The organism is Nonomuraea sp. NPDC050202 (assembly GCF_040656115.1).
GTDB lineage: Bacteria > Actinomycetota > Actinomycetes > Streptosporangiales > Streptosporangiaceae > Nonomuraea.
The window spans coordinates 112,629-169,429 of the sequence record NZ_JBFALF010000007.1 but is presented as its reverse complement, the minus strand read 5'-3'; the positions used below and the strand labels follow the sequence as shown (position 1 = coordinate 169,429).

General features: G+C 70.7%; 52 protein-coding genes and 1 riboswitch (2 of these 53 cut by a window edge). Of the genes, 33 read left to right on the top strand and 19 right to left on the bottom strand.

Annotated elements, in window-relative coordinates:
- From gcvT to AB0I79_RS21785, 5 genes are all read right to left on the bottom strand, one after another.
- Positions 1-700, bottom strand: the 5' portion of a protein-coding gene (gcvT, locus tag AB0I79_RS21805) for a glycine cleavage system aminomethyltransferase GcvT (protein WP_357875608.1). 386 nt of this gene lie to the left of the window's left edge; only the first 700 of its 1,086 coding nucleotides appear in the window; its start codon is at positions 698-700; its stop codon lies off the left edge, out of view.
- Between the two features lie 130 nt (positions 701-830).
- A riboswitch (glycine riboswitch) is annotated at positions 831-928 on the bottom strand.
- 111 nt (positions 929-1,039) lie between these two features.
- Positions 1,040-1,726 (bottom strand): gamma-glutamyl-gamma-aminobutyrate hydrolase family protein, encoded by a 687-nt coding sequence (locus tag AB0I79_RS21800; RefSeq protein WP_357875606.1) that lies wholly within the window; start codon positions 1,724-1,726, stop codon positions 1,040-1,042.
- 9 nt (positions 1,727-1,735) lie between these two features.
- A complete protein-coding gene (locus AB0I79_RS21795) occupies positions 1,736-2,500 on the bottom strand; it encodes a 3-oxoacyl-ACP reductase (RefSeq protein WP_357875604.1) in 765 nt (254 codons plus the stop codon).
- A gap of 5 nt (positions 2,501-2,505) precedes the next feature.
- Entirely contained in the window at positions 2,506-3,849 is a 1,344-nt protein-coding gene (locus AB0I79_RS21790) for an aldehyde dehydrogenase family protein (RefSeq protein ID WP_357875602.1), read from the bottom strand.
- Between the two features lie 9 nt (positions 3,850-3,858).
- Positions 3,859-5,229 carry a glutamine synthetase family protein gene (locus AB0I79_RS21785; protein WP_357875600.1) on the bottom strand — a complete coding sequence of 457 codons (1,371 nt, stop codon included), beginning with the start codon at positions 5,227-5,229 and terminating at the stop codon, positions 3,859-3,861.
- Positions 5,230-5,353: 124 nt separating this feature from the next.
- On the opposite strand from AB0I79_RS21785, the gene AB0I79_RS21780 reads away from it, so the two are divergent.
- Genes AB0I79_RS21780 through AB0I79_RS21770 form a run of 3 tightly spaced genes read left to right on the top strand, consistent with a single transcriptional unit; the run spans position 5,354 to position 7,589 of the window.
- Positions 5,354-6,058 carry an FCD domain-containing protein gene (locus AB0I79_RS21780; protein WP_357875598.1) on the top strand — a complete coding sequence of 235 codons (705 nt, stop codon included), beginning with the start codon at positions 5,354-5,356 and terminating at the stop codon, positions 6,056-6,058.
- A gap of 47 nt (positions 6,059-6,105) precedes the next feature.
- Positions 6,106-6,858: a hypothetical protein gene (locus tag AB0I79_RS21775; protein ID WP_357875596.1), complete on the top strand. Its 753-nt coding sequence runs from the start codon at positions 6,106-6,108 to the stop codon at positions 6,856-6,858.
- 38 nt (positions 6,859-6,896) lie between these two features.
- A complete protein-coding gene (locus AB0I79_RS21770; RefSeq protein ID WP_357875594.1) occupies positions 6,897-7,589 on the top strand; it encodes a nucleotidyl transferase AbiEii/AbiGii toxin family protein in 693 nt (230 codons plus the stop codon).
- Here AB0I79_RS21770 and AB0I79_RS21765 read toward each other — a convergent pair.
- The 3 genes from AB0I79_RS21765 to AB0I79_RS21755 form a co-directional block, all read right to left on the bottom strand.
- Complete coding sequence (locus tag AB0I79_RS21765) at positions 7,586-9,127, bottom strand: High-affinity nickel-transporter (protein ID WP_357875592.1); 1,542 nt, start codon at positions 9,125-9,127, stop codon at positions 7,586-7,588. The genes AB0I79_RS21770 and AB0I79_RS21765 overlap by 4 nt on opposite strands.
- The gene (locus AB0I79_RS21760) at positions 9,124-10,323 is read right to left on the bottom strand and encodes a tetratricopeptide repeat protein (RefSeq protein WP_357875590.1); all 1,200 of its coding nucleotides are present in this window, start codon (positions 10,321-10,323) and stop codon (positions 9,124-9,126) included. Before AB0I79_RS21760 ends, AB0I79_RS21765 begins: the two co-directional genes overlap by 4 nt.
- Positions 10,324-10,478: 155 nt before the next feature.
- Positions 10,479-11,855 (bottom strand): DUF4331 domain-containing protein, encoded by a 1,377-nt coding sequence (locus AB0I79_RS21755; protein ID WP_357875588.1) that lies wholly within the window; start codon positions 11,853-11,855, stop codon positions 10,479-10,481.
- A gap of 232 nt (positions 11,856-12,087) precedes the next feature.
- Here AB0I79_RS21755 and AB0I79_RS21750 point away from each other — a divergent pair, with 232 nt between their 5' ends.
- The 9 genes from AB0I79_RS21750 (at position 12,088) to AB0I79_RS21710 (ending at position 22,315) form a co-directional block, all read left to right on the top strand.
- Entirely contained in the window at positions 12,088-13,794 is a 1,707-nt protein-coding gene (locus tag AB0I79_RS21750) for an ABC transporter ATP-binding protein (protein ID WP_357875586.1), read from the top strand.
- 65 nt (positions 13,795-13,859) lie between these two features.
- Positions 13,860-14,312: a hypothetical protein gene (locus AB0I79_RS21745; protein WP_357875584.1), complete on the top strand. Its 453-nt coding sequence runs from the start codon at positions 13,860-13,862 to the stop codon at positions 14,310-14,312.
- 59 nt (positions 14,313-14,371) lie between these two features.
- Positions 14,372-16,021 carry a urocanate hydratase gene (gene hutU / locus AB0I79_RS21740; RefSeq protein ID WP_357875582.1) on the top strand — a complete coding sequence of 550 codons (1,650 nt, stop codon included), beginning with the start codon at positions 14,372-14,374 and terminating at the stop codon, positions 16,019-16,021.
- Between the two features lie 46 nt (positions 16,022-16,067).
- Positions 16,068-16,901, top strand: coding sequence for a MurR/RpiR family transcriptional regulator (locus tag AB0I79_RS21735; protein ID WP_357875580.1), 834 nt, complete (start codon positions 16,068-16,070; stop codon positions 16,899-16,901).
- Between the two features lie 10 nt (positions 16,902-16,911).
- On the top strand, positions 16,912-17,598 hold the full coding sequence (locus AB0I79_RS21730) for an SDR family oxidoreductase (protein ID WP_357875578.1): 687 nt from the start codon (positions 16,912-16,914) through the stop codon (positions 17,596-17,598).
- A 32-nt stretch (positions 17,599-17,630) separates the two neighbouring features.
- Positions 17,631-18,806, top strand: coding sequence for an allantoate amidohydrolase (locus AB0I79_RS21725; protein ID WP_357875576.1), 1,176 nt, complete (start codon positions 17,631-17,633; stop codon positions 18,804-18,806).
- A complete protein-coding gene (locus tag AB0I79_RS21720) occupies positions 18,797-20,122 on the top strand; it encodes a formimidoylglutamate deiminase (protein ID WP_357875574.1) in 1,326 nt (441 codons plus the stop codon). Before AB0I79_RS21725 ends, AB0I79_RS21720 begins: the two co-directional genes overlap by 10 nt.
- Positions 20,119-21,267, top strand: a complete 1,149-nt coding sequence (gene hutI / locus AB0I79_RS21715; RefSeq protein ID WP_357875572.1) for an imidazolonepropionase — start codon at positions 20,119-20,121, stop codon at positions 21,265-21,267. Before AB0I79_RS21720 ends, hutI begins: the two co-directional genes overlap by 4 nt.
- 106 nt (positions 21,268-21,373) lie before the next feature.
- Positions 21,374-22,315 (top strand): sigma-70 family RNA polymerase sigma factor, encoded by a 942-nt coding sequence (locus tag AB0I79_RS21710; RefSeq protein WP_357875570.1) that lies wholly within the window; start codon positions 21,374-21,376, stop codon positions 22,313-22,315.
- A gap of 78 nt (positions 22,316-22,393) precedes the next feature.
- On the opposite strand, the gene AB0I79_RS21705 is transcribed toward AB0I79_RS21710, so the two are convergent.
- Positions 22,394-22,963: a TetR/AcrR family transcriptional regulator gene (locus AB0I79_RS21705; RefSeq protein WP_357875568.1), complete on the bottom strand. Its 570-nt coding sequence runs from the start codon at positions 22,961-22,963 to the stop codon at positions 22,394-22,396.
- Between the two features lie 78 nt (positions 22,964-23,041).
- Here AB0I79_RS21705 and AB0I79_RS21700 point away from each other — a divergent pair, with 78 nt between their 5' ends.
- Positions 23,042-23,854 (top strand): alpha/beta hydrolase, encoded by an 813-nt coding sequence (locus AB0I79_RS21700; RefSeq protein ID WP_357875566.1) that lies wholly within the window; start codon positions 23,042-23,044, stop codon positions 23,852-23,854.
- A 10-nt stretch (positions 23,855-23,864) separates the two neighbouring features.
- Positions 23,865-24,626 carry an MOSC domain-containing protein gene (locus tag AB0I79_RS21695; protein WP_357875564.1) on the top strand — a complete coding sequence of 254 codons (762 nt, stop codon included), beginning with the start codon at positions 23,865-23,867 and terminating at the stop codon, positions 24,624-24,626.
- Between the two features lie 68 nt (positions 24,627-24,694).
- On the opposite strand, the gene AB0I79_RS21690 is transcribed toward AB0I79_RS21695, so the two are convergent.
- Complete coding sequence (locus AB0I79_RS21690; RefSeq protein WP_357875562.1) at positions 24,695-25,621, bottom strand: iron-siderophore ABC transporter substrate-binding protein; 927 nt, start codon at positions 25,619-25,621, stop codon at positions 24,695-24,697.
- A 209-nt stretch (positions 25,622-25,830) separates the two neighbouring features.
- Here AB0I79_RS21690 and AB0I79_RS21685 point away from each other — a divergent pair, with 209 nt between their 5' ends.
- The 7 genes from AB0I79_RS21685 (at position 25,831) to AB0I79_RS21655 (ending at position 34,518) form a co-directional block, all read left to right on the top strand.
- Complete coding sequence (locus AB0I79_RS21685) at positions 25,831-27,183, top strand: ammonium transporter (protein ID WP_357875560.1); 1,353 nt, start codon at positions 25,831-25,833, stop codon at positions 27,181-27,183.
- Complete coding sequence (locus tag AB0I79_RS21680; protein WP_329583889.1) at positions 27,180-27,518, top strand: P-II family nitrogen regulator; 339 nt, start codon at positions 27,180-27,182, stop codon at positions 27,516-27,518. The genes AB0I79_RS21685 and AB0I79_RS21680 overlap by 4 nt, the downstream gene beginning before the upstream one ends.
- 106 nt (positions 27,519-27,624) lie before the next feature.
- A complete protein-coding gene (locus AB0I79_RS21675; RefSeq protein ID WP_357875558.1) occupies positions 27,625-29,850 on the top strand; it encodes a [protein-PII] uridylyltransferase in 2,226 nt (741 codons plus the stop codon).
- A gap of 222 nt (positions 29,851-30,072) precedes the next feature.
- The gene (locus AB0I79_RS21670; RefSeq protein WP_357875556.1) at positions 30,073-33,126 is read left to right on the top strand and encodes a nitrate- and nitrite sensing domain-containing protein; all 3,054 of its coding nucleotides are present in this window, start codon (positions 30,073-30,075) and stop codon (positions 33,124-33,126) included.
- A 21-nt stretch (positions 33,127-33,147) separates the two neighbouring features.
- Positions 33,148-33,570 (top strand): roadblock/LC7 domain-containing protein, encoded by a 423-nt coding sequence (locus AB0I79_RS21665; RefSeq protein WP_043616017.1) that lies wholly within the window; start codon positions 33,148-33,150, stop codon positions 33,568-33,570.
- A gap of 26 nt (positions 33,571-33,596) precedes the next feature.
- Positions 33,597-33,959 carry a DUF742 domain-containing protein gene (locus AB0I79_RS21660; protein ID WP_148435086.1) on the top strand — a complete coding sequence of 121 codons (363 nt, stop codon included), beginning with the start codon at positions 33,597-33,599 and terminating at the stop codon, positions 33,957-33,959.
- On the top strand, positions 33,940-34,518 hold the full coding sequence (locus tag AB0I79_RS21655) for an ATP/GTP-binding protein (RefSeq protein WP_357875554.1): 579 nt from the start codon (positions 33,940-33,942) through the stop codon (positions 34,516-34,518). Before AB0I79_RS21660 ends, AB0I79_RS21655 begins: the two co-directional genes overlap by 20 nt.
- A 143-nt stretch (positions 34,519-34,661) precedes the next feature.
- On the opposite strand, the gene AB0I79_RS21650 is transcribed toward AB0I79_RS21655, so the two are convergent.
- Positions 34,662-35,438 carry a TetR/AcrR family transcriptional regulator gene (locus AB0I79_RS21650; protein ID WP_357875552.1) on the bottom strand — a complete coding sequence of 259 codons (777 nt, stop codon included), beginning with the start codon at positions 35,436-35,438 and terminating at the stop codon, positions 34,662-34,664.
- Between the two features lie 79 nt (positions 35,439-35,517).
- Here AB0I79_RS21650 and AB0I79_RS21645 point away from each other — a divergent pair, with 79 nt between their 5' ends.
- The gene (locus tag AB0I79_RS21645; RefSeq protein ID WP_357875550.1) at positions 35,518-36,456 is read left to right on the top strand and encodes an ATP-binding cassette domain-containing protein; all 939 of its coding nucleotides are present in this window, start codon (positions 35,518-35,520) and stop codon (positions 36,454-36,456) included.
- The gene (locus AB0I79_RS21640; protein WP_357875548.1) at positions 36,453-37,271 is read left to right on the top strand and encodes an ABC transporter permease; all 819 of its coding nucleotides are present in this window, start codon (positions 36,453-36,455) and stop codon (positions 37,269-37,271) included. Before AB0I79_RS21645 ends, AB0I79_RS21640 begins: the two co-directional genes overlap by 4 nt.
- Positions 37,272-37,276: 5 nt before the next feature.
- Here the strand turns inward: AB0I79_RS21640 and betA are convergent, their stop codons facing one another.
- The 5 genes from betA to AB0I79_RS21615 are packed head-to-tail and all read right to left on the bottom strand — an operon-like array spanning position 37,277 to position 43,722.
- Positions 37,277-38,902: a choline dehydrogenase gene (gene betA, locus AB0I79_RS21635; RefSeq protein ID WP_357875546.1), complete on the bottom strand. Its 1,626-nt coding sequence runs from the start codon at positions 38,900-38,902 to the stop codon at positions 37,277-37,279.
- Positions 38,899-39,810: an ABC transporter substrate-binding protein gene (locus AB0I79_RS21630; RefSeq protein ID WP_357875544.1), complete on the bottom strand. Its 912-nt coding sequence runs from the start codon at positions 39,808-39,810 to the stop codon at positions 38,899-38,901. Before AB0I79_RS21630 ends, betA begins: the two co-directional genes overlap by 4 nt.
- Positions 39,811-39,866: 56 nt before the next feature.
- On the bottom strand, positions 39,867-40,847 hold the full coding sequence (locus AB0I79_RS21625) for an ABC transporter substrate-binding protein (protein ID WP_357875542.1): 981 nt from the start codon (positions 40,845-40,847) through the stop codon (positions 39,867-39,869).
- Entirely contained in the window at positions 40,844-42,760 is a 1,917-nt protein-coding gene (locus tag AB0I79_RS21620; RefSeq protein WP_357875540.1) for an ABC transporter permease subunit, read from the bottom strand. The genes AB0I79_RS21625 and AB0I79_RS21620 overlap by 4 nt, the downstream gene beginning before the upstream one ends.
- Positions 42,757-43,722: a glycine betaine/L-proline ABC transporter ATP-binding protein gene (locus AB0I79_RS21615; RefSeq protein ID WP_357875971.1), complete on the bottom strand. Its 966-nt coding sequence runs from the start codon at positions 43,720-43,722 to the stop codon at positions 42,757-42,759. Before AB0I79_RS21615 ends, AB0I79_RS21620 begins: the two co-directional genes overlap by 4 nt.
- 414 nt (positions 43,723-44,136) lie before the next feature.
- Between AB0I79_RS21615 and AB0I79_RS21610 the strand changes: the two genes are divergently transcribed.
- Genes AB0I79_RS21610 through AB0I79_RS21595 form a run of 4 tightly spaced genes read left to right on the top strand, consistent with a single transcriptional unit; the run spans position 44,137 to position 48,203 of the window.
- Complete coding sequence (locus AB0I79_RS21610) at positions 44,137-46,854, top strand: nitrate- and nitrite sensing domain-containing protein (RefSeq protein WP_357875538.1); 2,718 nt, start codon at positions 44,137-44,139, stop codon at positions 46,852-46,854.
- A complete protein-coding gene (locus AB0I79_RS21605; RefSeq protein ID WP_357875536.1) occupies positions 46,851-47,273 on the top strand; it encodes a roadblock/LC7 domain-containing protein in 423 nt (140 codons plus the stop codon). The genes AB0I79_RS21610 and AB0I79_RS21605 overlap by 4 nt, the downstream gene beginning before the upstream one ends.
- A gap of 14 nt (positions 47,274-47,287) precedes the next feature.
- Positions 47,288-47,656 (top strand): DUF742 domain-containing protein, encoded by a 369-nt coding sequence (locus tag AB0I79_RS21600; protein ID WP_185109501.1) that lies wholly within the window; start codon positions 47,288-47,290, stop codon positions 47,654-47,656.
- A complete protein-coding gene (locus AB0I79_RS21595; protein WP_357875534.1) occupies positions 47,637-48,203 on the top strand; it encodes an ATP/GTP-binding protein in 567 nt (188 codons plus the stop codon). Before AB0I79_RS21600 ends, AB0I79_RS21595 begins: the two co-directional genes overlap by 20 nt.
- Here AB0I79_RS21595 and AB0I79_RS21590 read toward each other — a convergent pair whose 3' ends face one another.
- Together AB0I79_RS21590 and AB0I79_RS21585 are read right to left on the bottom strand one after the other, a co-directional pair.
- Positions 48,204-49,163: an SIS domain-containing protein gene (locus tag AB0I79_RS21590; RefSeq protein WP_357875532.1), complete on the bottom strand. Its 960-nt coding sequence runs from the start codon at positions 49,161-49,163 to the stop codon at positions 48,204-48,206.
- Positions 49,160-50,077 carry a phosphotransferase gene (locus AB0I79_RS21585; protein ID WP_357875530.1) on the bottom strand — a complete coding sequence of 306 codons (918 nt, stop codon included), beginning with the start codon at positions 50,075-50,077 and terminating at the stop codon, positions 49,160-49,162. Before AB0I79_RS21585 ends, AB0I79_RS21590 begins: the two co-directional genes overlap by 4 nt.
- 382 nt (positions 50,078-50,459) lie before the next feature.
- On the opposite strand from AB0I79_RS21585, the gene AB0I79_RS21580 reads away from it, so the two are divergent.
- Genes AB0I79_RS21580 through AB0I79_RS21565 form a run of 4 tightly spaced genes read left to right on the top strand, consistent with a single transcriptional unit; the run spans position 50,460 to position 54,268 of the window.
- Entirely contained in the window at positions 50,460-51,581 is a 1,122-nt protein-coding gene (locus AB0I79_RS21580; protein ID WP_357875528.1) for a spermidine/putrescine ABC transporter substrate-binding protein, read from the top strand.
- 12 nt (positions 51,582-51,593) lie between these two features.
- Complete coding sequence (locus tag AB0I79_RS21575) at positions 51,594-52,460, top strand: ABC transporter permease (protein ID WP_357875526.1); 867 nt, start codon at positions 51,594-51,596, stop codon at positions 52,458-52,460.
- Positions 52,453-53,232 carry an ABC transporter permease gene (locus tag AB0I79_RS21570; protein WP_357875524.1) on the top strand — a complete coding sequence of 260 codons (780 nt, stop codon included), beginning with the start codon at positions 52,453-52,455 and terminating at the stop codon, positions 53,230-53,232. Before AB0I79_RS21575 ends, AB0I79_RS21570 begins: the two co-directional genes overlap by 8 nt.
- Positions 53,219-54,268, top strand: coding sequence for an ABC transporter ATP-binding protein (locus tag AB0I79_RS21565; RefSeq protein ID WP_357875522.1), 1,050 nt, complete (start codon positions 53,219-53,221; stop codon positions 54,266-54,268). Before AB0I79_RS21570 ends, AB0I79_RS21565 begins: the two co-directional genes overlap by 14 nt.
- Here the strand turns inward: AB0I79_RS21565 and AB0I79_RS21560 are convergent.
- Positions 54,262-54,867, bottom strand: coding sequence for a TetR family transcriptional regulator (locus tag AB0I79_RS21560; protein ID WP_357875520.1), 606 nt, complete (start codon positions 54,865-54,867; stop codon positions 54,262-54,264). The genes AB0I79_RS21565 and AB0I79_RS21560 overlap by 7 nt on opposite strands.
- 125 nt (positions 54,868-54,992) lie before the next feature.
- Here AB0I79_RS21560 and AB0I79_RS21555 point away from each other — a divergent pair, with 125 nt between their 5' ends.
- On the top strand, positions 54,993-56,264 hold the full coding sequence (locus AB0I79_RS21555) for a glycosyltransferase (RefSeq protein ID WP_357875518.1): 1,272 nt from the start codon (positions 54,993-54,995) through the stop codon (positions 56,262-56,264).
- Between the two features lie 46 nt (positions 56,265-56,310).
- On the top strand, positions 56,311-56,801 hold the 5' portion of the coding sequence (locus AB0I79_RS21550; RefSeq protein ID WP_357875516.1) for an aminobutyraldehyde dehydrogenase. It continues 907 nt past the right edge of the window; only the first 491 of its 1,398 coding nucleotides appear in the window; the start codon lies at positions 56,311-56,313; its stop codon lies off the right edge, out of view.

The following is a 56,801-nucleotide window of genomic DNA, read 5'->3' as shown; positions in this document are numbered from 1 at the left end:
CGAGCCGGAGCGTGTCGCGGCTGGACAGCCCCGCGGGCTTGAGCCCGTGCGGCTCGCCGGCCGCCGTGATCGCGTGCCAGAGCGGCACGGCGTCCTGGTTCGCCACGAACAGCTCGAACCCGTCCTCGCCGGTGTACCCGGTACGGGCGATCAGCGCCTGCCGGCCGTCCACCTGGCCGGGCAGGCCCGCGTAGTACTTGAGCCCGTCGAGGTCGGCGTCGGTGAGCGTGGCGAGGATCTCCTGGGCGCGCGGGCCCTGGACGGCGATCAGCGCGTACTGGTCCGAACGGTCCTCCACCACCGCGTCGTACGGCTTCGCGCGCTCCCGCAGCTCGCCGGCGACCTTCTGGTAGTTCGAGGCGTTGGCCACGACCATGAACTCCTCGTCACCGAGCCGGTAGACGATGAGGTCGTCGAGCACGCCGCCGCGCTCGTTCACGATCATGGTGTACCTGGCCCGGCCGGGCGCCAGCGCCGACAGGTGCCCGACCAGCGCGTAGTCCAGCGCCTCGCCGGCCTGCGGCCCGGTCAGGAAGATCTCGCCCATGTGCGAGAGGTCGAACAGCCCGGCCGCCTCGCGGACGGCCCGGTGCTCCGCGGACTCGCTGCCGTACCGGAGCGGCATGAGCCACCCGGCGAAGTCGGTGAGGGTGGCGCCGAGGCTCTCGTGAACGTCGCGTAGCGGTGTCGGTCGGGACATTTGTCGCACCTCAGGACAGGAGTGGATGCCAGCATCCTCCCCCTCTGTCATCGATGCCTGAGAGTTTCACCCGACTTTTGCCGGACTTTCACCTTCGGCGAGGCCCGCAGGCCTGCTTTCCAGAGGACACCTCGTCCGCGCGGTCCTTTGCCTTGAGAGGTTCGCGGGGAGGGCTTGCTCCTTCAGGGACCCTGACCGGCTGTCAGGGTGCTCTCCCGCGCGGTTTCGACGGTGATGTCCGTCAGCCTAGTGCCGTTACGGGGCTGTTGTCGCGTTGCGGGCCGGACGTGAACCACGGGGGCGCGATCACGTCTTGAGGGCATGCGTCGGTTACTGGCGTCAGCAGGCCCGGACGAGCGCCTCGAACAGCGCGTGGTCCTCGGCCGCCTCCGGGTGCCACTGCACGGCCATGGTGAACGTCCCTGAGGACTCCACGGCCTCGATGGTGCCGTCCTCGGTGGTGGCGGTGACCGTCAGGCCGGGGGCGAGCCGGTCCACGGACTGGTGGTGGTAGTGGGGGACCGTCACCGGCTCCTCGCCCAGCGCCTTGGACAGGCCGGTGCCGGGGACCGGGGTGACGGGCAGGTGCCCGAAGACGCCGGGCCCCGGGCAGTGGTCCGTGTGGCCGACCACGTCGGGCAGGTGCTGGTGCAGGCTGCCGCCGAGGGCCACGTTGAGCACCTGGAGGCCGCGGCAGACGCCCAGGAAGGGCAGCCCGGCGTCGAGGGCGGCCGCGAGCAGGGCGAACTCCGCCTCGTCCCGAAATTTCCGGACGTAGCCGCTGCGTTCGTGCGGCTCCGCGCCGTACCTGGCCGGATCGATGTCGCCGCCGCCGGCCAGGATCAGCCCGTCCAGGCGGCGTACCAGCCCGGCCGGCTCCCCGGCGGGCGGCAGCAGGACCGGCTGGCCGCCGGCCCGCACGACCTGCTCCACGTACGTGTACGGCAGCAGCGCGGCGCGGGTGTCCTGCCACACCGTGAACGAGGCGGTCTCGGCGTAACACGTGATGCCGATGACGGGACCCATGACCGCCCCCTACAGCGGCGTGACGTAGGCACCGGAGATGCCGCCGTCCACCAGGAACTCGCTGGCCGTGATGAACGAGGCGTCGTCGCTGGCCAGGAACGCCACCGCGGCCGCGATCTCCGACGCCTCGGCGAAGCGGCCCACGGGCACGTGCACCAGCCGCCGCTGCGCCCGCTCGGGATCCTTGGCGAACAGCTCCCGCAGCAGCGGCGTGTTCACGGGCCCGGGGCACAGCGCGTTGACCCGGATCCCCTCCCTGGCGAACTGCACGCCCAGCTCCCGCGACATCGCCAGCACCCCGCCCTTCGAGGCGGTGTAGGAGATCTGCGAGGTCGCCGACCCCATCACGGCCACGAACGACGCGGTGTTGATGATCGAGCCCTTGCCCTGGCGGCGCATGTACGGGATGACGTGCTTGCAGCACAGGTAGACGCTGGTCAGGTTCACCTCCTGGACGCGGCGCCAGGCGTCGAGGCCGGTCTCCAGGATCGAGTCGTCGTCGGGCGGCGAGATGCCGGCGTTGTTGAAGGCGACGTCCACGCTGCCGTACGTGTCGTGCGCCGTCCTGAACATCCTGACGACGTCGTCCTCGCTGGTCACGTCGGCCTTGACGAACAGGCCGCCCACCTCGGCCGCGGCCTTGACGCCCGCCTCCTCGTCGATGTCCGCGCAGACCACCCTGGCGCCCTCGTCGGCGAAGCGGCGGGCCGTGGCCAGCCCGATGCCGCTGCCCGCGCCGGTGATGACCGCCACTCGATCCTGCAACCGCTGCATGTGTGTCACTCCGTTGAGATGAAGACGTTCTTGGTCTCGGTGAACGCCGCCAGCGCGTCAGGGCCGAGCTCCCTGCCGAGGCCGGACTGCTTGAAGCCGCCGAACGGGGTCCAGTAGCGGACCGAGGAGTGGGAGTTCACCGACAGGGCGCCCGACTCGACGGCCCTGGCCACGCGCAGCGCCCGCCCGACGTCGCGGGTCCAGATGGAGCCGCTCAGGCCGTAGGGGGTGTCGTTGGCGATCCGTACGGCCTGCGCCTCGTCCTCGAACCTGACCACCGACACCACCGGCCCGAAGATCTCCTCGGTGAACGCCGGGTCGGTGAGCTCGGGGGTCAGGACGGTCGGCGGGAACCAGTAGCCCTTGCCCTGGGGACAGGACCCCTGCAGGTAGGGGGTGCCGTCGACGAAGCCCCGGACGCGTTCCAGGTGCTCGGCGCTGATCAGGGGGCCCATCTCGGTGGCCTCGTCGAGGGGGTCGCCGACCACGACGCCGCGCACGGCTTCGGCCAGGCGCTCCATGAACTCGTCGTACACGCCGGCCTGGACCAGGATCCTGGACCGGGCGCAGCAGTCCTGCCCGGCGTTGTCGAACACGGCATAGGGCGCCGTTCGCGCCGCCTTCTCGAGATCGGCGTCGGCGAAGACGATGTTCGCTGACTTGCCGCCCAGCTCCAGCGTGACCCGCTTGACCTGCCGCCCCGCCGTGGCGGCGATCTCCTTGCCCACCTCGGTCGAGCCGGTGAACACGATCTTGGCCACGCCGGGATGCTCCACCAGGCGGGCTCCCGCGACCTCCCCTGCCCCAGGCAGAACCTGGAGCACCCCCTCGGGGAGGCCCGCCGCCAGGGCCAGCTCTGCCAGCCTCAGCGCGGTCAGCGGAGTCCACTCGGCAGGCTTCACGATCACGGTGTTACCCGCCGCGAGAGCCGGGGCCACGCCCCACATCATGATCACCATGGGGAAGTTCCACGGCACGATGATCCCGACGACGCCCAGCGGCTCCTGGAAGGTGAGGTCCACGCCGCCGGGCACCGGGATCTGCTTGCCGTGGTTCCGCTCGGGCGCGCCGGCGTAGAAGTGCAGCACGTCGCGGACGTTGCCGGCCTCCCACCGGGCGTTGCCGATGGTGTGCCCGGCGTTGGCCAGCTCCAGCCGCGCCAGCTCCTCGCCGTGCCCGTCCACCAGGTCGGCGAACCTGCGCAGCAGCCGCGCCCGGTCGCCCGGCGACACCTCGCGCCAGGCCGCCTGCGCCTTCCTGGCACGCTCCACGGCCCAGTCGACCTCGGCCGCGTCGGCGAGCTCGACCTCGGCGACGACTTCCTCCGTCGCCGGATTGACGATCTTCATGTGCTTCTGTCACATCCGTTCGAAACCACGGAACAGCTCCCAGTCCGTCACCGCCGCGTCGAACGCGGCCAGCTCCACCCGCGCGTTGTTCGCGTAGTGCTCCACCACGTCCTCGCCGAACGTCTCGCGCGCCAGCTTCGACCCCTCGAACAGCGCCAGCGCGTCGCGCAGCGTGTGCGGCACGGTCTCGGCGCCGCAGTCGTAGGCGTTGCCGCCGTACGGGTCCTCCAACGGCAGCTCGGCGTCGATGCCGTGCAGCCCGGCCGCGATCAGCGCCGACACCGCCAGGTACGGGTTCACGTCGCCGCCCGGCACCCGGTTCTCCACCCGCAGCGAGCTCCCGTGGCCGACGAGCCGCAGCGAGCAGGTGCGGTTGTCCACGCCCCACTTGACGGCCGTGGGGGCGAAGCTGCCCGGCACGTACCGCTTGTAGGAGTTGATGTTGGGGGCGTACAGGAGGGTCAGCTCCCGCATGCAGGCGAGCTGGCCCGCGATGAAGCGGGCCCCGAGCGGCGAGAGCCCGTACGGCCCCTCGCCCGCCATCACCGGATCCCCGTCCACGCTCCGCAGGGAGATGTGGATGTGGCAGGAGTTGCCCTCGCGCTGGTTCGGCTTGGCCATGAACGTGATCGACCGGCCCTCCTGGGCGGCGATCTCCTTGGCGCCGGTCTTGTAGATCACGTGGTTGTCGCAGGTGCGCAGCGCCTCGTCGTAGCGGAAGGCGATCTCGTGCTGGCCCAGGTTGCACTCGCCCTTGGCCGACTCGACGTAGAGGCCGGCGCCCTCCATCCCGCGCCTGATGCGCCGCAGCAGCGGCTCGACGCGGGCCGTGCCCAGCAGGGAGTAGTCGACGTTGTAGAGGTTCGCGGGGGTCAGGTCGCGGTACGCGCGCCGCCAGGCGTCCTCGTAGCTGTCGTCGTAGATCACGAACTCCAGCTCCGTGCCCACGTACGCGGCCAGCCCCCGGTCGGCGAGCCGGGCGAGCTGCCTGCGCAGCACCTGGCGCGGGGAGGCGGTCACGTCGCCGCCTTCCTCCCAGGCCAGGTCGGCCATCAGCATCGCGGTCCCCTCGTGCCACGGCACCCGGCGCAGCGTGCCGAGGTCCGGCTTCATCACGAAGTCGCCGTACCCGCGATCCCAGGACGACATCGCGTAACCCGGGACGGTGTTCATGTCGACGTCCACCGCCAGCAGGTAGTTGCAGCCCTCGGAGCCGTGGTGCAGCACCTCTTCGAGAAAGTAGCGCGCCGACAGCCTCTTGCCCTGCAACCTGCCCTGCATGTCGGCGATCGCCAGGAGCACGGTGTCGATGCGGCCCGCCGCCACCTCGTCGCGCAGCTCGGCGACGGAAAGGAACCCGGTGCTCGCTCGATCGCTCACGCTGCCCAGCTCCGATCTGGCCTGAAGCGCTTTCCCGTTGATTGGGCTAGTCTCAGACCATTGATCAGCATGGCGGGATCGCTTGTCAAGACCTGAGGACACGTTGGACGAGTCGGCGCGTTTGATGACGGTGTTGCGCCCTGTCAGGGCGGGCAACGCCTTCGAGGAGACCGTGGAACGGCTGCTCCAGGCGATCAAGCTGGGCGTGGTCCCGCCCGGTCACAAGCTGCCCCCCGAGCGCGAGCTGGCCGTCCGGCTCGGCATCAGCCGGGTGACGCTGCGCGAGGCCATCCGCGCGCTGTCCGACGCGGGCTACCTCGACGTACGCCGGGGGCGGTACGGGGGAGCGTTCGTCACCTACGTGCCGCCCAAGCCGGACGCCGGCGACCTGCGCCAGGCCGTCAACGAGATGGGCATGGCCGAGCTGTCGGACGCGCTCACCTTCCGGCTCGCCGTGGAGTGCGGCGCGGCCCAGGTGCTGGCCGCCTCCGAGCTCGCGGAGGACAAGCGCGCCGTGCTCACGCGCCGGCTCGCCGAGCTGAACGGGGCGGGGCTGGAGGACTACCGCCGCCTCGACACGGCCTTCCACCTGTCCATCGCGGAGCTCACCGGCTCCACCCTGCTCGCCACCACCTGCGCCGACGCCCGCTCGCGGGTCAGCGACCTGCTGAACGCCATCCCGATGTTGCAGGTCAACCTCGACCACGCCGCCGTGCAGCACCAGGCCATCGTGGACGCCATCCTCGCCGGGGACCCCGAGGCGGCCCGGCGGGCCGTGGCCGAGCACCTGGAGGGGACGGCCGCGCTGTTAAGGGCGTTCCTGTCCTGAGTCGCCGGGAACATCCGCGGGCCTCGTACCATCTGAACCAGGGTCATATGGGCAACTGGTTTCAGCAAAGCATCGTCGCCACGGGACGGCTCCCGCTGTTCTGCTACTTCGTCATGCTCATCGCCGCCTTCATCGCCACCCGCATCAACGTCCGCCTGATCAGGGCGAAGGTCGGCTGGTTCCGCAACGTCAACGTGGGGGAGATGCACATCCACCACGTGGTGTTCGGCGTCGTGCTGATGTTAGTCGGCGGGGTCACGCTCATCGTCTCGCCCGGCTCCCAGGTCGGCACCGCCGTCGCGGCCTCCGTGTTCGGCGTCGGGTCGGCGCTGGTGCTGGACGAGTTCGCGCTCATCCTGCACCTGCACGACGTGTACTGGGAGGAGGAGGGGCGCACCTCGGTGGACGCGGTCTTCATCGCGGTCGCCGTGACCGGGCTGCTCCTCATCGGGCTGCGCCCGCTCACCTGGGACTACGGCACCCCCGTCAACCCCGCCGCGCTGATCGTGGCCAACCTGGCGCTGGCCGTCGTCACGCTGCTCAAGGGGAAGATCTGGACGGGGATGGCCGGGTTGTTCGTGCCGCCGATGTTGCTGGTGGGGGCGATCCGGCTGGCGCGGCCGGGGTCGCCGTGGGCGCACTGGTTCTTCGCCAGGCGGTCGCCTCGCAAGATGGCTCGGGCGATCCATCGGGAGGAGCGGTGGCGGAGGCCGGTGATCAAGGTGAAGATCGCGTTCCAGGAGTTCCTCTCCGGGCGTCATGACCTGCCTTCCACGCGGCGTGGTCGTCGGCATACTTGAGGCATGGCACTCCTTCCCCTGCGGAAGACCATCGCCTGATGGAGTTCCCGCCCTTCCAGGAGCGACTGCTGCGTGCCGTGTCCCCCGTCTGTGGCCACTACGGCCTGGTGCTCGCCGGCGGCTACGCGCTCAGAGCGCACGGCTTCACCGACCGGCCGGGCAAGGACCTCGACTTCGCCACCGCTGTGGACATGCCGCTGCCCGAGGTCGCGCAGGGCGTGATCGGAGCGTTCCGGGAGGCCGGATTGGACGCGTCCGTCATCGAGGTCACGCCCCGGATGGGCAGGCTGATGGTCCGGGATCCGGTGACCGGGGAGACCTGCGAGTTCGGCCTCCTGCGCGAGGCGCTCCAGCAACGGCCGGTCACGTGCGGCACGCTGAAGGTGCTCGGCCTCGACGACGCCGTCGGGTTGAAGATGCGGGCCGTGCACGAGCGCGGTCTCGCCCGCGACATCATCGACATCGCCGCCGTCTCCCAGCACTACTCCTACCGGGCATTCGAACAGCTCGCCGCCATGCACCATGAGCTCTTCGCCGTGCACGAGTTGCTTTCGCGGCTGGAATTCGTCGGCTTCATGCCGGATGAGGACTTCGAGGTCCACGGCGTGCGCGAGGAGCAGATCAGGGAGATCCGGCGGTTCACGCAGGGCTGGATGGACGACATCAAGCTGCGCCGGGCCGACGACGGTGACGTCGACCACGACTGCGACGACGTTCCGGAGATCGACTAGAGCGACGCCACCGAGCGCAGGGCCAGGCCCGCGCCCAGCAGGACGACCATGGCGGCCGTGCCCAGCGGGGCCAGGCCCGAGAGCCTGGCGGCCAGGCGCCGGCCGGCCGAGGCGCGGGCTTCCAGCCGGTCCACGAGCTTGACCAGCAGCAGGCCCGTGACGGTGAGGGTGGCGGCCATGCCGACGCCGTAGGCGGTCACCAGCGCCACGCCGAACCACGTCCGGCCGAGGGCGATCGCGCCGAGGAGCACGATGAGGGCCGAGGGGCTGGGGACGAGACCGCCCGCCACACCGAGCCCGATGAGGCCCGCCCGCTTGCTCCTGCCGGCGTGAGAGCCCTGCTCGTCATCACCGTGCCCATGCCCGTGGCCATGCCCGTGCCCATGTCCGTGCCCGTGGCCATGTCCGTGCCCATGTTCGTGCCCGTGGCCATGTCCGTGCCCATGTTCGTGGCCGTGACCGTGCAGGGCGGGGCGGCGGGAGTTGAGGAGGAGGCGCAGGCCGATGGCGGCGATCAGCACGCCGCTGGCCACCCCCAGCCACGCCAGCACCGACTCCCCGGCCAGCGCTGTGAACACCGTCAGCAGCAGCCCCACCACCAGCACCCCGGCCGTGTGCGTGGCCGTCACCGTCGCGCCCACCACCAGCGCGTCGCGCGGGCGGCCGCGGCGGCCTGCCAGGTACGCCGCCATGACGGTCTTGCCGTGCCCGGGGATCAGCGCGTGCCCCGCCCCGAGCACCACGGCCAGCCCCACCGCCAGCAGCCCCAGCGGCACCGTCAGCGAGTCCGAGCCGATCAGGTCCGTGAACGTCCGGTCCAGGGCGGACAGCGCCTCGCCGATCGGGCCGCCGATCTCGATGCCGAGCCCGCTCCCGCCGGACGGCGTGCCGCCGGTGGGGACTCCGGAGCCGGCGGGCAGGCCCAGGGCGGGGCCCGAGGCGGTGAACGTGGCCACGCGCTGGTCGAGCGGGGCCGACAGCAGGTCGTCGGGGTAGGCCCGCAGCTCCTGGCTGATGCTCGTCCCGGGCACCGAGGAGCCGGTCAGGCGTACGCCGTCCCCGGTCGCGGTGATCTCGCGCCAGCCGATCCTGTCCTGCTCGAACCCGTCGGTGAACCTCACGGCCCCCGAGGCGCGGACCTCCGCCACGAGCTGACAGGACAGGCGGCTGGTCTCCAGGCCCCCCTCCCCGGGGGCGTAGGCGAAGGCGGAGCTCGCCACGCGCCACGGCACCGCCCGGCCGGCCACCTCCAGCCGCTGGGCGCCCGCCAGCGCGGCGCAGCGGCGGGTGGCGTAGGCGGCGTCGACCTCGGGCCTGGCCTGCAGGGTCGGCAGCTCGGCCAGGTCCACGACGGCGTGGTTGCGCACCTGCGCGGGCGCGACCCGCAGGCCGTTGTAGTGGTTGACGGTGAACCGCCCCAGCGGGTGCGAGGCGGTGATCGCCTGAGGCGTGGTTCCCGCCCGGGCCGGGCCACCGAGCAGGACGGTCGCGCACAGCGTGAGGAGCAGGGCCGTCAGGGCGAGCCGGGCCGATCTCATGAGAACCTCGCCAGTGCGGAGAGCGTCGGGTCGAAGCCGGGGTCCACCCGCGCGGAGCGGCCGAGGGCCTGCTCGATCTTGGCGCGGTGGTAGGTGATCAGCGGGTTCCGCCAGCCGGTGGCGGTGGCCTCCCGGGCGTAGCGGAGCGCCTCGGCCGGCCTGCCCGCCTTGTGCAGCGCCCACGCCAGGGCGTCGGCGGCGACGAGGTTCGGGTTGCGGGCGTACTCGGCCCTGGCGTGCTCGACGGCCCGCGCCGGGTCCCCGTGGTCGGCCAGGAACTCGGCCCACGTCAGGTCGTCGCGCACGCCCGCGGCCTCGAAGAGCTTGCGCTGGGCTTCGAGCAGCGTCCAGTCGGCCTGCCGGCCCGCCTTGATCCGGGTCTCGCCCTGCTCGATGAGGTACTGGGGCAGGGGGAGCCGCTGGACCACGGTCTCGTAGAGGTCGAGCGCCTCGGTGAGGCGGCCGCCGAGGGCCGCGGCCCTGGCCTGGCCGGCGAGGGCGGGCGTGTAGGCGGGGTAGGCCTGCAGCGCCCTGGCGTACCAGCCGGCCGCCGTCTCCAGGTCGCCGGCGTGCAGCGCCAGCTCGCCCAGGTAGTAGCGGCTGTAGGCGAGGTCGGCCGGCGACCAGGCGTCGGCGTGGGCGTACTCGAGGTACTTGCGTGCCCCGTCGCGGTCGCCGCGCAGCTCCGCCGTGTACGAGGCGCGGGCGAAGGCGGCCACCCCCGGGCGCAGGCCCAGCATCCTGTCCACGGCCTGCTGCGCGCCCTTCAGGTCCCCGAGCTGGGTCCTGGCGTCGGCCAGCACGCCGTACGCCGCGGCCCCGTACGGGTTGGCGTCGATGGCGCGCTCGGCCAGCCGTACGGCGTCGCGGAACTCGTGGCGGCCGGCGGCCAGCGCGGCCTGGCCGGTGAGGACCGTGTCGTCGCGGTCGTTCAGCCTGGCGGCCGTGGCGAGCGCGCCTTCCGCCTTGGTGTAGAACGCCGGGTCGCCGGTGACCCTGGCCTGGTCGACGTACTGGAGGCCGAGCTCGGCCCAGCCGCGGTGGTCGCCGGGCAGGCGCTTGAGCCGCTCCTGCAGCGTCTCGCGGCGCGGCTGGCCGGCCGCCGGCGAGGTGGCGGGCGAGGAGGAGAAGGAGACGATCGTGAAGATCATCGCTCCGATGAGGGCGATGCCGGCGAATATCGCGAACGTGCGCATGTGCCAAGGCTCCGAAGCTGGGTGTGGGGCCGGCCGGCCGTGACGGGGAACGCGGCCGGCCGGCCCTTTTCTGTGGCGGCAGACGATGGGAGACGGGAGGTCTGCCGCCGGGGAGTGACCGGCCGGCTTGGAGAGGGAGCAGGCCGGTCAGGAGGTCATCGCTGGTTCACTGCCACGTTGCTCGGCAGCGGGATGTACGGGAACGTCTTGTCGAAGGGCTTGTCGTTCGCGTCCACCTTGTCCGTCAGGCCGGGGATGAGCTTGCCGCTCTGCGCGGCGCCGGCCACGGCCTGCAGCTCGATGTCCACGACGTCGTCGGCGAGCCGGCGGCCGTTCGGGAAGCCCTGCAGGTCGCCGCCGAGGACGCCGAGCCTGTTCGGGTCCTTGGTGACGGGGATCGACATGTTCAGCCGTAGCTGCTCGGAGCCGCGCTGCTTGCCGGCGTCCTTGTTGAGCGACTGCGCGTTCAGGTCGGCCTTGATGGGGCCGTTGTCCTTGGCGATGCCGCTCAGGAAGATCTGGACCAGGTCGTTGCGCGGCGTCGCGGGTGCCTTGATGCCGTAGATGGACTCGAGGAGCCTGGCGACCTCGGGGTTGGTGACCCGGTCGACCAGCGCCTTGACGTCCGCGTCCTTGGACGGGTCGAGCGCGTTGTAGGCGTCCTTCATGCCGGCGGCCGCCACCAGCTCGTTCGCCAGCGGGTTGCACAGGCGGGAGACCTGCACGAACGAGTTGCCGTTGAACTTGTCGGTGGTGGAGCAGACGCCGATCACCGGGTTGCGCTTGGGGTCGCCCTTGAGCGCCAGGTCGGCCTGGGGAACCTGGAGGGCCACGGTGTTGACGTTGTAACCCTTGAGGGTGTCCTGGCCGACGAGGGACAGGTCGCCGCCGTAGAGCAGGTCGAACACGCGCAGATCGAGGAAGAAGGCCTCGTCCGACTGCCCGGAGTAGGTCTTGCCGCCGCCGGGGAGATTCTTGATCGCCTGGTTGCGCAGGGTCGCGTAGTTCGGCATGGAGGCGGCGCCGACGTTGCTGGGGGCGACGATGCCGTCGCTGACCAGGGTCTTGGAGCCGCTGGGCGTGATCCGCTTGAGCGTGTAGCGCTGGCGGAAGAGCAGGTTCTCGTCGTTCAGCGAGGTGACGGGGCCGTTGTTGTAGAGGAACGTGGCGTTGCCGCGCTTGTCCTCGTTGCGGAACGTCCACTCGTACACGATGTCGGACTTGCCGTCGCCATCGTTGTCGATCTTTATGTTGTGCCGCGACCTGGTGGCGAACGGGTAGAAGTTCGGGCCGCCGTTGGGCTCCTCGAACGGGATCCAGTTCGAGATCAGGGTCACGGAGTCGGGCTTGTCAGGGCTGACGAACGCGTACACGTCGGTGTTGTCGTGCTGCGGGTCGTTCGAGATCGCTGGGGCCTCGCGGTGTGAGGAAGCGGTGCCGGAGTCGGTGCGGAGCACGGCCATCGACGAGGCGGCGACCGCTACGGCGAGACCAAGTCCGACTAGAGCGCGCCGGTTGATCCGGAGCTCCATGTTCGGTCCTTTCGGGAAGGGCTGATCGTGACGTTCGAGGTTCCGGCCGGATTCCTCGACGCCCTATTCGTCCGCGGGCCGCCGCCGGATGTCGGTCTCCTCCCCGAGAATGAGTGTCAACCAAAGTTGACATACTTAAGTCGTCAATCTAGGTTGACTCTGTCTCGGCGGTGCAGAACGGGGCGCTCCGTTCGTTGGAGAGAAGTTGAGAAATATCGTGAAAGGAGATGCGGTGGTCAAGGAGCTGCTCGCCTACGTCCGCCCGCACCGGAGAGTCCTCGTCCTGGGCGGGTTATTGAGCTTGATCGGGTCGGCGGCGGGCCTGTCGATGCCGTTGCTGGCCAAGTACGTGGTGGACGCGTTCGGCCAGGGCGGGTCGATGGCCGGGCCACTGATGTGGCTGACCGTGGCGGTGCTGGTCGGCGCCGTCGTCTCGGCCGGCGGAAGCTACCTGATGGAGCGGACGGGCGAGGGCATCGTGCTCGGCGCCCGGCGCAGGCTCGTGGACCGGATGTTGCGGCTCAAGGTCGCCGACGTCGACCGGCTCAAGCCCGGCGACCTGCTGTCGCGGGTCACCGGTGACACGACGTTGCTGCGCGCCGTGCTGACCAACGGCATCGTGGAGTCCGTCAGCGCGGCGTTCATGCTGGTCGGCGCGATCGTCCTGATGGCCACGATGGACGGCGTGCTGCTGCTGGTCACGCTGCTGATCGTGGTGCTGATCGGCGGGCTGGTCGCGCTCATCATGCCGAAGATCCAGCGGGCGCAGTCGCACGCCCAGGAGGCCGTGGGCGAGATGGGCGCCGTGCTGGACCGGGCGCTGCAGGCCTACAGGACGGTCAAGGCCAGCGGCGCGGAGGAGCGGGAGATCGCCGTGGTCGGCGAGGCCGCCACGCAGGCCCGGGATCGCGGGCTGCAGGTCGCCGGCTGGACGTCGCTCGCGGGGGTGGCGGCGTGGATGGCGGTGCAGATCGCGTTCCTGGCCGTGCTGGCGGTGGGCGGCGCGCGGGTCGCCTCCGGCACGCTGGAGGTGTCGTCGCTGATCGCGTTCCTGCTCTACCTGTTCTACCTCGTGCCGCCGATCGGGCAGCTCGTGCAGGGCGGGGTGCAGCTCCAGCAGGGGCTCGCCGCGATGAAGCGGATCAAGGAGATCGAGGAGCTGCCCGCCGAGCCGGTGAGCGTCGCGGCGCCGGAGGACGGCCGTCCGGTCGGGGTGCGCTTCGAGGACGTGGTCTTCAGGTACGGCGACGACCGGCCCGTGGTGCACGACGGCGTGAGCTTCGAGGTGCCGCCCGGCGGCATGACCGCGCTGGTCGGGCCCTCGGGAGCGGGCAAGTCCACGGTGTTCGCGCTGCTGGAGCGCTTCTACGAGCACCAGGGCGGCACGATCCTCGTCGACGGCAGGGACATCCGCGACTGGCCGCTGGCCGAGCTGCGGGCCGCGCTCGGCTACGTCGAGCAGGACGCGCCCGTGCTGGCCGGCACGCTGCGGGAGAACCTGCTGTTCGCCGCCCAGGACGCCACGGAGGAGGAGCTGCGCCGGGCGATCGCGCGTACGAGGCTCGACGACCTGGTGGCCAGGCTGCCCGAAGGGCTGGAGACGCCGGTCGGGCACCGGGGCGTGCTGCTGTCGGGCGGCGAGCGGCAGCGCGTGGCGATCGCCAGGGCGCTGCTGCGCAAGCCCAGGCTGCTGCTGCTCGACGAGGCCACCTCGCAGCTCGACGCGGTCAACGAGCTGCGCCTGCGCGAGGTCATCGCCGAGGTCGCGCAGGAGACGACGGTGCTGGTCATCGCGCACCGCCTGTCCACGGTGACGGGCGCCGACCGGATCGTGGTCATGGAGTCGGGCGGCGTGCGGGCCGTGGGCACGCACGACGAGCTGGTGGGCGAGGACGAGCTGTACAGGGAGCTGGCGGCCACCCAGTTCCTGGTGGGTTAACGATCTTGTCAGTTTACGGACATCCGTAATTAGGAGTTCGTGCCTACGGTCGGATGATGATTTCCGTGAAGCTCGCCAAGATCGGTCTTGCCGCCCTGGCCCTGGTGGGAGGCAGCGTCGTTCCCCTCGCGATCGGCGCCACCCCCGCCGAGGCCGCGTCCTGTGGCGGCAGGCTGGTCGACAGTATCGCCGTCAAGAAGGGCAGCAGGACCTACGGCACGCTCAAGCTCTACTACAGCTCCTCGACGGGCAAGAACTGCGCCCGTCTCGACCGCGTGGTCAACTACGGGACGAAGAAGGGCATGATCCTGTCCCTGTACGCCTGCGGCAAGGGCTGGTCCGTGAGCAAGTGCCACCGCGACTTCTACAAGGTCGGCCAGGACAGCGGCCAGTTCGGCCAGTACGCCGGCCCGGTCAGCGTCCCCGGCAAGGGCCGCTGCATCCAGGTCCAGGCGGGCGTCCAGGCCAGGGACAACTCGTGGGCCAACTACAACAGCCCGGTCTTCCACTGCGGCTGAAGCCGATATTCCGGTTAGTCTCTTCGTGAATGGGTTCATTCACGAAGGGACCACCACCCATGAGCAGGACAGTCCGCGCCCCGCGAGGCAGCACGATCACCGCGAAGGGCTGGCCGCAGGAGGCCGCCCTGCGCATGCTCCAGAACAACCTGGACCCCGAGGTGGCCGAGCATCCCGAGCAGCTCGTCGTCTACGGCGGCTCGGGCCGGGCGGCGCGTGACTGGCCGTCGTTCGACGCGCTGGTCAGGACGCTGACCACGCTGGAGGGCGACGAGACGCTGCTGGTGCAGTCGGGGCGCCCCGTGGGCGTCTTCCGCACCCACGAGTGGGCGCCCCGGGTGCTCATCGCCAACTCCAACCTGGTTCCCGACTGGGCGAACTGGGAGGAGTTCCGGCGGCTGGAGGCGGCCGGGCTCACCATGTACGGGCAGATGACCGCGGGCTCGTGGATCTACATCGGCACCCAGGGCATCCTGCAGGGCACCTACGAGACGTTCGCCGCGGTGGCGGACAAGAGGTTCGGCGGCACCCTGGCAGGCACCATCACGCTCACCGCCGGCCTCGGCGGCATGGGCGGCGCCCAGCCCCTGGCCATCACCATGAACGGCGGCGTGGCCATCTGCGTCGACTGCGACCCGCGCTCGGTGTCCCGCCGCATCGAGCACCGCTACCTCGACGTCGAGGCGGCCTCGCTGGACGAGGCTCTGCGGCTGGCGTACGAGGCCCGCGACGCCCGCAGGCCGCTGTCGATCGGCGTGGTCGGCAACGCCGCCGAGGCCGTGCCCGGCCTGCTGGCCCGCGGCGCCGAGATCGACATCGTCACCGACCAGACCTCCGCCCACGACCCGCTGATGTACCTGCCGCTCGGCGTGGCCTTCGAGGACATGGCCGCCGAGCGCGACAAGGACCCGGCCGGCTTCACCGAGCGGGCCCGCACGTCGATGGCCAGGCACGTCGAGGCCATGGTGGGCTTCAAGGACGCCGGGGCGGAGGTGTTCGACTACGGCAACTCCATCAGGGGCGAGGCCAAGCTGGCCGGCTACGCGCGCGCCTTCGACTTCCCCGGCTTCGTGCCCGCCTACATCAGGCCGCTGTTCTGCGCCGGCAAGGGCCCGTTCCGGTGGGCCGCGCTGAGCGGCGACCCGGCCGACATCGCCGCCACCGACCGGGCCATCCTGGAGCTGTTCCCCGAGAACGAGGCGCTGGCCAGGTGGATCAGGAAGGCCGGGGAGAAGGTGCACTTCCAGGGCCTGCCGGCGCGCATCTGCTGGCTCGGCTACGGCGAGCGCGACGTCGCCGGCGAGCGGTTCAACGACATGGTGGCCTCCGGCGAACTCCAGGCGCCGATCGTGATCGGCCGCGACCACCTCGACAGCGGCTCCGTCGCCTCCCCCTACCGCGAGACGGAGTCCATGGCCGACGGCTCCGACGCGATCGCCGACTGGCCGCTGCTCAACGCCATGCTCAACACCGCCTCCGGCGCCGCCTGGGTGTCCATCCACCACGGCGGCGGCGTCGGCATCGGCCGCTCCATCCACGCCGGCCAGGTGACGGTGGCCGACGGCACCGTGTTGGCCCGCGAGAAGCTCAACCGCGTGCTCACCAACGACCCGGGCACCGGCGTGATGCGCCACGTGGACGCGGGTTACGAGGAGGCCGCGCGGGTGGCCGAGGACAAGGGAGTACGTATTCCGATGCGGGAGTCGTGACTCTGCAACGGGATGAGAATGCCGGGTCCGCGGTGTTGGAGGTGGCGTGGCGGACGGATATCACGGTGGGCTCGACGTGCTCCTGGATGGCCGGCGGCTGTCGCCCGTACAGCGGAGGATCGCGCACTATCTCAGCGAGCACCTGGACGAGGCGATCTTCCTGTCCAGCGTGGAGCTGGCGGAGCGGGCCGGCGTCAGCCAGCCCTCCGTGACCAGGTTCGCCATGGTGCTGGGCTTCGCCGGCTACCCCGAGCTGCGGCAGGCGCTGCGGCCGCTGGTGCTCGGGGGCGGGGTCGAGGCGCCGCAGGAGAGCCTGCTGCGCGGCGCGATCGACTGCGAGATCCGCAATCTCGCCCTGGTCAGGGAGCGGCTGGCGGCGTTCCCGCTCAAGGAGCTGGGCGAGCAGCTCGCCGCCACCGAGCCGCTGCCCGTGCTCGGGCTGCGCGTCTCGTGCGGGCTGGCCACCACGTTCGCCTACTACGCCCGCCGCATCCACCCCGACGTGCGGCTGCTCACCCACGGCGGCTCCGAGCTGGTCGACGGGCTGCACGCCGCCCGCCGGGCCGGGGCCGAGTGGGTGGTGGCCGTGGTCCTGCCGCGTTACCCGGCGGAGGCGCTGCACGGCCTGGAGTACGCCGGGAAGCTCGGGCTCCGGGTGGCCGCCATCACCGACAAGCCCGACTTCCCCGCCGAGATCGTGCTGGACGCGCCCGTGGGCGACCGGCTCGTGTTCGACTCGCACGCGGCGCCGCTGGCGCTGGCCATGGCCCTGGTGGAGGCCATGGCCGACGCGGCGCCGCTGCGCACCCAGGCCAGGCTCGACGAGTACGAGCGGATGACCGAGGAGACCGGCACCTTCCACCCCGGCGAGCTTCAATAAGCTGCCTCCCATGACTGATCGACCGAAGGCGCTGGTCACAGGCGCCTCCAGGGGTGTCGGCGCGGCCGTCGCCAGGGCCCTGGCCCCGACCCATGACGTCCTGCTCGGCGGCCGCGACGAGGCGGCGCTGGCCGCCCTGGCCGCCGAGCTGCCCGGCTCCCGGCCCTGGCCGGTGGAGCTGACCCGGGTCACGGCGGCCGACGTCGAGGACGTCGAACGGCTCGACGTCCTCGTGCACAGCGCCGGGATCAGCGTGCTCGGCCGGATCGCCGACACGCCCGCCGACGTGTGGCTGCGGACCATGGAGGTCAACGTCGTCGCGGTCGCCGAGCTGACCCGGCTGCTGCTGCCCGCGCTGCGCGCCGCCGAGGGGCACGTCGTGTGCGTCAACTCGGGCTCCGGCCAGCGAGCCAACCCCCACTGGGCCTCGTACGCGGCCAGCAAGTTCGCGCTCAAGGCGTTCGCCGACGCGCTGCGGCTGGAGGAGCCCGCGCTCCGGGTCACCACCGTCTACCCGGGCCGGACCGCCACCGACATGCAGCGCGGCGTGCGCGACTACGAAGGCGGGGAGTTCGAGCCCGAGAAGTACCTCAAGCCGGAGACCGTGGCCAGGGCCGTGCTGGCGGCCGTCACGGCCGGGCCCGACGCGCACCTCACCGAGCTGACGCTGCGCCCCAGGGGAGGGCCGGTCAACTGAAGTGAATGGATTCATTCACTAGAGTTGGCTCCATGCTTGAGCAACTCTCGCACATAGGACGAGATCCGGAGACCGGCGGTTACGTTCGCGACGCGTGGTCGGAGGCCGACCTGGAGCTGCGCGAGTGGTTCGCGGGCGAGGCCGGGCGGCGCGGCCTCGCCCTGCGGGAGGACCGCAACGGCAACCTGTGGGCCTGGTGGGGCGCCCCGTCGCCGGAGCGCCCGGGCGTCGTCACCGGCAGCCACCTCGACTCCGTACGGCAGGGCGGCGCGTACGACGGGCCGCTCGGCGTCGTGTCGGCCTTCGCCGCGCTCGACCTGCTGCGCGAGCGGGACGTGACGCCGTCCGTCCCCCTGGGCGTGGCCTGCTTCAGCGACGAGGAGGGCGCCAGGTTCGGCGTGCCGTGCGCGGGGTCGCGGCTGCTCACCGGGATGCTCCCGCCCGAGCGGGCGCTCGCGCTCACCGACGACGACGGCGACACCCTGGCCGACGTGCTGAAGCGGGCCGGGCGCAGGCCGGACCGGCTCGGGCGGGACGACGAGACGCTGGCCGCCGTCGGCACGTTCGTCGAGCTGCACGTGGAGCAGGGCCGCGGGCTCGTCACCGAGGGCCGTCCCGTGGGCGTGGCCGGCGCCATCTGGCCGCACGGGCGGTGGCGGTTCGACTTCCGCGGGCGGGCCGACCACGCGGGCACCACCAGGCTGGCCGACAGGGACGATCCGATGTTGCCGCTGGCCCGCATGGTGCTGGCCGCGCGCGAGGCGGCCGAGCGCCGCGGGGTGGTGGCCACGGTCGGCAAGGTCCGCGTCTCGCCCGGCAACGCGAACGCCATCCCCGGCCTGGCCTCCGCCTGGCTGGACGCGCGCGGCGCCGACGAGGACGCCGTGCGCGCGCTGGTGGCCGAGCTTTCCGAGGTCTGCGCGGGCGCGGAGGTGCGCGAGGAGTCGTGGACCCCGGTCGTCACCTTCGACACCGGGCTCAGGGACCGGATCGCCAGGGCCGCCGGGGGCGACACGCCCGCGCCGATCCTGCCCACGGGCGCCGGTCACGACGCCGGGATCCTCGCCGCGGCAGGCGTCCCGAGCGCGATGTTGTTCGTCAGGAACCCCACCGGCGTGTCCCACTCCCCCGGCGAGCACGCCGAACAGGCAGACTGCGAGGCGGGAGTCGTGGCACTCGCGGACGTGCTGGAGGAGCTGTGTCGCTGACCTACTGGTGCGAGCGGGCCTGGCTGCCCGACGGGATCGCCGACGACGTGCTCGTCGAGATCGACGGCACCAGGATCAGGCGCATCGGCCAGGGCCCGCCGGGGTCGGCCGAGCGGCTGCCGGGGCTGACGATCCCCGGCCTGGCCAACGCCCACTCCCACGCCTTCCACCGCGCGCTGCGCGGCGCCACCCAGCGCGGCCAGGGCGACTTCTGGACCTGGCGCGAGCGCATGTACGAGGTGGCCGCCCGCCTCGACCCCCGCTCCTACCAGCGCTTGGCCACGGCGGTCTACGCCGAGATGGCGCTGGCGGGCATCACGTGCGTGGGGGAGTTCCACTACCTGCACCACGACCAGGGCGGGCGCCCGTACCAGGACGATCCCAACGCGATGGGGCATGCCCTCATCCACGCGGCCCGCGCCGCCGGCCTGCGCATCGCGCTCCTCGACACCTGTTACCTGTCGGGCGGCATCGGCGTGCCCCTGTCCGACGTGCAGCTCCGCTTCAGCGACGGCGACTCCGAGCGCTGGGCGGCCCGGGCCGAGCTGCTGGCGGCGGCCTACGAGGGGCAGCCCGACGTGGAGATCGGCGCGGCCATCCACTCCGTGCGGGCGGTGCCGCCCGACCAGATGCCTGTCGTCGCGGAGTTCTCCCACCGGCATGCGGCTCCGCTGCACATGCACGTCTCCGAGCAGCGGGCGGAGAACACGGCCTGCGTGGAGAGGTACGCGGCCACGCCCGTCCAGGTCCTGCACGAGCGCGGGGCGCTCGGCCCGCGCTCGACCGCCGTGCACGCCACCCACCTGACCGACGTGGACATCGAGCTGCTCGGGCAGTCGGGCACGTACATCTGCATGTGCCCGACCACCGAACGCGACCTGGCCGACGGCATCGGCCCGGCCAGAGCCGCCGCCGACAGGGGCGCGTGCCTCACGCTGGGCTCCGACAGCCATGCCGTGATCGACCTGTTCGAGGAGGCCAGGGGCATGGAGCTGAACGAGCGGCTGGCCAGCAGGAAACGCGGCCACTGGCCCGCCGCCGACCTGCTCGCCGCCGCCACGGGCGCGGGTCACACCTCGCTCGGCTTCCCCGACGCCGGGCTGCTCGTGCCCGGCGCCTGGGCCGACCTGGTGTCGGTGCGGCTCGACTCCGTACGCACGGCGGGCGCGTCCGGGCTGGAGGCCGTGGTGTTCGCGGCGACGGCGGCCGACGTGCACTCCGTGGTGTCCGGCGGGCGGCGGGTGGTCGCGGCGGGCAGGCACGTGCTGGGCGACGTCGCCGCCCTGCTGACCGAGGCGATCGAGGAGCTGAGATGACCACCACCACGTTGATCGACCAGATCGGGCTCCTCTACACGGGCGACCCGGAGCGGGAGGAGGTCCCCGACGCCGCGCTCGTCATCGAGGACGGCTCGGTCGCCTGGTGCGGCCCGGCGGCCGGGGCCCCCGCCGCCGACGAGCGCGTGGACGCCGGAGGCCGGGCGGTGATCCCCGGCTTCGTGGACAGCCACGCCCACCTGATCTTCGCCGGTGACCGTACGGCCGAGTTCCAGGCCCGCATGTCCGGCGAGCCGTACACCGGGGGCGGCATCAGGACCACGGTCGCCGCCACCCGCGAGGCCGGCGAGGCCGAGCTGGCCACCCACGCCTACTCCCTGGTACGCGAGATGCGCGCGCAGGGCACGACCACCGTGGAGATCAAGAGCGGCTACGGCCTGTCCGTCGAGCACGAGCGGCGCTCGCTGGAGATCGCCACCACGCTCACCGACGAGACCACCTTCCTCGGGGCGCACGTCGTGCCGGCGGACATGGACGCCGACTCCTACGTGCGGCTCGTGGCCGGGGAGATGCTGGAGGCGTGCGCCCCGTACGCGAAGTGGGTGGACGTGTTCTGCGAGCGGGGAGCGTTCGACGGGGACCAGACGCGGGAGATCCTGTCGGCCGGGCTGAAGGCCGGGCTGGGGGTGCGCGTGCACGCCAACCAGCTCACCGAGGGGCCCGGGGTGCGCATCGCCTGCGAGCTGGGCGCCGCCTCCGCCGACCACTGCACCCACCTGACGGCGGCCGACGTGGACGCGCTCGCCTCGTCGGGGACGGTGGCGACGCTGCTGCCGGGCGCCGAGTTCTCCACCCGGTCGCCGTACCCGGACGCGCGGCGGCTGATCGACGCCGGGGTGACCGTGGCGCTGGCCACCGACTGCAACCCCGGCTCGTCGTTCACGTCGTCGATGGCGTTCTGCGTGGCGCTGGCCGTGCGCGAGATGCGGATGACGCCGCTGGAGGCGATCAGGGCGGCGACGTACGGAGGGGCGCGCGCGCTGCGCCGTACGGACGTAGGCTGGCTGAGGCGCGGAGCTCGCGCGGACCTCGTCATCCTCGACGCCCCCTCCTACGTGCATCTGGCCTACCGGCCCGGCGTTCCCCTCGTTCACCAGGTGTTTCACGGCGGTCTCCTCCTTTAGGAGGACATCCAGAACCATCCCGCAGGCGTAGTTGTTGAGGGAATCTTTGCCTCTGGCCGGACGTTGGCCGGGTATAGAACGCAGCTGCGGAACGAGGTGCCTGGGGATGGCAAGGCCTACGGGGAGTCGCACGCAGGAGCAGCACGTCGCTGATCGCGATCTGCTGGGGACATATCTGGCCGAGATCGGCCGGGTCCCGCTGCTCACGGCGGAGGAAGAGGTGGAGCTCGCCAAGCGCATCGAGGCGGGCCTCTTCGCCGAGCAGCTGCTCGACAGCGGGGGCTCGGAGCCGCGGATCGGGGACGCGGCCGACGAGGAGCTGGAGCGCCTGGCCATTTCGGGCCAGCGGGCCAAGGAGGAGTTCATTCAGGCCAACCTGCGCCTCGTGGTGGCGGTGGCCAGGAAATATTCGGGGCGGGGGATGCCGCTGATCGACCTGGTCCAGGAGGGGAACCTGGGTCTGGTCCGCGCGGTGGAGAAGTTCGACTACCGCCGGGGGTACAAGTTCTCCACCTACGCCACGTGGTGGATCAGGCAGTCGGTGGGGCGGGCCATTCACGAGCAGGCCCGGCCGGTGCGGCTGCCCACGCACGCCGGGGAGCAGATGACCCGGCTGATGCGGGTGCGGCGCGACATGCTGGCGGAGTTCGACGCCGAGCCGACCGATGACGATCTCGCCGGCATGCTCGATCTGCCGATCGAGCGGGTTCGCGAGCTGCGGCGCTGGGCCTCCGACCCGGTCTCGCTCCAGCTCGGGGTGGGCGACGAGGACGAGACCGAGCTCGGCGACATGATCGCCGACGAGACGTGGGCCGATCCCGAGCAGCAGGCGATCGACATCCTGGAGCGGGAGCGGCTCGACCAGTGGCTCACCGGGCTGGAGGGCCCCACCAGCGAGATGCTGCGGTGGCGCTACGGGCTGGTGGACGGGCGCGAGCACACGCTGACCGAGGTGGGGGAGCGGTACGGCATCGGCCGCGACCGGGCCCGCCGCATCGAGCGTGACGCGCTGGCGCGGCTGCGCAAGATGGCGACCGCGGCCGCCTGACGATCTGTCCGACGGGCTGTCGCCGACGCACCTGGGGAGGTGGCGCGTCGGCGGCGGCCCGTTGTTTCGTTTCGCGGGTCAGTCCGTGCGCAGGAGGCGGCGCAGGAACTCCTCGACGGCGGCCTCCACCGTGGCGTGGTCGCCGCCCCGCGCCACCAGCAGCGCGCTCTCGTTGATCGCGGCCAGCAGCATGTGCGCGTGCAGGTCCAGGTACGCGGCCGGCACCGTGCCCGTGGCGTCGAGGGCCGACTTCAGCATGCCGAACGAGTAGCGCTCCTCCAGGGCGCGCCATCGCTCCCAGCCCAGCACCGCCGGCGCGTCGATGAGGACGATGCGCTTGATGACGGGGTCGCCGGCGAGCCGGATCCAGGTGCGGATGCCGATGCGCAGCGCCGCCTCCGGGCTTCCGGCGCCGCGGACCGCCTGCACGATCTTGGCGCCCACGCCTGCCTCCGTGGCCTCCAGCACGGCTTCGAACAGGGCTTCCTTGCCCGCGTAGTGGTGGTAGAGCGCCCCTCTGCTCAGCCCCGACTCCTGCAGCACCGTCTCGATGGAGGTGTCGTCGTAGCCGCGCTCGGCGAACAGCCGCGTGGCGATGGTCAGGACCCTTTCGCGGGTGGCCGCGCCGCGTTCCGCCTTGAGGTTCATGGTGCCACTCTAGACAAACCGACTATCGGTCGGTAATTTCGTAGACCGACAGTCGGTTTGTAAAAGGGGGATCACCGCATGGACGGCATCAGCTACGTGGACCAGGGCGAGGGCCCGGTCGCCCTGTTCGTGCACGGCGTGGGCACCGGCTCCCACCTGTGGCGCCACGTCATCGGCGAGCTGCGCGACGAGCGCCGCTGCGTGGCCATCGACTTACCGCTGCACGGTGGCAGCGACCCGCGCGACGACCTGTCGATCCCCGCGCTGGCCGAGGCCGTCGAGGAGCTCTGCGAGCACCTCGGCCTCACCGACATCGACCTCGTCGGCAACGACACCGGCGGCGCGGTGTGCCAGGTCTTCGCCGTACGGCACCGCGAGCGCCTGCGCACGCTCACCCTCACCAACTGCGACGTGCACACCAACACCCCGCCCGAGGCGTTCAGGCCCACGGTCGAGCTGGCGGCCAGGGGCGAGCTGGCCGGGCTCACCGCGCTCCTGCTCGACCAGCCGGAGCTGCTGGCCAGGACCGCCTTCGGTGACGGCTACGAGCGCATCGACGACCCGAAGGCGGTGGTGGAGGCGTACATCAGGCCGATCCTGAGCAAGCCGGGCGGTGGGCGGGCGTTCGAGCGGCTGCTGACCGCCATCGACGCCAAGGACCTGATCGCCATCGAGCCGCAGCTCACCGTGCTGACCGTGCCGACGCTGCTGGTGTGGGGCACGGGCGACACGTTCTTCGACGTGAGCTGGGCGCGGTGGCTGCGCGACACGATCCCGGGCGTCAAGGAGATCGTGGAGATCGAGGGCGGGCGGCTGTTCTTCCCGGAGGAGCGGGCCGGCGAGCTGGTGCCTCACCTGCGGAGGTTCTGGGCCCGGGATAGGCAGGCATAAGATCGGCGGCATGCGGGTCGAGACACTGCGCCGTTATCCGGTCAAATCCATGCTGGGGGAAGAGGTCGCCGAGAGCCGGGTGACCGAGCGCGGGCTCGCCGGGGACCGGGCGCGGGCCGTGCTCGACGTCGCGACCGGGAAGATCGCCAGTGCCAAGAACCCCCGGCTCTGGCGCGGGCTGCTGACCATCGAGGGCGCGCGGGCGCCCGGCGACGCGGAGCTGTCGGAGCTGCTCGGCCGCGAGGTCCGGCTGATCGACGTGCCGCCGCAGGGCGCCGAGCTGGAGCGGTCGGTGCCGGAGCAGGTGCTGGCCGAGGGCATCGAGGCCGAGGTGCCGCACACCATCACCACGCTCGGGACGGGCTCCCCCGAGGGCACGTTCTTCGACTTCGCCCCGATCCACCTGATCACCACCTCCACCGTCGAGCGGATCGGCGCGCTCGGCCCGCGCGGGCACGTCGAGGCCCTCCGCTACCGGCCGAACCTGGTGATCGCGACGGAGCCGGAGGGGTTCGTGGAGAACGACTGGGTGGGACGGGAGCTGCACGTCGGCGAGGACGTGGTGCTGCACGTCATCGTGGCCAGCCCGCGCTGCGCGGTGCCGACGCTGGCGCACGGGGCGCTGGAGCGCGACACCGACGCGTTGCGGACGGTGGCCAGGCACAACCGGGTGCCGGTGTTCGACCTGGCGCCGCAGGCCTGCGCGGGGGTGTACGCGCGGGTCCTGCGGCCCGGTGTCGTCAGGAAGGGCGACCCCGTACGGGTCGGCTGAGCGGCGCCGCCGTCAGGAGTCAGTTGAGCGGCGCCGTCGTCAGGATGGGCGGCCCGGCCCGGCGCGGCTCAGGCGAGCGGCGTCAGGTGCTTGTCCAGGTCGTCGAGGATCTTGCCGGCGGCGGTGACGCCGATTCCCGTCATCCAGATCTCGTCGTCCACGTTGAAGGCATGGCCGGCCTTGACCGCCTTGAGGTTCTTCCACAGCGGCCCGGCGGTGACCTCGGCCTGCGACTTGGCCGCCGCCTCGCCGTACGCGGTGTAGAAGATCGCGTCGGCGTCGCCCTTCGCGATGTTCTCCTGGCTGATCTTGCCGAAGCGCTTGTCCTCCTGGTCGGCGAGCTGCTGCGCCTCCGGCCGGGGGATGCCCGCGTCGCCCAGCACGATGCCGCTGAACGACTCCGGGCCGTACAGGCGGATTTCGGTCGGCATGAAACGCACGATGCCGACCTGGAGCTTGGAGAACTTGGCGCCCACCTCCTTGGCTCGCGTCTCGTACCCGGACAGGAGCTGCTGCGCCTGGTCCTTCTTGCCCAGCGCCTCGGCGTCGAGCAGGAAGTTCTCCTTCCAGGTGATGCCGACCTTCTCGGTGAACACGGTCGGGGCGATCTTGGCGAGCTTGTCGTAGAACGCCGCCTGCCGGAACTTGGAGCCGAGGATGAGGTCGGGCTTGAGCGCCATGATGGCCTCGATGTTGAGCTGCTGGAGCGTGCCGACCGGCTTGGTGTTCGCCAGGGCGGAGCCGAGGTATTCGGGCCAGGTCTGGTTCTCCTGGGCCTGGGCCGCGCCGACGGGGGAGAGCCCGAGGGAGACCATGGTGTCGAGCTTGTCCGTGTCGAGCACGACGACGCGCTGCGGGGTCATGGGCACCTTGGTCTCGCCCATGGCGTGCTTCACGGTCCTGGTGGGACCGGCTTCCTGAGTGGTGGTCGAGGTCCCGCACGCGGTAAGCGCTAACACGGGGAGCATGGCGACGATGGCCAGGCGGAGGCGCATGAGCATTCCTTGATCGCTTAGGTAAGGCAAGCCTAAGTATCGCATGTCCGGTTTGGCACAGCCAAAAACGGTTGTGTGAGAAGCCCGAAACGAACGTGAAACACCAGTGCGGCGAGATTCACGAATGTGAAACACGCCTGGTCGAGCCACGAAACCCCAGGCGAACACGCTGTGGCCACACGTCACATGTAAGAAGGAGGGTCGCTTCGATGATCGACAGCGGCACTACCGCCTGGATGCTGGTATGCACCGCCCTGGTGCTGCTGATGACTCCGGGCCTCGCGTTCTTCTACGGGGGTATGACCCGGGCCAAGAGCGTTCTCAACATGATGATGATGTCGTTCGTCGCCATCATCGTCGTGACGGTCGCCTGGGTGCTGTACGGCTACTCCCTCGCGTTCGATACGGCCGGCGAAGGCGGCGGTATCAACCAGATCATCGGAGGACTCGACTTCGTCGGTCTGAGCGGGGTCTTCAACGCCGTCTATGAGGGCCTGATCGTCGAGGGCGGGAACGTGACGGCCGAGGCCGCCGCCGCCGACAACTTCCCGCTGATGGTGTTCTCCGCCTTCCAGCTCACGTTCGCGATCATCACCGTCGCGCTGATCAGCGGCGCCATCGCCGACCGGGCCAAGTTCGGCGCGTGGGTGCTGTTCTCCCTCGTGTGGGCCACGGTGGTGTACTTCCCCGTCGCCCACTGGGTCTGGGGCGGCGGCTGGCTGACGCAGCTCGGCATCGAGGACTTCGCCGGCGGTACGGTCGTCCACATCAACGCCGGCGCCGCGGCCCTCGCGCTCGCGCTCGTCCTGGGCAAGCGCACGGGCTGGCGCAAGGAGCCCATGCGACCGCACAACCTGACCCTGGTGCTGCTCGGCACCGGTCTGCTGTGGTTCGGCTGGTTCGGCTTCAACGCCGGCTCCGAGCTGGCCCCCGACCAGACCGCCGGTCTGGCCTTCATGAACACCCAGGTCGCCACGGCCGTCGCCGCCGGTGCCTGGCTCGTGGTGGAGAAGCTGCGCGACGGTCACGCGACCACGCTCGGCGTCGCCTCCGGCGCGGTGGCCGGTCTGGTCGCCATCACCCCGGCCTGCGGTTTCGTGGACCCGTGGGCGGCCGTGGTCATCGGCCTGCTCGCCGGTGTGGGCTGCGCCTACGCCGTGGGCCTGAAGTACAAGCTGGGCTTCGACGACTCCCTCGACGTGGTCGGCGTGCACCTGGTCGGCGGCGTCATCGGCGCGGTCGCGCTGGGCTTCGTCGCGGCCTACCCGTTCCTGCCCGGCCAGAACAAGGGCATCCTGATCGAGGGCGGGCAGATCAGCCAGCTCGGCCTCCAGGTGCTCGGCCCGGTCGCCGTCGGCGGCTACTCCTTCGTGATGTCCTGGGTCATCGGTAAGATCATCGACAAGACCATGGGCTTCCGCATCGCCCAGGAGGCCGAGGTCACCGGCGTCGACGTCTCCACCCACGCCGAGACCGGCTACGACCTCGGCACCGTTTACGCCTCGGGCGTGAGCTCCCCCAACGGTCCCGTCGCCCCGGCTGCAAAGAAGGTGGACGCATGAGGCTCATCACGGCGATCATCAAGCCCTTCAAGCTCGATGACGTGAAGGCCGCACTCGAACAGTTCGGCGTCAAGGGCATGACGGTCAGCGAGGCGAGCGGCTACGGCCGCCAGCGCGGCCACACCGAGGTCTACCGCGGCGCCGAGTACCAGGTGGACCTGGTGCCGAAGGTCCGGCTGGAGGTCCTCGCCGAAGAGGATGACGCCGAGGACGTGATCGACGTCATCGTCAAGGCCGCGCACACCGGCAAGATCGGTGACGGCAAGGTCTGGTCGGTGCCGGTCGACACCGTCATCCGGGTGCGCACCGGCGAACGGGGTCCGGAAGCCCTGTGAGGAACCTGGCCAAAGGCGTCCGGGTGAAGGTCTTCAGGGTTTCCATGGATCCGTGGCGAAGCCAGGACAACGGCGTCCTGGCGGAGCTCGGCAAGGGGGCACGACAGTGAGGGGAGAGGCCCGTTCGTACGCCGCGGCCCGCAAGGAGCGGACCACGGACACCGATCGCTGGCTCAAGGATCTCTTCCGCACGGCGAGCGACGGCGACCACGTCTCACTGGTCGCCGTCGGGAGCCTGGGAAGGGGGGAGCTGGCGCCCGGCAGCGACCTCGACCTGGTGCTGCTTCACAACGGCCGGGCCGACGTGGCCAGGATCGCCGACCGGATCTGGTACCCGATCTGGGACTCGGCGGTCAGCCTCGACCACTCCGTACGCACGGTGGAAGAGGCGGTCTCCGTCGCCCGGCAGGATCTCAAGGCCGTGCTGGGCCTCATCCAGGCCAGGCACGTGGCCGGCGACCCCGACCTGACCAGGAAGGCCAGGGAGGCGGTGCTGGCCGAATGGCGCGCCGACTCCCGGCGCAGGCTCGGCGAGCTGCGCGAGGCGGCCGACAAGCGGGCCCAGACCAGCGGCGAGCTGGCCTTCCTCCTGGAGCCCGACCTCAGGGACGGCCGCGGCGGGCTCCGCGACGTGCAGGCGATGCAGGCCGTGGCCGCCGCCTGGGTCGCCTCGGCGCCGGGGCCGCGGGCGCGGGAGGCGTACGAGTTCATCCTGGACGTGCGGCACGCGCTGCACGTCGTCACCGCCCGCGGCACCGACCGGCTGGTGCTGCAGGAGCAGGACGCGGTGGCCGGGCTGCTCGGCCTGCTGGACGCCGAGGCCCTGATGCGCAGGCTGGCCGAGGCCGGCCGGACCATCTCCCACGCCTTCGACGCCACCTGGCGCACCGTTGACAGGCTGGTGTCAGGGCCCGCCCCGCGGGGCCGCCGCCCGCTGGCCGACGGCGTGGTCGAGCACGGCGGCGAGGTGGTGCTCGCCCGCGGGGTCGACCCGCGCAAGGACCCGGTCCTGGTGCTGCGTGCCGCCGCCGCGGCGGCCGACTCCGGGCTGCCGCTCGCGCCTGCCACGGTGTCCGTCCTGGCAGCTCAGTCGCCGCCGATGCCGGTGCCGTGGCCGGAGGAGGCGCGTGACGCGCTGGTGTCGATCCTCGGCGCCGGGCGTGCCGCCGTGCCCGTGTGGGAGGAGCTCGACCAGGCGGGCATCCTTGTCAAGCTGCTCCCTGACTGGGAGCGCGTGCGCCACCGCCCGCAGCGCAACCCGATCCACCGCTTCACGGTCGACCGTCACCTGATCGAGGCCGCCGCGAACGCCGCCAGCCACACCCGCGAGGTCTCCCGTCCCGACCTCCTGCTCATCGGAGCTCTGCTGCACGACGTGGGCAAGGGCTGGCCGGGCGACCATTCGGCGACCGGCGAGGTCGTCGTGCGCGACATCGCCACCCGGATCGGCCTGCCGCCGCACGACGTCGAGACGCTGGCCACCGTCGTACGCCACCACCTGCTGCTGCCCGAGACCGCCACGCGCAGGGACCTCGACGACCCCGTGACGATCGAGAAGGTCGCCGCGACCGTCGGCTCGCGGGAGGTGCTCGACCTGCTGGCCGCGCTGGCGGTCGCCGACGGCAACGCGACCGGCCCCGCGGCCTGGAACAGCTGGAAGGCCGGCCTGGTCGCCGACCTGGTGCGCCGGGTCAGGTCAGTGCTGGCGGGCTCGCCGCCGCCCAAGCCGCCCACGCTCTCGTCCGAGCAGGCCGCGCTGGCCCGCCACGGCGGCGGCGCCGTGCGCGTGAACGGGGGAGCGGTCACGGTCGTCGCGCCCGACCGGGTGGGCCTGCTGTGGAGCGCGGCCGGCGTGCTGTCGGCGCACCGGCTCGTCGTGCGCTCCGCCTCGTCCGCCTCCGCCGGCTCGACGGCGGTGATCGAGTTCTCGGTCATCCCCGAGTACGGGTCTCCGCCCGACCCCGCGACGCTGGAGTCCGACCTGCGCCTGGTCCTTGCTGGACGTCTTGACATCGAACAACGGCTGGCCCGCCGTAGCCGGTCGGTGCGGCCGCCTCGCGTACCCGTGGCGCCACCTCGGGTGACACTGGTCGACGACGCCTCCGCGACCGCCACTGTGGTGGAAGTCAGGGCCCATGACAGGCCAGGGCTCCTGTGGCGGATCGGACGGGCGTTCGGCGAGTGCGGTCTTGACGTGAGAGCCGCTCGCGTAGAGACTCTCGGCGCGGAGGCGGTGGACGTCTTCTATGTTGTGGACCGCGCTGGTCGCCCCCTCAGCGACGAAGCGCAGAGGGCTCAAGTCCGCGATCAAGTCCTTGCCGCACTGCGATAACCAACAGCACACAACTACCGGTCACGTTTGTAACGATTGTGTCCGATATGACTGTTAAGTCAGTTGCTGCGGATACTTTGTGGACGGCTTATGACCCGTTGCGGACGGGACGAATGAGGGGTAGCGGGAGCGGTGACTACGGGGAATTCGGGCGGTGGCCCAGCCGTGCGGCAGGACCGCGGCAAGCGGTCGCTGTCGCGGCTAGGCCTGAGAAACTGGCGCGTGAGGTGGCGTCTCACGGCGCTCATCCTGGTGCCCACCATCGCCGCCGTCGTGCTCGGGGGAACACGAGTGGTGGAGTCGGTCCAGAGCATCGACGTCTACGACCGCACCGCCACGGCGGCGGAGCAGGCAGGCCGCATCCGGGACCTCGTGCAGGCACTCGGCCTGGAGCGTGACACCGGAGGCTGGATCGGCGCCAACCGCGCGATGCGCAAGCAGCTCGCCGCCGACTACACGCAGCGCAAGGCCGCCGTCGACACGCTGGTCAAGGCCGTACGCGCCGACCTCGACGCCATGGACGACTCCTACGGCCCGCGCGTGGTCAGAGCCGCCTCCCAGGCGAGGTACGACCTGAGCCGCCTGTCGAAGATCAGGACCGAGGGTCAGACCGAGACCATCCGGTACAACTTCCTCACCGACACCCTGCTCAACCTGCACGACGAGCTTGCCCTGCTGACGGACGACTCCCAGATCGTCGGCCAGTTCCGCGCCCTGAGCGCGCTGGCGTCGGCCAAGGAGGAGATGTCGCGCCAGCGCGTCCAGCTCATCCAGAACTCCTACAACCCCAACAGCGCGGACGCCAAGGACGTCGAGCAGTTCATCGCCTCCAACGCCCGCCAGCAGGCCGACATCGCCTCCGTCGGCGCCGAGGCCGGCGTCGACGTGGGCCTGAAGCTGTCCAAGGGGCTGACCTCCAAGCAGGAGTACGTCAGCGTCCAGCTCACCAAGGCCCGCGCGGTCGCGCTGGTCAGCGGCCGGGCGCCCGGCGCCCGCATCACCGACAACCTCATCTCCGCCAGGGCGGAACGCGAGGACTGGTTCACCAACAACACCGCCTCCATCGAGGTGCTGCAGGGCATCGAGAAGGACCTGGCGGGACGGGTGAGCCTGCGCAGCCAGGAGCTGCGCTCCGCCGAGACCCGCAACGCGATCATCGCGGGGTCCCTGATCGTGGCGCTGCTGATCGTCGTCCTGCTCCTCACCGTCGCCATCGCCCGCTCCATGGTCGGCCCGCTGCGCCGGCTGCGTACGGAGGCGCTGGAGGTCGCCGGCTTCCGGCTGCCCGACGTGGTGCGCCAGCTGCGCGTCAGCGGCGACACGAGCGTGCGCGACGTGGCGCCCATCGAGGTCGAGGGCAACGACGAGATCGGCGACGTGGCCCGGGCCTTCGATCAGGTGCACCGGCAGGCCGTACGCCTGGCGGGCGAGGAGGCCGAGCTGCGCAGCAACATCAGCTCGATGTTCGTCAACCTCTCGCGCCGCACGCAGACGCTGGTCGAGCGGCAGATCTCGCTGATCGACGGCCTGGAGAAGGGCGAGGAGGACGGCCGCAGGCTGGCCGACCTGTTCAAGCTGGACCACCTGGCCACCCGCATGCGCCGCAACTCCGAGAACCTCCTGGTCCTGGCCGGCCACGAGGCCACCCGCCGGCGCAGCCAGCCGGCCAAGCTGGTCGACGTCGTGCGCGCCGCGCTGTCGGAGGTCGAGGGTTACGAGCGCGTCCAGGTGAAGGTGCACCGCGCCACGTCCGTGCTCGGCAGCTGCGCCAACGACCTGGTCCACCTGGTCGCCGAGCTGGTCGAGAACGCCATCCAGTTCTCCCCGAGCAACTCCCAGGTCACGGTCACCAGCGCGCTCATCGAGGGCGGCGGCGCGCTGCTGTCGGTCAGCGACACCGGCATCAGCATGACCGAGGACGAGCTGGCCGAGGCCAACCGCCGCCTGGCCGAGCCGCCCGTGGTCGACGTGTCGGTCTCCCGGCGCATGGGCCTGTTCGTGGTCGGCCGCCTGGCGCTGCGCCACGGTATCCGGGTGCAGCTGCGCAAGGGCGAGGGCGCCGGCCTGATCGCCATGGTGCTGCTGCCGCCCGCGCTGATCGCCGACGGGACGCAGCAGCCGCTGCCGCAGCGGCCGGCGTTCGGCGGCGGCACCGTGCCCAGCCAGCCCGCGGCGCCTCTCGGGCCGTCCGCGCCGAACGGGTCGTTCCGGTCGTTCGCCAGCTTCGACTCCTTCGACGCGGGACCTGCCAGGCAGGGACCGCCGGAGAACGGCAGGCCGCGGCACGCCGGACCGCCTTCGGACGGGCCCGGCACCTTCGGCAGCGGCGCGCCGGCACAGGGCTCCGGCACGTTCGGCAGCGGCGCGCCGGCACAGGGCTCCGGCACGTTCGGCAGCGGCGCGCCCGCACAGGGCTCCGGCACGTTCGGCAGTGACGCGCCCGGCCAGGGCGCGGGCACGTTCGGCGGCAGCACGCCAGGCCAGGGCACGGGCGCCTTCTCCAGCGAGGCCTTCAACAGCGGCGCCTTCAACAGTGGCGCGTTCGACAGCGGCCCCGCCAGGCGCGAACCGCGCTCGTACGACAGCACGCCCGGCATGCCCCGGCCGGGGCAGTTCAACTCCGACCCCGGCAGAGCGGGCGTCAACGGCTTCACCGCGGACACCGACGGCGGCTCCTACCGCAGGCAGCCCGCCGCGCAGGACCCCGGTTCCTACCCTTCGTTCCCGAGCGCGCCTTCCTACCCCTCTGGTAATGGTGCGTTCCAGACGCCGCCCCCGGCGTACCCAACGAACGACGTACGGCAGCCGGATCCGGCGCCGTCGGTGGACGTGTCGCCCCTGGAGCAGGAGCAGGAGGAGTTCCTGCCGATCTTCGCCTCGGTGGAGTCGGCATGGTTCCGCAGGCCACAGGGCGAGGCCGGGCAGCAGCGGGCGGGCGCGGGGGAACCTGGTGGTGAGTCCGGCCCCGCGCAAGCCGTACCCTCTGGGGAGGAAGCCTGGCGAACGGCCGCGGATGCCGGATGGCAGGCGGCGGCCAAAGCCAGCGAGCCCAGCCTCGGCGGCATCACCGCCGCCGGGCTCCCCAAGCGGACCCCGAAGGCCAACCTGGTGCCGGGCACGGCGAGCCAGCCCGCGCAGCCGCAACAGCAGCCGCAGCGGCAGGCGCCGATGCCCCCGGTCTCAGCGGACCGGATGCGCAGCAGGATGGCCAGCTACCAGCAGGGTGTCCGACGGGGTCGTCAGGAAGTACGTGGACAGGAGGAACGAAGTGAGTAAGCGTCCCGCCGGGGAGGATGCGTGACAACCCTTAGCCACGAGGCGCACAGGTTCGACTGGCTGATCACCGACTTCGTACGTAACACGCCCGGAGTCGCGCATGCCGTCGTGGTCTCGGCGGACGGGCTCTGCCTGGCCGCGTCGGAGGGTTTCCCTCCGGACCGGGCCGACCAGCTCGCCGCGGTCTCCGCGGGTCTGCTGAGCCTGACCGTGGGTGCGTCCAGGGTGTTCGAGGGCGGTGCGGTGACGCAGACCGTCGTGGAGATGCAGCGCGGCCTGCTGCTGGTCATGGCGATCAGCGACGGCTCCGTGCTGACGGTTCTGGCGGGTCCGGATTGTGACATGGGCCTGGTGGCGTATCAGATGACGTTGCTGGTAGACAGGGCTGGACAGGCGCTCACGCCGGCCCTGCGCGCGGAGCTGCAGGCCGCCAGGACCCGGTGATGTGATGGAACTGATGGGAGAGGGCCGTGTACGGCGCTGACGGAACCGGGGACGAAGAGCCCCTGTTCCGTCCTTACGCGGTGACGGGCGGCAGATCGGAGCCGCGCTATCACCTCGCGATGGAGACGTTGATCTCGTCGATGTCGATCCCGGACGACGAGATGGCCATGCTCACCCCCGAGCAGGAGGCCATCATGCAGCTTTGCAGGTCGTTCCGGTCGGTCGCCGAGATCTCGGCCCTGCTCCGCGTCCCGCTGGGCGTGGCCAGGGTGCTCGTGGCGGACATGTCCGACGAAGGGCTCGTCCGTCTGCACCAGCCACGCCTCAGCCAGGGACAGCCAGACCTCAACATGCTCGAAAGGGTGCTCAGTGGACTACGCAGGCTCTAGCGCCGGGCTCACGTCGACGAAGATCGTCGTCGCCGGTGGCTTCGGCGTCGGGAAGACGACGTTCGTGGGGGCGGTGTCCGAGATCCTCCCGCTCACCACGGAAGCGGTCATGACCGACGCGTCCGCGGGCATCGACGACCTCGGTCTGACTCCGCACAAGCAGACCACGACCGTGGCGATGGACTTCGGCAGGCTGTCGCTCGACCGTGACCTGATCCTGTACCTGTTCGGCACGCCCGGTCAGCACCGGTTCTGGTTCATGTGGGACGACCTGGTGCGGGGGGCGATCGGCGCGGTGGTGCTGCTCGACACCCGCCGCCTGGCCGACAGCTTCCCGGCGATCGACTACTTCGAAGAGGCCAAGCTGCCGTTCGTCATCGGGGTGAACGGCTGGGACGGGCAGTTCCCGCACTCCGACGACGAGGTCAGGGAGGCGCTCGCGCTGTCGCCGCACGTGCCGATCGTGCGTACGGACGCCCGTAACCGCGAGTCGGTCAAGTCGACGCTGATCTCGCTGGTCGAGCACGTCGTACGCCTGCGCGCCACCGCCGTCCACTAGCTCGCCGCCCAGGGCGCCTCCTTCAGGGAGTCGAGCACCGCTGCTCCTCCTCGTAGGCGAAGCGGGCCTCCAGCTCCGCGGCGATGCGGCGATGCGGCCGAGCGTCGCCGGGTCGGGGGCTGCTCGCCCGCGCGCGGGCAGCGTCAGGCCGAGGAGTCCTTGCGGCGCCTGCCGACCAGGGCCTCGATGCCGTCGAGCACGCGCTGCAGCCCGAACTCGAAGGCGTGCTCCGGGCTGTAGGCGGCGTTGAGCGCCTCGCCCGCCGCCTGCCCGACGCGGGAGGCCGTGGGGTAGCGGGCGGCGTCGGCGATCCGGCTGAGGAAGGGCGCGTGCGCGGCCCACCACTGCTCGTCGCTGAGCCCCGTCATGCGCTCCGCCTGCGCGGCCTCCACCGCGCCCCTGGCGGTGCCGTGCACGAAACCGGTGATCAGCGTGATCACCGAGTCCATCTCCAGGTCCGACAGGCCGATGCCGTCGACCGCACGCAGCTCGTAGTCGTACTTGGCCGTGACGTTGGGCCCGAGCACCGGCCGGTTGGCCGCCACCTGCAGCAGCCACGGATGGCGCAGGTAGAGCGCCCAGTTCTCCCTGGCGATCTGCTCCAGCCTGCCCCGCCAGCCGCCCGGCACGTCGTCCGGCCTGGCGGTCTCGCCGTAGACCGCGTCGAGCATCACGTCGAACAGCTCCGGCTTGCCCGGCACGTACGTGTAGAGCGACATCGTCCCGACCCCGAGCCGCTCGGCCACGCGGCGCATGGACAGCGCCTGCAACCCTTCGGCGTCGGCCACCTCGATGGCGGCGCGCACGATGCGGTCCACGCTCAGCTCCGGCTTGCCCTTGCGGCTGGCGCGCTCGCTGGTGCGCCAGAGCAGCGCGAGGCTGCGGGCGGGGTCGCCCTTCCCCGAGTACTCAACTGTCACCCTTGTACGGTACACCGTACGGTTGCCATCGTGTCTCGTATTCTGTACGGTACGGCGTACGATTCGAGAGGGTGACACCATGACAGCGGTACTCGCGCAGGGACTGCGCAAGACGTACGGCGAGCAGGCGGCGCTGGACGGCATCGATCTGGACGTGCGCCGCGGCACGGTCCACGGCCTGCTCGGCCCCAACGGGGCGGGCAAGACGACGACCGTGCGCATCCTGACCACGCTGCTGCGGCCGTCGGGCGGGCGCGCGGAGGTGGCCGGGTTCGACGTGACCACCCAGCCCCGCCAGGTGCGCCGCACCATCGGCCTGGTCGGCCAGCACGCGGCGGTGGACGAGCTGCTGACAGGGCGGCAGAACCTGGAGCTGTTCGGCCGCCTCTACCACCTGAGCGCGGCCGAGGCCCGCGCGCGGGCGGCCGAGCTGCTGGAGCAGTTCGGCCTGGAGCACAAGGGGCCGGCCAAGGAGTACTCGGGAGGCATGCGCCGCCGGCTCGACCTGGCGGCCGGCCTGATCCTGGCGCCGCCCGTGCTCTTCCTCGACGAGCCGACGACGGGCCTCGACCCGCGCAGCCGGGCGGAGATCTGGCGCGCGGTGCGCGAGCTGGTCTCCGGCGGCACCACGGTGCTGCTGACCACCCAGTACCTGGAGGAGGCCGACCAGCTCGCGGACCGCATCTCGGTGATCGACGCCGGCCGGGTGGTGGCCGAGGGCACCCCGGACGAGCTCAAGGCCAAGCTCGGCGGCGACCGGCTCGACGTGGTCGTCCACGACCCGGAGCTGCTGACGACGGCCGCCGAGATCATCGGCCGGGTTGCGTCGGGGCCCGCCGAGGTCGATCGCGACACCCGGCACGTGAGCGCGCCGGTGAGCGAGCGCGTGCAGGCGCTCACGGAGGTCCTGGCCGCCCTGGCGGCGGCCGGGATCGAGGCCGAGGACGTGGCGGTGCGCCGCCCGACCCTCGACGAAGTCTTCCTCAACCTGACCGATGCCGGAGGTGGCTCCCGATGACTGCGGTGACCTTGACGGAAGGCCCGCTCACGCGGCTGCGCTGGGCGCTGGCGGACGGCTGGACGGTCGCCCGCCGCGACCTGATCCACTGGGCGAACCAGCCCATGACGGTGGTGTTCGGGATCGTCTTCCCCATCATCATCACCCTCGCTTTCGGCTACCTGTTCGGCGGCGCGGTACGGGTGCCCGAAGGCGCGGACTACTTCGCCTTCCTCATGCCCGGCATGTACGGCATGACGATGCTGTTCGGCCTGAGCGCCACCATGGTCGCCGTCACCACCGACGCCTCCAAGGGCGTCACCGACCGCTTCCGCTCCATGCCCATGGCCCCGTCGGCCGTCCTCATCGGCCGCGCGATCGCCGACCTGCTCAACTCGGTCCTCGTCCTGGCCGGCCTGCTGGCCTGCGGCCTGGCGGTCGGCTGGCGCCCGGCCACGCTCTCCGGCGCGCTGGGCGCGGTGGGCCTGCTGCTGCTCCTGCGCTTCTCCCTGCTGTGGGCCGGGATCTACCTGGGCCTGCTGACCAGGGACCCGGGCGGCGTGGTGGCGATCCAGACGCTGGAGTTCCCGATCGGCTTCCTGTCCAACGCCTTCGTGGCACCCTCCACCATGCCGGGCTGGCTGGGGGCGCTGTCGGAGTGGAACCCGCTGTCGTCCACGGTGGCGGCGGCCAGGGAGCTGTTCGGGAACCCGGGGTGGGGCGGTGACTCGTGGGTGGCCCAGCACGCGGTCCTGATGGCGGTGGTGTGGCCGGCGGTGCTCACGGTCGTGTTCTTCGTGCTCTCGGTACGGCTCTACCAGCGCCTGGACCGCTGAGCGGGTCACCGGTGCCGGTAGAACTCCACCGGCTCAGGAGGCAGCGGGGTGTTGCCGAGGATGAGGTCGGCGGACTTCTCGGCGAGCATCATGACCGGCGCGTAGATGTTGCCGTTCGTCACGTACGGCATCGCCGACGCGTCCACCACGCGCAGCCCGTCGAGGCCGTGCACCCGCATCGTGTCCGGATCCACCACGGCCATCTCGCCGGTGCCCATCTTGCAGGTGCACGACGGGTGGAGTGCGGTCTCGCCGTCCCTGGCGACCCAGGCCAGGATCTCCTCGTCCGTCTGGACCGACGGGCCGGGTGAGAGCTCACCCCCGTCCAGGCCGGCCCACGCCGGCTGCGACAGGATCCGCCTGGCGTGCCTGATCGCCTCCACCCACTCCCGGCGGTCCTGCTCGGTGGACAGGTAGTTGAAGCGGAGCGCGGGCTTGCGGCGCGGGTCGGCGGAGGTGACGCGGACCGAGCCGCGGGCGTCGGAGTACATCGGCCCGATGTGCACCTGGTAGCCGTGCCCGCCCGCCGGGGCGGAGCCGTCGTAGCGGACGGCGATCGGCAGGAAGTGGAACATCAGGTTCGGGTACGCCACGTCGTCGTTGGAGCGGATGAAGCCCCCGGCCTCGAAGTGGTTGGTGGCACCCGGGCCGCGGCGCAGGAAGAGCCAGTTCGCGCCGATGAAGGGGCGGCGCCACATCGCCAGGGAGGGCTGCTGGGAGACCGGCCGCGTGCAGGCGTGCTGGACGTAGACCTCCAGGTGGTCCTGGAGGTTCTCGCCGACGCCCGGCAGGTCGTGCACGACGTCGATGCCCAGGGGCTCCAGGAGCGCGCGCGGGCCCACGCCGGAGAGCTGGAGGAGTTGCGGGGTGTTGATGGCGCCGCCGCAGAGGATGACCTCCCTGGCGTCGATGCGCCGGCCGTCGCAGATCACGCCGACCGCGCGGGCGCCGTCGAAGAGCACCTTCTCCACCAAGGCCCGGGTCCTGACCTTCAGGTTGGGGCGGCGGCGTACGGGGTGGAGGTAGGCGCGGGCGGCGCTGAGGCGGCGGCCGCGGTGGATGGTGCGGTCGAAGGCGGCGAAGCCCTCCTGGCGGTAGCCGTTGACGTCGTCGGTCAGCGGGTGACCGGCCTGCTGGACCGCCTCGAAGAACGCCTCGAACAGCGGCCCGCGCGCGGGCCCGCGCTCCAGCTTGAGCGGTCCTTCGCCGCCGCGGAAGGCCGTGCCCGGGTCGGCCAGGCAGTTCTCCATGCGCTTGAAGTAGGGCAGGCAGTGCGCGTAGTCCCAGTGCTTCATGCCGGGATCGGCGGCCCAGCGCTCGTAGTCGAGCGGGTTGCCGCGCTGGAAGATCATGCCGTTGATGCTGCTGGAGCCGCCCAGGACCTTGCCGCGGGCGTGGTAGACGCGCCGGCCGTCCATGTGCGGCTCGGGCTCCGACTCGTACTTCCAGTCGTAGAACCGGCTGCCGATCGGGAACATCAGCGCCGCCGGCATGTGGATGAACACGTCCCACGGGTAGTCGGGCCGGCCCGCCTCCAGCACCAGCACCGACGTCGAAGGATCGGCGCTCAGCCGGTTGGCCAGGGCACAGCCGGCCGAGCCGCCGCCCACGATGACGAAGTCGAACCTCAACGGGGGATCCAGTCCTTCCACACGATCTTGTTCTCCGCCACCCACCGCTCGGCGGCGTCCTCGGCGCTCATCTTCTCGTTGATCATGTCGCTGGCCACGGCGTTCTGGTCGTCGTTGGTCCAGTTGAAGTTGCGCACCAGCTCGTACGCCTGCCCGCCCCGCTCCGCGAACCGCCGGCTGACGATCTTGTCCAGCAGGTACGGCGGGTAGTCGCAGGCCACCTCGGCCGGATCGTCGTCGCAGCCCACGGCGTAGGCCGGGAGCGCCACCTTGACGAGCCTGACCTTGGTGAACAGCCATTGCGGTTCGTAGAAATACATGAGCAGCGGTGTCCGATTCTTCGTCGCCGCCTGGGCCGCTTTGATCAGCGCGGCCTCGCTGCCCGAGTAGACGACCTTGTAATTGAGCTTGAGGTTCTTGACGAGAGCTTCGTCATTCGTCACGAATGTCGGATCCCCGTCCAGGACCTGTCCAGCATTTCCGGTTTTTTCGGTCCGGAAGAGAGGGGCGTACTTATTGAGGTTTCGGTAGTCCGTAATGTCGGGGTACTTTTTGGCCATCCACTCCGGCACGTACCAGCCGATCACCCCTTTGTTGCCGGTGAGCCCGGCCGACAGCGCCACCTTCTTCTCTTCGATGTACTCCTTCTTCCAGTCGTTGTGACCCCAGCTTTCGACGATCACATCGACCTTGCCGGTCTCGAAATCCCGCCAGGACTGGTCCTCTTTCACGGCCCGCTTGTTGACCTTGTAGCCCAGCTCGTGCTCCAGCAGGTACGCCAGCACGGCGGCCTGGGCCTCGTACCCGACCCAGGCGTGGATGTCGATGTTGACCGTGCCCTTGGCCTGGGCCGTGGACTCCGGCTCCCCGCTGGAGCAGGCCGCCAGGAGCAGGGTCACCACGAGCATCCCCGAGAGCGTCTTGGCGCGCGGCCCCGCCGGGCGGGGCCGCGGTGGGGAGGGGATCACTTCGGGATCCAGGCCTGCCACTTGGCGGTGTTGGCCTCCACCCACTTCTTGGCGGCCTCCTCGCCGGTCATGCCGTTGTTGGTCATGTCGTCGGCGACGGCGTTCTGGTCCTCGTTGGTCCAGCTGAAGTTCTTGACCAGCTCGTACGCCTTACCGCCGGTCTGCGCGAACTTCGTGCTCACGATCTTGTCGAGGTCCATCTCCGGGTAGTCGCAGGCCACCTTCTTGGGGTCGGCGTCGCAGCCCTCGGTGTAGGCGGGCAGGTTGACCCGGACCAGGTCGGTCTTGCTGAACAGCCAGTGCGGGTCCCAGAAGTAGAACAGCAGCGGCTTCTTCTGCTCCTGCGCCTGCTGGGCGCCCTTGATCAGGGCCGCCTCGCTGCCGCCGACGACGACCTTGTAGTTCAGCTTGAGGTTCTTGATCAGGGCTTCCTCGTTGCTGACGTACGACGGGTCGCCGAACAGGAGCTGACCCTTGTCACCCGACTCGGAGGTCTTGAACAGGTCGGCGTACTTGTTGAGGTTCTTGTAGTCGGTGATGTCGGGGTGCTCGTCGGCCATCCACTTGGGGATGTACCAGCCGATGACGCCCTTGTTGCCGGTGGAGCCCGCCACCTGCGCGACCTTCTTCTCGTCGATGAACTGCTTCTTCAGGTCGGGGTGACCCCAGTTCTCGATGATGACGTCCACGTCGCCGGTCTCGAAGCCCTCCCAGGCGAGCTGCTCCTTGATCTCGGGCAGTTCGACGGTGTAGCCGAGCTCGTTCTCCAGCAGGTACGCCACGACGTTCGCGCTGGCCTCGTACCCCACCCAGGGGTTGATCGCGATCTTCACGGTGCCGGCGGAGCCCGACGCGGAGGCGGTGGACCTGGAGGCGGGGGCGGAGGTGCCGGAGGTGCTGGTGTCGACCGTGGCCCCGCCACAGCCCACGGCGGCGAGTCCAAGCGCGACGAGGCCTGCGAGCAGGCGAATCTTCATGTGAACTTCCTCTTTCGGGGGGAAGGACGCCTGTCGGCGCCCTGCGTGATGCGGTCGAGCATGACTCCGAGGAGCACGGTCGCGACGCCCGCGACGAAGCCCATGCCGAAGTCGGTGCGCTGGGAGAACCCCGTGACCACGTCGTAGCCGAGGGCCCCCGCCCCGACCAGGCCGCCGACGACCACCATGGCCAGCGTCATCACGATGCCCTGGTTGGCCGCCAGCAGGATGGCCTGCCTGGCCATCGGGAGCTGCACCTTCCACAGGAGCTGGCCCGGGGTGGACCCGGCGGAGACGGCCGCCTCCACGACCGTGGCGGGCACGGCCTTGATGCCGTCCTCGACCAGGCGCACCACCGGCGGCACCGCGTAGATGACGGAGGCGAAGATCGCGGTGAACCTGGTCGTCTCGAACAGCGCCAGCGCGGGCAGCAGGTACACGAACGCGGGCATGGTCTGCGCGGCGTCGAGCAGGGGCCGCTGGAGGGCCGAGTAGCGCGGCGAGCGAGCCGCGGCCACCCCCAGCAGCAGGCCGATGACGAGCGTGACGAGCACCGCGACGGCGACCGTGGTCATCGTCTGCATGGTGTGCTCCCACACGCCGAGCAGCGCGATCGCCAGCAGGCAGGCCAGCGCGGTGAGCGCGGGACGCATCCCGCTGACCCGCCAGGCGACGGCCAGCACGGCCAGCGCGACCAGCCACCACGGCGCCGAGGTGAGCAGCGACTCCAGGGGGTTGAGCAGGAGGTGGGAGGTCGTGTCCTTGATCCACGCGGTCACCGTGAACCAGTTGTCCTCGGCCCACCGCACGACGTCGTTGACCTCGGCGACCAGGTTGATCGTGAGGCTCTCCGGCCAGAGCCTGGGCAGGACGGGGATGAGCGCCAGCCCGGCGACGGCCAGCACGCCCGCTCCGGCGAGGTCGGCCCGCCCCAGCCTGGCGTGCGGGTCGCGGCGCGCCACCGCCATCATCATCCGGTCGAGCACCACCGCCATGATCACGACGGCGACGCCGGCCGGCAGCATGATGCCGACCTGCGCCCTGGACAGGCCGCGGATGATGTCGCCGCCCAGCCCGGGCGCCGAGATGAGGCTCGCGATGACGACCATGGACAGCGCCATCATGATCGTCTGGTTGATCGCCAGCGCCATCGTGGACCTGGCCAGCGGCAGGTAGACCTTGAACAGCGTCTGCCGCCGCGTGGCGCCCAGCGAGGCGGACGCCTCGACCGCCGTGGGGGAGACCTCCGAGATGGCCAGGGCCGTGATGCGGATGGCCGGCGGGATCGAGTAGATCATCGTCGCGATGGCCCCGGCGGGCGCCCCGATGTGGAAGAACAGGGCGAGCGGCGCCAGGTACGCGAACGTCGGCATGATCTGCATGACGTCCAGCACCGGGGTGATCGTGCGGCGCACGCGGGCGGAGAGCCCGGCCCAGACGCCGACCGGGATCCCGATCGCCAGCGACAGCAGCACCGCCACCGCGACCAGGGCCAGCGTGTCCACGCTCGACTCCCACAGCCCCAGCGCGCCGAACGCGCTCACGCCCCCGACCGCCAGCAGCGCGATCCGCCAGCCGCCCGCGAGCCAGGCCAGCGCGCCCATGACGCCGGTGATGCCGGGCCAGCCGAGCGCGTACAGGACGGTCTCGAACAGCGTGTAGAGCGAGCCCACGAAGAGCCGGATGTAGTTGAGGAAGTACAGGAAGAGCGGGTTGTCGTTGCGGTGGTCGTCGATCCACTCGCGCAGCTCCGTGACGGCCAGGAACTGCGGCGCCTCCTTGTCGTGCGGCAGCGTCCCCGTGCCCTGGAAGACCAGGTACGCCGCCACGAACAGCACCGCCACCCCCGCCGGCGCCGCCCACCTCGGCAACCCTGCGAGCCGGGAGGGCGACGGCACGGCCGTGCTGCTCATGCGGCGGCCTGTCCCGACAGGAAGGCGAGCAGGTCCACCCGGTCCACCACGCCCAGCAGCTCGTCGCCGTCCACCACCCTGATCGGCCGGGACGAGGAGGAGGCCACGCCGATGGCGTCCTTGATCACGGTGGTGGCCGGTAACGAGGGCCCGTCGAGCGGCTCGCCCGGCTCGGGGTCGCGGCTGATCCAGCGCAGGGTCAGCACGTGACTCCTGGGCACGTCGCGCACGAAGTCGGCCACGTAGTCGTCGGCCGGCGCGCCCACCAGCTCCTCGGCCGTGCCGAGCTGCACGATCGAGCCGCCCCGCATGATCGCGATGCGTTCGCCCAGCTTGAGCGCCTCGGACAGGTCGTGCGTGATGAACACCATCGTCTTGCCGACTTCCCGGTGCAGCCGGATGACCTCGGCTTGCATGTCGCGCCTGATCAGCGGGTCGAGCGCGCTGAACGGCTCGTCGAACAGCATCACCTCGGGCTCCACGGCCAGCGCCCTGGCCAGGCCCACCCGCTGCTGCATGCCGCCGGAGAGCTGGTCGGGGTAGGCGTCGGCGTAGCCGTCGAGGCCGACGAGCGTGAGGATCTCCGCCGCCCGCGCGTGCCTGGTCTGCTTGGCGGTGCCCTGGATCTCCAGCCCGTACGCGACGTTGTCGATGACCTTGCGGTGCGGCAGCAGGCCGAAGTGCTGGAAGACCATGCTGACCTGGTGGCGGCGGATCTCGCGGAGGCGGGCGGGGGAGGCGGCCCTGATGTCCTCGCCACCGATCCTGATCTCGCCGGCGCTCGGCTCGATGAGCCTGGTCAGGCAGCGTACGAGGGTGGACTTGCCGCTGCCGGACAGGCCCATGACGACGAAGACCTCGCCGGGGCGTACCTCGAAGCTGACGTCACGGACGGCGGCGGTGCAGCCGGTCTTCTCCCTCAGCGCGGCGGGTTCGAGGTGTCTGTCCTCGCTGTCCAGCACTTTCTGTGGTTTGGAGCCGAAGATCTTCCACAGGCCCGCAACGGTGATTGCCGCGTTGTCGGGAGAAACTCCCACACTCGCCTCCTCGCTTGACGTCGCTCAACATATGTCGCCAATGGCGAGATTCTCAACGCCGTGACTGTCAAGAGATCGGGGAGCGTCAACCGTGTTACCCGATTGGAACGCGCTAAACGCCCATAAGTGGACATTTATTCTGTTAAAGGTTTATTTCGTGCCGGGGATGCTTCCGGCGTGGAGCGCCAGGTTCTATCCTCAGGAGTCACGCGAACCAACATTTGTCGCGTTATGTTCGCTTGGCCACGAGCCATAGCATGTGTTCAAATAACCGGCACTTGCTGATTTCCCCCAGGACACAGACCCCTTAAATACGCCGATTCGGGCGAGGTGCGTTCGGTGAGTACAGAGCTGGGCGTCAAGCAGGCCAGCGAGAGCCGCTGGCGGCTGCGTAATTGGCGTGTCCGGGCGCGGCTCGTCGCCCTCATCATGGTGCCGACCGCGGCGGCCGTCCTGCTGGGCGGGATCCAGGTGCTCGCCTCGACGTCCGCGGCCTCCGACTACGCCCGCACCAACCAGTTCGCGCGGCTCTCCGCCGAGCTCGGCGGCCTGACCCACCTGGTCTCCGGCGAGCGGGCCAAGACCGCCTGGTACATCGCCCGCAACCGGCCGGCCGACGGGCTGTCCGAGGTGCGGGCCCAGATGGACCAGGTGGACCTGGCGGCCAGGACGGTACGCGGCATCGCCGGGCAGCTCATGACCGAGTCGAGCGGCCGTACCGCCGACCAGCTCGAGAACCTGCTCAACCGCCTCGACGACCTCGGCTCGCTGCGCAAGCAGGCCCTGGAGGCCAACCTGCTGCCCGGCCCGGCCGTCGAGCTCTACACCACCGTGGTCAGCGACCTGCTCTCCGTCCACAACGAGCTGGTCAAGGGCAGCGTGGACGACGAGCTGTTCCGCCAGACCAGCATGCTCGACGGGCTCGCCCGGGCCAAGGAGAGCGTCTCCTACCAGCAGGCCCTGGTCACCGTCGTGCTCGTCGAGGGCGCCTTCGACCAGGACCAGCTCAAGCGCTTCCTCGGCGAGCAGTCCGTGGAGGCCACCGAGCGCAAGGGCTTCGCCGCCGAGGCCACCGCGGAGGAGCGGCGCCTGTTCGACGAGACCGTCAACGGCAGATCCGCCGACCGCATGCTGTTCCTGCGCGAGCTGGTGCTGATCAGAGCCACCAAGGGGCTGCCGCTGCGCGGGCTCGACCAGGCCCGCGGCGACGACGCCAAGGAGTGGTTCGACGCGGCGAACGTGGTCGTCGACTCCATGCGCAAGGTCGAGGAGCGCCAGGCCCAGGGCATCGTGACCCGCAGCGAGGCACTCAGCGCCGACGAGCGCGGGCGGGCGTTCCTGACCGCGGGCGCCGTGCTCGCCCTGCTCGTCGCCATCCTGCTGATCACCACCGGCGTGGCCAGGTCGCTCGTCCGGCCGCTGCGCCGCCTGCGCGGCGAGGCCCTGGAGATCGCGGGCCGCCGGCTGCCCGAGTTCGTGCAGCACCTGCGGGAGTCGCGCGACGGCGAGGTCACCGCGGAGGTGCCGCCGATCGGGATCTTCTCCAAGGACGAGGTGGGCGAGGTCGCCCGCGCCTTCGACGAGGTGCACCGCGAGGCCGTACGGCTGGCGGGCGACGAGGCCACGCTGCGCTCCAACGTCAACGCCATGTTCGTCAACCTGTCCAGGCGCAGCCAGACGCTGGTCGAGCGGCAGCTCACGCTGATCGAGAAGCTGGAGAAGGGCGAGCGCGACGACGCCCGGCTCGGCGACCTGTTCAAGCTCGACCACCTGGCCACCCGCATGCGCCGCAACAGCGAGAACCTCCTCGTCCTGGCCGGCCAGGAGGCGGCGCGCAAGTGGAGCGAACCGGTCGAGCTGATGGACATCGTCCGGGCCGCGCTCGGCGAGGTCGAGAGCTACGACCGGGTCAGCATCCAGGTCCAGTCCGACGTCGCCATCGCCGGGCAGGCCGTCACCGACGTGGTGCACCTGCTGGCCGAGCTGGTCGAGAACGCCGTGTCGTTCTCCTCCCGCGACACCAAGGTGATCATCTCCAGCAGCCGGATCGACGGCGGCAGCCTGATGTTGTCGGTCACCGACCACGGCATCGGCATGGCGCAGGACGAGCTGGCCGAGGCCAACTGGCGGCTGGCCAACCCGCCCGTCGTGGACGTGTCGGTGTCGCGGCGGATGGGGCTGTTCGTGGTCGGGCGGCTGGCGCTGCGGCACAACATCCGGGTGCAGCTCAGGCGGCAGGACATCGGCGGGCTGACCGCCATGGTGCTGATCCCGCCGATGTTGCTGACCGCGGTGCCGGGGGCGAACTCGCGGGTGCAGGTGCCGCGGCAGGGGGGCGGGGCCGCGTACGGGGCGCAGGACGGGCCGCCGGACGGGCCGCCGGACGGGTCGCTGGACGTGCCGCGGCCGGGCTCCGTGCTCCGGCCGCCGTCCGGGCCGCTGTCGGGGACGCATCCCGGGCCGCCGTCCGGAGTGCCGTCTTTCGAGCCCGGCGGGTATCCGTCCTTCGTCACGGGTGGAGGACCGTCGTCCGGGCACCCGTCGTTCGACACCGTGCCGCCCGCGCCCGAGCCGTCGTCCTGGTTCAGCTCGGCCCGCACGCCCCCGGCCGAGCAGCCGCCCGCGGGCGCGCCCCGGGATCCGGGCCCGCCGTTCCCCGACCTGGCCACCCCCAGCACGTCGTTCCCCGCTCCGCCCGGCGCGCCGTCCCCGGCCGGCGGTGACGAGTACCTGCCGATCTTCGCCTCGGTCGAGGAGGGCAACTGGTTCAGCAAGCCCGCGCCCACCGCCGACCACCGCGACACCGCCTGGACCACCCCGGCCGACCAGGCCTGGCAGGCCGCCGACGCGACGGCCGAGCCCGCCAGGAACGGCACCACGAGCTCGGGCTTGCCCAAGCGCACTCCGCGAGCGAACCTGGTACCGGGCACCGCGAGCCCGCAGCCGCCGCCACCCGTTCCCGGGCTGCCGGTGTCCCCCGACCGTCTCCGCAGCAGGCTGGCCAGCTACCAGCAGGGCGTGCGCAAGGGGCGCGCCGAGCTCGAGGAGGACTCATGAAGGAGCTGAGCCAGGCCGCCAGGGACGTCAACTGGCTGGTCAGCGGCTTCGTCGAGGAGGTTCCCGGCGTGGCGCACGCCGTCGTCGTCTCCGCCGACGGCCTGCCCATGGCGTACTCCAGAGGCTTCCCCAAGGACCGCGCCGACCAGCTCGCCGCCATCGCGGCCGGGCTGGTGAGCCTGACCGGGGGCGCGGCACGGGTGTTCGAGGGCGGAGGGGTCACCCAGACCCTCATCGAGATGGAGCGCGGCCTGGTGCTGGTGATGTCGATCAGCGACGGGTCCTGCCTCGCGGTGCTGGCCGCGCCCGACTGCGACATGGGCCTGGTCGCGTACCAGATGACGATCCTGGTCGAGCGCGCGGGGCAGGTGCTCACACCTGCCGTACGGGCGGAGCTCTCCGCCACGCGCCAGTGGTGAGTGGGGAGTGAACCATGGCATCGTGGCACAACGGTGAGCAGGAGCCCGAGCGAAGTTCGCTCGTCCGGATGTACGCCGTCACCGGCGGCCGCACCACTCCGCGTACGGAGCTGGCCATGGAGGCCCTGGTGTCGTCGGCGACCTCGGCGCAGCTCGGCACCACGTACGCGCGCGAGTACCGGGCGATCAGCGAGCTGTGCCGGCAGGTGCGCTCGGTGGCGGAGATCTCCGCGCTGCTCAGCGTCCCCCTCGGCGTGGCGAGGGTGCTGGTCGCCGACATGGAGGCGGACGGGCTGGTCAAGGTGTACCAGCCGCAGCTCGAGGCGGGGCTGCCCGACAGGGGACTGCTCGAAAGGGTGCTGAGTGGACTTCGCAGGCTCTAGCCGGCTCACCTCCACGAAGATCGTCGTGGCGGGCGGGTTCGGCGTGGGGAAGACCACGTTCGTGGGCTCCGTCTCCGAGATCATGCCGCTGACCACCGAGGCGGTGATGACCGACGCCTCGCACGGCATCGACGACCTCGGGCACACCCCCGGCAAGACCACCACCACCGTGGCCATGGACTTCGGCCGGCTCTCGCTCGACCAGGACCTGATCCTCTACCTGTTCGGCACGCCCGGGCAGCAGCGGTTCTGGTTCATGTGGGACGACATCGTGCGTGGGGCCATCGGGGCCGTGGTGCTGGTCGACTCGCGGCGGCTGGCCGACAGCTTCCCCGCCGTGGACTACTTCGAGGACTCCGCGATCCCGTTCGTGATCGGGCTGAACGGCTGGGACGGCGAGTTCCCGCACGTCGAGAGCGAGGTGCGGGAGGCGCTCACGCTCTCCTCGCACGTGCCGATCGTCCGTACGGACGCGCGTGCGCGGCAGGCCGTCAAGAACACCCTGATCACGCTGGTCGAGCACGCGCTGACCGTGCGGTCGTACTGATTACTGTCCCGACCACCAGTAGGCGGCCACCAGCTCGGCCACCAGCGTCTCCGTGAGCAGGGCGACGTCCGGGTCGTCGTCGCCCGCGTACCGGATCGCGGCCGTCGCGTCCCGCACCTCGGGGCCCACGGTGATCACCGTCGAGCCGCGCTGACGCACCCAGTCCATGGCCTGGGCGTCGTAGCGGGAGCCGGGGAAGAGCAGCGCGCGGTAGTCGAGCGTCTTGGTGAGGTACACGTCCACGTGCGACCAGTCGCCGCTCTCGCAGGCGTCGGCCGGGCGGCGCGGGCCCTCGCGGAACATCAGCGCCGACTGCTCCGCCGACGACAGCCGCTCGGCGGGGGCGATCGTGTAGACGCCGTCCGGGCCGTCGAGCAGCTCCATCGCCAGGGGGAGCCACTCGTCCCTGCGGTCCAGCAGGTCGGCCGAGGCCTTCGCGGCCCGGTCGAGCAGGGCGGGCAGGTCGCTCGTGCGGCCCGTCAGCCTGGACTCCAGGGCGAGCAGGAGGGCCAGCGTGTGCTGGAACGTCCGGCACGCGACGCCGCCGCGCTCCTCGCCCGCCCGCATGTCGACCACCAGGTCGGCGGCCTCGGCGAGCGGGGAGCCCGGCTGGTTGGTGAGGGCCGCCAGGTAGGCGGGGCCGCCCGCGTACCTGGCCGTGGCGTCGAGGGTCTCCCTGCTGGTGCCGGTGGCCGAGATCGGGATGACCAGGGTGCCCTCCGCGTTCGGCAGGCCGGCGGCGGCGGAGGCGTACTCGGCGTGCGCGTTGACCCCGGCGGTGCGCAGGCGCAGGGCCGCCACGCCGGCGGCGTAGCGGGAGCTGCCCATGCCGAGGAACAGGACGCGGTCGATGCGCTCCGGGAGCTCGCGGAACGGGTCGCCGGTGCGGAGCTCGTCGGCCAGGGCCGCCAGGTGCTCCGGCTTGGACTCCAGGTCGGAGAGGTAGAGCTCAGAATTCACGCGATGTTCTCCTTGCGGGGTTCTTCTCCGTACCAGGTGTGCAGGACGCCCATGGGGGCGTAGCGCCAGCGGGGGAGGTGGCGGGCGGCGTAGATCAGCTCGCGGCACTCCTGCTCCACCTCGAACGGGCGGATCAGGGTCTCGTCCAGCAGTTCCGGCCTGTTCCTCGCCGCCAGGCGGGACCGGTACGCGGCCAGGAAGCCTTGACGGGCCGTTCTCGCCCAGCGGGCGGCGTGCGCGGGCGGGGTGGATCTTCTCTTGATCGCCACCTGGGCCACGTGGTCGAGGCTGGTGGTGAGCTGGGCGACGTCGCGGGCCGCCGGCTGGTAGGGGTCGGCGTCGGTGACCGTGGGGTTGCCGTCGAAGTCGATGACGGCGTAGCCGTCCCGCCACTGGAGGATCTGGCCCACGTGGAGGTCGCCGTGGATGCGGATCAGGGGGCTGGTGATGCCGGTTTCCAGGGCTGCCAGCTCCTGGCGCATGGTGTCCGCCCTGGTGGCCAGCCACGCGCCGTCGTCGCCGCCGGTCAGCGCCAGCGCTTCGGCCAGCGCCTCGTACGCCCTGGCCGCCGTACGGCTGCCCGCCGCACCGCCGGCCGTGCTCGTGATCGGCAGGGTGGACAGGGCGAGGTGCAGGTCGGCGGTGAGGCGGCCGAGCTCCGTGGCGAAGGAGGCGGAGCCGGCCGCGGCCTCGTCCACGCACCACTCCCAGCCGTCCCGGGCCTCGGGCAGGTAGCCGGTGACCAAGGCCAGGAGGTGCTCACGGCCCTCCAGCACGCCCGTCAGGGCCGCGTAGGGAGGCGCGGTGTCGTTGAATCCTGAATCAACGAGGTGCGCGAAGATCTCGGGGGTGGGATGGGGAAGCGGGACGGGCGGGGTGAGCCACTTGACCACGACGCGCTCGCCGACCACCACCGAGTAGTTCGTCTGGTCGACGTGTGATCCGAAATCCCGTTCACCTGGGGCCCCAGTGTGGAGATCTCCAGGACCGTGCGAGAAGGTGGGCAGCGGGCGGAAGCGTCGTACGGCGAAGGGCGGCGGCACGCCGTCCGCCAACCGCGCCAGGAGCGCGGTTGTGAGCCCCCGATCTCGAGCGGTGAGGGGCCTCTCACCGAGAGAGATCAAGCGGCGACTTATTGAATCCCAATTCAACAGCTGGACCAAACTTCCAGGTAGCAATGTCATCAAAAGTCTTGCTCATGTTGATTTCTGCTGCAACACTCCTGGTCTGGTCCGCTGTGTCCGGTAAGGTCGCGCGACCCCTCAAACAGCACAAATTTCAGAAGGAGTAGCGGCCGTGTCCCGTACCCGGTTCACCCGTCGTCTCCCGGCCGCCGCCGCGGCGGCCGGACTCGCGCTCGCCGTCGCGGCGTGCGGGGGTGGGTCGTCGTCAAGCTCAGATGGTACGGCGCCGGCGGCGGCCGACCAGCTCAAGCCCAACGCGGACCTGTCGCAGCAGACCTTGGACATCACCGTCTGGGACGGTTACACACCCAAGGAGCTTCCCGAGAAGGCCAAGGCCGAGCTCAAGATCAAGGACGTGCAGATCCAGACGCACGACACCAACGAGACGGCGATGACCAAGCTCACCGCTCCCGGTGACAGCGGCATCGACGTGGCGTTCGTGTCCGGCCAGTACGCCCAGGCGCTCAACGAGCAGGGCCTGCTGGAGCCGATCCACCACGAGCTCATCCCCAACCTGGCCAACCTCTACCCCGAGGCCACCCAGCTGTCCTACGACAAGGGCAACAAGTACTCCGTGCCCTACACCTGGGGTACGACGGGCATCTGCTACCGCAGCGACCTGGTGAAGAGCAAGCCCACCAGTTGGAACGATCTGCTGAAGCCGCCGGCCTGGGCCGACAAGAAGGTCACCATGCTCGCCACCGAGCGCTGGCTGGCCCTGCCCGCGCTCAAGTCGCTCGGCTACTCGATCAACACCGACAAGGACGAGGAGCTCGAGAAGGCCAAGGAGCTGCTCATGTCGCAGAAGCAGCACCTGCTGCGCTACGACGACACCACCTTCGGTGACCGGCTCATCTCGGGCGAGGCCGTGATGGCCGAGGCGTGGGACGGCTGGTGCCCGACCACCGACGCCAAGGGCAACATCGAGTTCGCGGTGCCGAAGGAGGGCAGCGACCTCTGGGTGGACACCATGGTGATCATGAAGTCCTCCAAGAACAAGGAGGCCGCGCACGCCCTGATCAACTACATCCTCAGCCCCGAGATCCACTCCTGGGCGGCCGAGAACATCAACTACAAGGTGCCCAACAAGGCCGCCATGGAGAAGGTGAAGATCGCCAAGGGCTCGCTGCTCGGCATCACGCCGGCCGAGCTGCTGAACGGCGAGGCCGCCATCGACCTGGGCCAGGCATCGACCAAGTACAGCCGGCTCCAGCAGGACGTCACGGCCAGTTGAGCCTTTGCCGCTGTGAAGTCTGAAGTCAAGACCCAGCCAGTGTCCCGCGCCCGCGGACGCTGGCTGGGCGCGTTCGTTTTCCTGTCGCCAGGGCTGGCGTACCTGGTCGTGCTCATGCTGGTGCCGCTGGCGCTGGTGTTCAGCTACACCGTTTTCCAGCGCGGCCGCTTCGGCGGGGTGGTGTACGAGTTCACCACCGAGAACTTCGAGCGGCTGTTCGACCCGCTCTACCTCGGCGTGCTGGGCGACTCGCTGAAGATCGCGGCGCTCACGACGCTGATCGCGCTGCTCATCGGCTACCCGACGGCCTACCTGATCGCGCAGCTCCCGAAGAAGTGGAAGACGCTGGCACTGGTGGCGGTCGTGCTGCCGTTCTGGACGAACTTCATCATCCGGGTCTACGCCTGGACGATCCTGCTCAGCGGGCCGGGGCTGGTGAACTCGGCGCTGGCCAAGATCGGGCTGGGGCCGTACGAGCTGCTCTACAACCAGGGCACGATCGTGGCGGGGCTGCTGTACTCGTACCTGCCGCTGATGGTGCTTCCGTTGTACGCCGCGATCGAGAAGCTCGACCCGCAGCTGCGCGAGGCGTCCGCCAACCTGGGGGCGTCGGGGTTCACCACGTTCCGCAAGGTCACGCTGCCGCTGACGGTGCCGGGCGTGCTGACCGGCAGCCTGTTCGTGTTCGTGCCGAGCTTCGGCAACTTCGTCATCCCCGAGATGCTGGGCGGCAACAAGTCGATCATGGTGGGCAACCTGATCAGGAACCAGTTCCTGTCGGCGCGCGACTGGCCGTTCGGGGCCACGCTGTCGCTGGCGCTCATCGCGGTGCTGGTCGTGCTGCTCATCGTGCAGGCCTGGGCGGCGCGCCGTGCGTAGACCGAAGCTGCTGTACGTGCCGTTCTGGCTCACGTTCGTCTTCCTGTACCTGCCGATCGTCGTGCTCGTCGTCATGTCGTTCAACTCCGGCGAGTCGGCGTACACCTTCGACGGTTTCAGCCTCAAGTGGTACGGCGTGCTGGCCGAGGACGAGCGGATCAGGGACGGCCTGGTCAACACGCTGATCGTGGCCACCGGCTCCACCCTGATCGCCACCGTGCTCGGCACGATGCTGGCCGTCGGCCTGGCCAGGTACACCAGGTCCAAGGTCATGGACGCGCTGACGCTGATGCCCGCCGTGCTGCCCGACCTGGTGCTGGCCATCGGCCTGCTGGTCTTCTACGGCACCATCCAGCTCACGCTCGGCCTGTACTCTGTGGTGCTGGCCCACGGCCTGTTCGCGATGGCGTTCGTCGCGGCGGTGGTGCGCACCCGGCTGACCGGCACCGACACCTCGCTGGAGGAGGCGTCGCGAGACCTGGGCGCGGGGCCGGTGACGACGTTCATGAAGGTCACGCTGCCGCAGCTGATGCCGGGCATCGTGGCGGGGGCGATGCTGGCGTTCACGCTGTCGCTGGACGAGTTCGTGATCGCGTTCTTCACGATCGGCAACAACGAGCAGACGCTGCCGATCGTCATCTACTCAATGATCCGTTTCGGGGTCACCCCGAAGATCAATGCGCTGGCCGCGATCCTGCTCCTCGTGAGCTTCACGGCGGTGATCGCCGGGCAGCGCCTGACCAAGATCGGGGAGACGCGTGCTCAAGATTGACGGGATCTCCCGCAGGTTCGGGGACGTCACCGCGCTCGACGACGTCTCGCTGGAGATCGGCCAGGGCGAGTTCTTCGCCCTGCTCGGCCCCTCCGGCTGCGGCAAGACCACGCTGCTGCGCATCATCGCCGGGTTCGAGACGCCGGACCAGGGCAAGGTCACGCTCGACGGCGAGGACCTGCTGTCCAGGCCGCCGAACCGGCGGCCGATCAGCCTCATGTTCCAGTCGTACGCCCTGTTCCCGCACATGACCGTGGCCAAGAACGTGGCCTACGGGCTGGAGCGCGAGCGGCTGTCCCGCCAGGAGATCAAGCAGCGCGTGGGCGAGGTGCTGGAGACGGTCGGGCTGTCCGCGCACGCCTCCCGCAGGCCCGCCCAGCTCTCGGGCGGCCAGCGGCAGCGGGTGGCGCTGGCGCGTTCCATCGTCAAGCGGCCCCGGCTGCTGCTGCTCGACGAGCCGCTGTCGGCCCTGGACAAGAAGGTCCGCGCCGACATGCAGCTCGAGCTCAAGCGGCTGCAGCACGAGGTGGGCATCACGTTCGTGGTCGTCACGCACGACCAGGAGGAGGCCATGTCGCTGGCCGACCGGATCGCCGTCTTCGACAGCGGCTCCGTACGCCAGGTGGACGAGCCGATCTCGCTGTACGAGCGGCCGCGCTCGCCGTTCGTGGCCGACTTCGTCGGGGCCAACAACCTCTTCCGCGGCGAGGCCAGCGGCCTCGACGGGATCAAGAGCGAGCAGTTCGGCATGCTGGCCGGCGCCCCGCTGGCGGAGCTGGAGGCCGGCGCCGAGGCGCTGCTGGCGGTGCGGCCCGAGAAGATCGAGCTGGCGGACGGGAACGCGACCAGGGGGCTGGCCGGCGAGGTCCTCGACGTGAGCTTCTACGGCGGCGTCTCGCACATCTCCGTGGACGTGCCCGGCCATCCCAAGCCGGTGCTCGTGGCCGTGCAGGGGGCCGCCTCCGTGCGTCCCGGCGCCAAGGTGAAGGTGCGCTGGAACGCCGAGGACGCCGTGATCATGGCGGTCGATCAGTGAGCCAGGTCGTTGCCCGTGGCCGCGCGGGCGTAGGACAGGATGAGCTCGGCCGCCTCCTCCGGGCCGATCAGGGGGTGCCTGGCCGTGATGCGGTAGCCGTACGCGTCCTCCAGGGCCACCAGGTTGCGCGCGATCGTCACCGAGTCGGCGCTCAGCCTGAACACCCCCAGCGCGGCCCCGGTGTCCAGGATCGCCTGGTACATCGACACCTGCCGGTCGTAGAGCGAGGTGAGCAGGACGCCGTAGACGCGGTTGCGGCCGGCGGCGCCGCCCAGCTCGTTGAGCAGGCGCACGTCGGGGTCGAGCGGCCCGGTGGGCAGCCCCGACCTGATCGTGACGACCAGCTTCTCGACGGGGTCGGTGAGCGTGGCGAGCTGGCGCAGCCGCTGCTCGTAGAAACGTTCCATGCCGGCGTGCTGCGCCTCGACGAGCAACTCGCTCAGATCGGGGTAGTGGTAGAGCACGGCGCCCGAGGTCAGGCCGGCCTCCTCGGCGACGTGCGAGAGCTGTACACCGTCGATGCCATGGCGGATGATGGCCCTGCGTGCGGCCTCGATCAGATCGAGCCGCCGGTCGCTGCGGCTTTTGCGCTGAGCCACCCTCACCACCTTCACTCGTTCGGCTGCTGTTCAGTTAGCCGTGACCATAGTGCCCTTAAGTTGACCTTCACGCTAGATCCCGTTTTGAATTCCTCTTCAAATTGACGAGTTCCCCCGGAGTCGCGATGTCTCTCACGTTCCTGTTCATGCCGGAAAGCGCCTACGGCCCCACCAACAACTCGATCGGCATCGGCGACATCCTGCGCCGCCGCGGCCACCGTGTCGTCTTCGCCGCCGAGGCGTCGTGGAAGGGCAAGCTCGAAGCGCTCGGCTTCGAGGAGGACCTGGTCGACCTGGCCCCGCCCGCGGAGGAGGAGCAGGAGCAGGACGCCGGCCAGTTCTGGAAGGACTTCATCCGCGAGACCGCGCCGGAGTACCGCAAGTCCACGCTGGAGCAGCAGGAGACCGTCACCAAGCCCATCTGGGAGAGCCTGATCGACGGCGCGAAGTACTGCGAGCCGCAGCTGCGGGCCATCATCGAGCGCGTCGACCCGGACGTGATCATCGAGGACAACGTGATCACGTTCCCGGCGCTGCTCACCGCGGGCAAGAAGTTCGTCCGCATCGTCTCCTGCCAGCCGCTGGAGATGCGCGGCGAGAACATCCCGCCGGTCTTCTCCGGCCTGCCCACCGGCGACCGCTCCGAGTGGGACGCCTTCCGCGCCGAGTACGAGCGCACCCACCGCGAGCTGTGGGCCGCCTACAACGAGTGGTGCGTCGAGCAGGGCACCGAGCCGCTGCCCGACCTCGACTTCATCCACGAGGGCGACCTGAACCTCTACGTCTACCCCGAGATCCTCGACTACACCGCCGAGCGCCCGCTGGGCCCGACGTGGCACCGCCTCGACTCCTCCGTCCGCGAGACCGAGGAGGAGTTCACGCTGCCCTTCGAACGCAACGACGGCGCGCTGGTCTACTTCTCGCTCGGCTCGCTGGGCTCCTCCGACGTGGAGCTGATGCAGCGGGTGATCGACGTGCTGGCCACGACCCCGCACCAGTACATCGTCTCCAAGGGCCCGCTGCACGAGGAGATCAAGCTGGCCGACAACATGTGGGGCGCGGAGTTCGTTCCGCAGACTAAGATCATCCCACTGTGTGACTTGGTCATCACCCATGGCGGCAACAACACGACCACCGAGGCGCTGCACTTCGGCAAGCCGATGATCCTGCTGCCGCTGTTCTGGGACCAGTACGACAACGCCCAGAGGGTCGATGAACTCGGCTATGGTGTCAGGCTCTCGACCTACACCTTCACCGACGAGGAACTCAAGGGGGCGGTCGCGAAGCTGCTCGGCGACACCGAGCTGCGCGCGCGACTCGCCGCCGCGGGCGAGGAGATCCGGCGCCGCGACGGCCTGCGCAAGGCCGCCGACCTGATCGAGCAGCTCGGCCAGTAGGCATTTCAGTCAGTAGCACGACCCCCTGAAAGATGAAGTCTTCCTGATGCGCGAACTGATCAACCCCGCCACTGGCCTTCCCTGTGCCGAAATTCCGGATACGCCGGTGGAGGGCGTGGCGTCGGCCGTCCGGGCCGCACGCGCGGCGTTCGAGGAGTGGTCGCAGACCACCCCCGCCGAGCGCCAGCGGCTGCTGCTGCGCGTGGCCGACCTGGTGGAGGCCGACGCCGAGGAGCTGACCAGGCTCGAAGTGGAGGAGACCGGCAAGCCGGCCGCGGTGTTCAGGGACGGCGAGCTGCCGTTCGCCGTGGACAACCTGCGCTTCTTCGCCGGCGCCGCCCGCTCGCTGGAGGGCACCGGCGCCGGGGTGTTCAGCCCCGGCTACACCTCGGTCATGCAGCGCCGTCCCGTCGGGGTGGTGGGGTCGATCGCGCCGTGGAACTTCCCGTTCGTCATGGCCGTCTGGAAGGTCGGCCCGGCGGTGGCCGCGGGCAACGCCGTGGTGATCAAGCCCGCGCCCCAGACGCCGCGTACGAC

Bases quoted from the DNA above. Each gene is read 5' to 3' on its own strand.
- AB0I79_RS21800 (WP_357875606.1), bottom strand. From the start codon at position 1,726: ATGGGTCCCGTCATCGGCATCACGTGTTACGCCGAGACCGCCTCGTTC.
- AB0I79_RS21795 (WP_357875604.1), bottom strand. From the start codon at position 2,500: ATGCAGCGGTTGCAGGATCGAGTGGCGGTCATCACCGGCGCGGGCAGC.
- AB0I79_RS21790 (WP_357875602.1), bottom strand. From the start codon at position 3,849: ATGAAGATCGTCAATCCGGCGACGGAGGAAGTCGTCGCCGAGGTCGAG.
- AB0I79_RS21780 (WP_357875598.1), top strand. From the start codon at position 5,354: ATGACGGTGTTGCGCCCTGTCAGGGCGGGCAACGCCTTCGAGGAGACC.
- AB0I79_RS21775 (WP_357875596.1), top strand. From the start codon at position 6,106: ATGGGCAACTGGTTTCAGCAAAGCATCGTCGCCACGGGACGGCTCCCG.
- AB0I79_RS21770 (WP_357875594.1), top strand. From the start codon at position 6,897: ATGGAGTTCCCGCCCTTCCAGGAGCGACTGCTGCGTGCCGTGTCCCCC.
- AB0I79_RS21765 (WP_357875592.1), bottom strand. From the start codon at position 9,127: ATGAGATCGGCCCGGCTCGCCCTGACGGCCCTGCTCCTCACGCTGTGC.
- AB0I79_RS21760 (WP_357875590.1), bottom strand. From the start codon at position 10,323: ATGCGCACGTTCGCGATATTCGCCGGCATCGCCCTCATCGGAGCGATG.
- AB0I79_RS21755 (WP_357875588.1), bottom strand. From the start codon at position 11,855: ATGGAGCTCCGGATCAACCGGCGCGCTCTAGTCGGACTTGGTCTCGCC.
- hutU (WP_357875582.1), top strand. From the start codon at position 14,372: ATGAGCAGGACAGTCCGCGCCCCGCGAGGCAGCACGATCACCGCGAAG.
- AB0I79_RS21730 (WP_357875578.1), top strand. From the start codon at position 16,912: ATGACTGATCGACCGAAGGCGCTGGTCACAGGCGCCTCCAGGGGTGTC.
- AB0I79_RS21725 (WP_357875576.1), top strand. From the start codon at position 17,631: ATGCTTGAGCAACTCTCGCACATAGGACGAGATCCGGAGACCGGCGGT.
- hutI (WP_357875572.1), top strand. From the start codon at position 20,119: ATGACCACCACCACGTTGATCGACCAGATCGGGCTCCTCTACACGGGC.
- AB0I79_RS21710 (WP_357875570.1), top strand. From the start codon at position 21,374: ATGGCAAGGCCTACGGGGAGTCGCACGCAGGAGCAGCACGTCGCTGAT.
- AB0I79_RS21705 (WP_357875568.1), bottom strand. From the start codon at position 22,963: ATGAACCTCAAGGCGGAACGCGGCGCGGCCACCCGCGAAAGGGTCCTG.
- AB0I79_RS21700 (WP_357875566.1), top strand. From the start codon at position 23,042: ATGGACGGCATCAGCTACGTGGACCAGGGCGAGGGCCCGGTCGCCCTG.
- AB0I79_RS21695 (WP_357875564.1), top strand. From the start codon at position 23,865: ATGCGGGTCGAGACACTGCGCCGTTATCCGGTCAAATCCATGCTGGGG.
- AB0I79_RS21690 (WP_357875562.1), bottom strand. From the start codon at position 25,621: ATGCGCCTCCGCCTGGCCATCGTCGCCATGCTCCCCGTGTTAGCGCTT.
- AB0I79_RS21685 (WP_357875560.1), top strand. From the start codon at position 25,831: ATGATCGACAGCGGCACTACCGCCTGGATGCTGGTATGCACCGCCCTG.
- AB0I79_RS21680 (WP_329583889.1), top strand. From the start codon at position 27,180: ATGAGGCTCATCACGGCGATCATCAAGCCCTTCAAGCTCGATGACGTG.
- AB0I79_RS21645 (WP_357875550.1), top strand. From the start codon at position 35,518: ATGACAGCGGTACTCGCGCAGGGACTGCGCAAGACGTACGGCGAGCAG.
- AB0I79_RS21640 (WP_357875548.1), top strand. From the start codon at position 36,453: ATGACTGCGGTGACCTTGACGGAAGGCCCGCTCACGCGGCTGCGCTGG.
- AB0I79_RS21630 (WP_357875544.1), bottom strand. From the start codon at position 39,810: ATGCTCGTGGTGACCCTGCTCCTGGCGGCCTGCTCCAGCGGGGAGCCG.
- AB0I79_RS21625 (WP_357875542.1), bottom strand. From the start codon at position 40,847: ATGAAGATTCGCCTGCTCGCAGGCCTCGTCGCGCTTGGACTCGCCGCC.
- AB0I79_RS21620 (WP_357875540.1), bottom strand. From the start codon at position 42,760: ATGAGCAGCACGGCCGTGCCGTCGCCCTCCCGGCTCGCAGGGTTGCCG.
- AB0I79_RS21605 (WP_357875536.1), top strand. From the start codon at position 46,851: ATGAAGGAGCTGAGCCAGGCCGCCAGGGACGTCAACTGGCTGGTCAGC.
- AB0I79_RS21600 (WP_185109501.1), top strand. From the start codon at position 47,288: ATGGCATCGTGGCACAACGGTGAGCAGGAGCCCGAGCGAAGTTCGCTC.
- AB0I79_RS21555 (WP_357875518.1), top strand. From the start codon at position 54,993: ATGTCTCTCACGTTCCTGTTCATGCCGGAAAGCGCCTACGGCCCCACC.